We start from the raw sequence: 57,483 nt of genomic DNA on the forward strand, positions 1-57,483 counted from the left end.
TGGAGACGAGGTCGGGCTCGATGAAGTCGGCGCCCTGGCGGACGGCGAGGCGGTAGGACTCGAGCGTGTGCTCGGGCCGGTAGCCGCTGGCGCCGCGGTGGCCGATCACGAGGGGCTTATCGGTGCCGTGGCGACCGGTGGCGGAGGCGGCGGTGGGCAGCAGGCCCGGTGCCGCGATCGCGCCCGCGCCGGCCACGGTCAGGGAAAGAGCGGTACGTCGTCGCATGCGCCGCAGTCAATCGACGTCCCACGACGGGCGCTTGGCCGCGCGGTGAACGTGGTAAGAAATGCCTGATGCGCCGCACCCTGCAGCACCCCGCCCGGCTCGTGCCGTTGGCGTTCCTCGGCGCCGTGGTGGTCGGCACGTTGTTGATGATGCTGCCGGCCGCCCGGGTGGAGCCCGGAGCGACGCCGTTCGTCACGGCCCTGTTCACCGCGACCTCCGCCGTCTGCGTGACCGGGCTGGCCGTCGTGGACACCGCGACCTACTGGACCGGCTTCGGCCAGGTGCTGCTGACCGTGCTCACCCAGATCGGCGGCTTCGGCATCATGGCCATGGCGACGCTGCTCGCGCTGCTCGTCTCGCAGCGGCTGGGGCTGCGCAGCCGGTTGATGGCCCAGGCCGAGGACTCGTCGCTGCTGCTGGGCGACGTGCGCCGGGTGCTGGGCCGGATCGCGCTGACCATGGCGACGTTCGAGCTGGCCATCACGGTGGTCGTCGGTGCACGGTTCTGGCTGGCGTACGACTATCCGATCGGCAAGGCCACCTGGTACGGCCTGTTCCACGCGGTGCAGGCGTTCAACAACGCGGGCTTCGCGCTGTTCAGCGACTCGCTGGTCGGGTTCGTCGACGACCCGTGGATCTGCGTGCCCCTGGCCATCGGGGTGATCGCCGGCGGCATCGGCTTCCCGGTGCTGTTCGAGCTCTACCGCGAGATCGGCACCCCGAGCAAGTGGTCGACGCACACCCGGCTGACCGTCTTCGGCGGCATCGTGCTGCTGATCTTCGGCTTCGTCTCGCTGCTCGGGCTGGAGTGGGACAACCCCGGCACCCTCGGGCCGCTCGGGGTCGGCGAGAAGATCCTGGCCGCGTTCTTCCAGGACACGATGACCCGGTCCGGCGGGTTCAACACCGTCGACGTGGGAGCGTTCCACACCGAGTCGCTGGCCCTGTCGACCGCGCTCATGTTCATCGGCGGCGGCAGCGCGAGCACGGCCGGCGGCATCAAACTGACCACGTTCTTCCTGCTGGCGTACGTCATCCTGGCGGAACTGCGCGGTGAGCCGGACGTCACGATCGGCAAGCGCCGGATCGCGGAGTCCACCCAGCGCCAGGCGATGACGGTGGCCCTGCTCGGCGTGGGCCTGGTGGCGACCGGCACCTTCGCGCTGCTGGAGGCGACCACCGGCGTCTCGTTCGAGGACGCGCTGTTCGAGGTGACGTCGGCCTTCGCCACGGTCGGGCTGTCGACGGGGATCACCCCCGGGCTGCCGCACGCCGGCCAGCTCATCCTGGTTGTCCTGATGTTCATCGGCCGCGTGGGCACGATCGCGGTAGGGTCGGCAATCGCCCTGAACACGCAGCGCCGACTGTACCGATACGCGGAGGAGCGACCCATCGTTGGCTGACATCGGACATGACGACAACGTCGTGGTGATCGGGCTCGGCCGCTTCGGCGGCGCGGTCGCCGGCTCGCTGCAGAAGATCGGTCACGAGGTGCTCGGCATCGACAACGACCCCAAGCTGGTGCAGGAGTGGTCGGAGCGGCTGACGCACGTGGCCGAGGCCGACGCCACCGACGAGGACGCGCTGCGCCAACTCGGCGTCGCGGACTTCACCCACGCGGTGGTCGGCATCGGCACGCACATGGAGCACAGCATCCTGACCGTGCTGGCGCTGGTCGAGATCGGCGTGCCGCACATCTGGGCCAAGGCGATCTCGACGAAGCACGGCAAGATCCTCTCCTCGGTCGGTGCCACGAAGGTGATCTACCCGGAGTCGACGATGGGCGAGCGGGTGGCCCACCTGATCGGCAGCCGCATGATCGACTTCATCGAGTTCGACGACGACTTCGCGATCGCCAAGACCCGGGTGCCGCGCGGCGTGATGGGGCAGACGCTGGCGCAGTTGGCGCTGCGCACGAAGTACGGCATCACCGTGGTCGGCGTGAAGGAGCCCGGCAAGGAGTTCGCGTTCGCCACCCCGGACACGATGATCCCGGAGGACGCGACCCTGATCGTCTCGGGCAAGGCGAAGAAGGTCGAGAAGTTCGCACAGGCGACCTAGTCGTCGTCCTCGTCCTCGTCGTCGTCGCCCTTTCCCTTGCCGCTGTGGGAGCCCGGGCCCTTGCCGCTCGAGTCGTCCTTGGCCTTCGGGGGCTTCGGCTTCGGCTTCGGCTGCTGCTTCGGCTGCTGCTTCGGCGGCGCGGGTTGCCGCACCACCGGCTGCGTCGTGGTGACGGTCGACAGCTTCGGCGCGCAGAACGCCCCGTCGAGCCGGAACTCGACCGGGAATGCGTTGGACCGCCCGTAGCTGCCGGTCAGCCGCATGCCCGCCGAGCCGCCGGCCGGCACGGCCGCCGGTTCGGCCGGCTTGAGCACGACGTCGTTGCCCTGCTGGTGGACGGTCGCGGCCGCCGCCCGGGTCAGCTTCTGGTCACCGGGGAAGCTGAACGCCAACGACCAGTCGGTGACCGGGACGCGGCCGGCGTTGACCACGGTCACGTCGGCGTCGAACGACCCGCCCGAGTCGCGCCGCAGCGCGTAGCGGACCTCGCAGGCCGGCGCCTCCGCGGCGGCCGCGGGGGCGGCGAGCGCCGTGGTCGGGCCCGGGCCGGAGCCGCCGCCGGAGCCGCGGGCCACGGCCAGGCCGGCGCCGGCCGCGCCGAGCACGACGACGGCCGCGGCCGCACCGACGACGACCTGGTGCCGGCGGCTTTTCAGCAGGTCACGCACCACGGCCGCGGGCGCGACCCCGCGGGCCGCGGCTTTCACGGGGTCGCCCGTCCGCGGCAGGATCGTGGTGTTGCCGAACGAGCCGCCACCGATGGCGGGGGCCGGCGACACCGGCCGCGGGAGGTGACCGATCGCCGCGGCCAGCACGCCGACGACCTCAGCGGTGGTCGGCCGCTCGCTCGGCGCCTTGGCCAGGCAGCGCATGCACAGGTCGGCCACCTCCGCCGGCAGCCCGTCGACCGCGGGCAGCGGGTCGGGCGCCGTGTAGAGGTGGCAGCGGAGCAGTTCGGTGCGGGTCCGGCCGGACCACGGCAGCCGGCCCGCGAGGCTGCGGTAGAGCAGCAGGCCCAGACCGTAGACGTCGGCCGCGGCCGAGACCTGACCGCCGTCGAGCCGTTCCGGTGCGATGTAGGCCGGCGTGCCGAGCAGCGCGCCGTCCGGGCCGATCTCCTGCTCGCCGACGACGGCCGAGATGCCGAAGTCGAGCACCTTGGCGCCGGTCGCGCTGAGCAGCACGTTGCTCGGGGTGACGTCGCGGTGCACGACACCGCGGGCGTGCGCGGCGGCCAGCGCCGAACCGATCTCGGCGCAGATCGCGACCGCGTCCTGCCACGGCATCGGCGTGGTGACGGCGGTCAGCGGCACGCCGTCGACGAGTTCCATCACGACGTACGGGACGCCGCCGGACTCGCCGTAGTCGTACACGCCGGTGATGTGCGGGTGGCTCAACCGCGCGGCGGCCTGCGCCTCGGCCCGGATCTGCTCCCGGAACGCCGGGTCCGCGGCCAGCGTCGGGGCGAGCACCTTGATCGCGACCTGCCGGCCGAGCACCTCGTCGTAGCCGCGCCAGACCACGGACATCCCGCCCGCGCCGAGCCGTTCGACCAACCGGTAGCGCCCACCGACCGTTGCCATGCGTCATGTGTTGCCCGGTGAGCGGCGGTTCGAACCCGCCACGTGCGGTTTCGGTCAGCCGCCGGTGGCCAGGAGCTGGTCCACGGGCGCGTACTCGTCGGTGAGGACCTCCGCGTCGCCGACGAACGCCGCGAGCTCCGCGCCCTCGATGATGGTGGTCGCGCCGCCGTCGTCGTCCTCGGTGAGCCGCATCCGCAGCTGGTCCATCGGCAGCGGGGCCGGTGAGGCGACGATGACGAAGTTGGAGCCCTGCTCGCCGGCCAGCGACCGCTCCGGCGCGATCAGCGCGACGTGCGCGAACTCGGCCTGGACCGTGGCCACCTCGGCCTTGATGAACCGCAGCGGCGGATAGTCGATGACGTTCTGGGCGTAGATGCCCTCGGGCCGGGTCACCCGGCGGATGTCGGCCGCCATCTCCCGGGTGGCCAGGTGCCAGGGCACCACGAGGTGGCCGAAGGCGTCCCCGATCACGAGGTCGGCGCTGGCCGTGGCCCGCTGCGCGAGCAGCATCCGCGCGTCGCCCACCTTGGTGGTCAGGTGCGGACCCTGGCTCACGCCGAGCTCCCGCTCGTCGAGGTCGACCAGCGCGCCGTCCAGCTCGTACACCTCGTTGGCGCTGCCTGGCCGGGTGGCGGTGACGTAGCGGGGCATGGTGAAACCGCCGCCGCCGAGGTGGACCGCGTCGACGCGCTCGGTGCCCGGCTTGACCGCGCCGGCGACCGCCCCGAGCCAGCGGGTGTAGGCGAACTCGAGGTAGGTCGGGTCGTCCAGGTCAACGAAAGAGTGGCGGGCCGAGTTGAGGTAGAGCGTGCGACCGCCCTCGCGGGCCGGGTCCTCGACGACGGCGGCGCAGTGGTACGCGGTCTCGATGTCGCACGGCGTCGGCGCGGCCGCGGAGAGCCCGGCGCCGGCGAGCCCGACGACGGCGAGCATCGCGCCCGCGCGGCTGGTGCCGGCCAGCGCGAGCCGGTCGGTGCGGCGCAGGTAGTAGCCGACGCCCAGGCCGGCCAGCCCCAACGCGACGGCCAGCGCGATCAGGATGACCGAGGTCGGCAGCGCCGCGACCAGGATGAAGCCGGTGACCAGCGTCGCGGTGACCGCGCCGAGCGTGCCGACACTGGACAGCTTGCCGACCACCTGGCCGGTGTTGCGCAGGTCGCCGAGCTGGAGCTTGACCACCAGCGGGGTGACCGCGGAGAGCAGGAAGGCCGGCACGAACACCGCCAGCGCGGTGAGCAGCAGGATGCCGCTGACCGCTTCGCCGCGCAGCGCCTCGCCCGCGTAGCGGACCACCGGCAGGGTCACCGCCGTCGCGATGCCGGCCAGCACCAGCGCGCCCGGCAGCAGCGTGCGCGGGTCGCGCTTGTCGGCGATGCGCCCGCCGGTCCAGGCGCCGTAGGCGATCGCCGCCAGCGCGACGCCGATCACCGAGCTGGTCACCTGGAGCGTCACGCCCAGGTAGGGACCGACCAGTCGCAACGCGACGGTCTCCAGCACGAGAACGGCGCCGCTCGACAGGAACACCAGGAAAGCGGCCAGGCCGCCGGGCAGGGGGCGCCGTTCGGGCGCTTCGACCGCTGTCGCGGTGGTCTGTTCCATTCCGTCAGGGTACGGCGGTCACAGCATGGACAGGTGCACGTGGTTGGTGTGGTCGGCGGCCGGGTCGCCACCGCCGCTGTAGGACTTCCAGCCCGTGCCCGGCATCCAGATCCGTCGATACCAGATGACGTACATCACCCCGAGCGCGTTGGCGTTCTTGATGAAGAACGACGCCAGATTGTCGCCGTAGGCCTTGTCGGAGCCGGTCGCGCTCTTGTTCTCGAAACCACCCTCGGCCGCCGCGAAGTCACAGGCCCGGCCCTTGGGGTGCTCGCCGCCGCCACCGGAGCGGTGACACGAGACGTAGTGGTCGAAGTCCGCGGCCTGCGCCTGCCGCAGGGCATGCAGCGTGCGCGGCGTGATGCAGCCGCTGGCCGGCGTCGGGTCGTCGATCGTGCAGGACTCGGAGGGCCAGGAGCCGTCGGAGTTGCGGGGCGCCGGCTTCGCCGCCGGGGAGTTGGGGTTGATATAACCACCGCTGTTCGCGCCACCGCCGATGGTGCGCAGCGCCCGCTCGGCGTCTTCCTTGCGCTTGGCCAGCGTGGCGACCTGCTTCTGCTGCTCGCGCACCTCGGCGTCGAGTTGAGCCCGGGCCCCCACGGCCGCGGCCTGCGCCTCCGCGTAGCCGCGCAGTGCGCCCGCGTCGCGCTGGGCCATCAGCTCCAGGCTGCCCGCGCGCTGGAGGAAGTCGTCCGGCGAGGCGCTGTTGAGCAGCGCCGAGACGGTGGTGAGCCGGCCGGTGCGGTAGGACTCGACCGCCATCACGCCGACCGTGTTGCGGGTCGTCTCGACCTGCGCCTCGAGCCGCTTGACGTCCTTGTCGAGCCGCCAGGCCCGCCGCTTGGCGTCGTCGAGCTTGCGCTGCGCCTCGACCTGGCCCTTGGCCGCGGCCTCGAGGTTGTCGCGCAGCTTCTTCTCGTCGTTTTCCTTGGGCGCGGGGTTCGGCGCGGCGGCCGCGCCCGTGACCGGAGCACCGACCGCTACCGTCACGGTCGCGATCAGTGCGGCGAGCAGGGCCCGCCACCGGTATCGCGTCACCGTACGAGGCACTGCGATTCCCTTCCGTCACAATGGATCCCCCGCTGACCGCCGGACAGCGTACCCGATGGGGATCTGTCCGGGGTCCCCGCGAAATTCGACTACGGACAGTCAGGGAATGAGTGCGCCCGCCACCGTCTGCCAGGTCGGCTCGTCGATGGTCGCCAGCAGCCCCTCGCCCGGATCGGGAGTGACCAGATAGGGCCGGCCGTCGAGGCGCCGGGTCACGCCGCCCGCCTCGCGCACGAGCAGGGCGCCCGGCGCGTGGTCCCACGGCCAGGTGCGCCAGAACATCGCGAACTGCTGCTTGCCGCCGACCAGGTCGAGATATTCGCGGCCGGCGCAGCGCTGGCCGTTGGTGACCGAGCCCAGCCGCACCGTGCCGTTCTCGACCTTGGCCTTCAGGTCGGCCGGGTAGTAGGTGGCCGGGGCCACGCCGCGAAGCTGCTCCGGCGACAGCGGCGCGGTGGGCTCGATCCGCCGGTCGTCGAGGTACGTGCCACCGCCGGCGACCGCGTGCCCCATCTCGTCCGCGATCGGGTCGTAGATCCAGGCGGCGGCCGGGCCGGTCTCGTCGATCAGCGCCACCATCAGGCAGAACGGCCCGTTGCCGTCGGCGTAGTTGGCCGTGCCGTCGATCGGGTCGACGATCCAGGTGGGCGCCGGGCCACCGATGCGGGTCAGCAGGCCGGAGTCGGCCGCGTAGGCCTCCTCGCCGACCACGACCGAGCCGGGCAGCAGGTCGAGCAGGCCCGCGGTGAGGGCCTCCTCGGAACGGCGGTCCGCGACGGTGACCACCTCGCCCGGGCCCTTCTCGCCGATCTCCGACGCTTGCAGGTGCCGGTAGGAGGGCAGGACGACGGTGGCGGCGACGTGCCGGACGAGCGCGCTGACCTGGCCGCCGAGTTGTGCGTCGATCACGTGTTCACTTTCAGTTGCGCGGGGGGAGCTTGACCACACTGACGAAGAACTCGTCGATCTGGCGTACGACCGAGATGAAGCGCTCGAAGTCGACGGGCTTGGTGACGTAGGCGTTGGCGTGCAGTTGGTAGCTGCGCAGGATGTCCTCGTCGGCGGCCGACGTCGTCAGCACCACGACCGGGATCCGGCAGAGTTCGTCGTCCTTCTTGATCTCCTCCAGCACCTCGCGGCCGTCGCGGCGGGGCAGGTTGAGGTCGAGCAGGATCAGGTCGGGGGCGACCGCGTCGGCGTACTGGCCTTCGCGGCGCAGGTAGGCCAGCGCCTCCGCGCCGTCGGACACGACGGTCAGCCGGTTGCGCAGCTTGTGCTCCTCGAACGCCTCCTGCGTCATGAGCACGTCGCCCGGGTCGTCCTCGACGAGCAGCACCTCGATGGGGCTCTTGCCGTCGGCTGGTGCGGTCATGCCGCCACTTCCTTTACGCCCGTCGTGTCGTGGGTGGGTTCGGCTTGTGCGGGTGGCTGGTCCTCGACCAGCACCGGGAGCGTGAACCGGATGATGGTGCCCTCGGTGGCCTCCACGTCGACCCAGATCCGGCCGCCGTGGTATTCGACGATCTTCTTGGCGATGGCGAGCCCGATGCCGGTGCCCGGGTACGCGTCCTTGGAGTGCAGCCGCTGGAAGATCACGAAGATCTTGTCGGCGAACTCGGGCTCGATGCCGATGCCGTTGTCGGCACAGCTGATCTCCCACTCGTCGCCGACCCGGCGGGCGGAGACCTCGACCCGGGGTGGCACGCCCGGCCGGCGGAACTTGATCGAGTTGCTGACCAGGTTGGTCAGCAGGTTGGTGAGCAGGGCCTCCTCGCCCAACACGGTCGGCAGGTCGGCGAAGACGAGCTCACCGCCCGCGTACTCCCGGGCGTTCTCGGTCTGGCTGCTCACCTCGGCCATCACCCGGTCGAGGTCGACCTCGACGAAGCCGGTGTTGACCCGGCCGATCCGGGAGAACGCCAGCAGGTCGTTGATCAGCCGCTGCATCCGCTGGGCGCCGTCGACCGCGAACGCGATGTACTGATCCGCCCGCTCGTCGAGCTGGCCGGCGTAGCGCCGCTGCAGGAGCTGGCAGAAGCTGGCCACCTTGCGCAGGGGCTCCTGCAGGTCGTGCGAGGCGACGTAGGCGAACTGCTCCAGGTCGCGGTTGGACCGGATCAGCTCCTCGGCCTGGCGCTGGAGCTGGTTGTTGACCCACTCGACGCGCTCCCGGGACGCCCCGACCTCGGCCAGGTCGGCCGCGATCTGCTGGCGCATCGCGTCGATGTCGTCGGCGAGCCGGCTCAGCTCCGGCGGGCCGACACCGGCGATCTTCCGTTGGTAGTCGCCGGCGCGCACGTCGCGCACCTGGTCGGCCAGGTCGGTGACCGGGCCGATGACCACCCGGTTGAGCGACAGCAGCAGCGCGACGCCGGCCACGACGATCACGGCCGCCGCCACGACGAGCAGGAAGACCAGCGTGTTGCCGGTGTCCCGGGCCCGGTCGGCGGCCTTGTCGCGCAGCTCCAGCATCTGCCGCTGCAGCTCGTCGAGGGAGGCGCGCATCTCGTCGAAGCGCACCCGCGCCTGGTCGGTGACGTAGCCGCGGGCGGTGGCGATGTCGGGCGCGGCCACGACGGGCTCGGCGACGCTTGTGCGCCAAGCGGTGGCCTGCTCCTCGATGCGGTCGAGCTGGCGGGCGATCTCCGGCTCGTCGCGGAGCAGCGGGCGCATCGTGGCGACGAGATCCCGCTCGGTGGCCACACCCCGGGTGTAGGGCTCGAGGTCGCCACGGTCGCCGCTGACGGCGTACCCCCGGATGCCCGTCTCCTGGTTGACCAGCGCCGTCTGCAGCCCTTGCGCGCTGGTGCGCAGCGGGCCGGTCTTGTCGAGCAGCGTGTCGAGGTGGTTGCGGTTCTGCGCGGCGACGCCGGCGGCGAACACCGCGATCAGCACCAGCAGGACGCCGACGATCGCGGTGAGTGTGATCACCCGGCGTCGCAAGGTCCACGTCCTCATCGGCCACCGCCCGCGCTGACCAGCAGCATGGCGACGTCGTCGGCGAACTGGCCGCCGTTGGCGTCCTCGGCGCGGCCGACCAGCCAGGCGGGCAGGTCAGGCAGCGGCACGCCGCGGGCGGCCTCGACGAGGTCCACGAGCCCCGGCACGTCCAGCCGCTCGTCACCCGCGCCGACGCGACCCTCGATCAGGCCGTCCGTGTACATCAGCAGGGACCAGTCATCGCTGTCGAACTCCAGGTCGTAGGCGCGCGGGGGACGTGGCGCCACACCGAGGACGAGCCCACCGGGCGCCGGTACGGGTGCGACAGTACCGTTGCTCAACAGCAACGGTGGCGGATGACCGGCCAGTCGGACGGTCGCCCGGTTGGCCCGCAGGTCGAGCCGGACCGTGGCGACGGTCGTGAACGTCTCGGGCAGCCGCCGCTCGCTGATCAGCACCTGCTCCAGCGCCGGCAGCACGGCGTCGTCGGGCACCCGGGCCAGCACCAGCGCGCGCCAGGCGACCCGGAGCATCACGCCGAGCGCGGCCTCGTCGGCGCCGTGCCCGCAGACGTCGCCGACGATCAGGTCGACCCGGTCGGGCGTGCTCTGCACCACGTCGTAGAAGTCGCCGCCGATCAGCGCCGCGTGCCGGCCGGGCCGGTAGAACGGGTGGACCGCGATGCGGTCGGTCTCCATCAGCGGGCGCGGCAGCAGGCCGCGTTCGAGGCGGGCCGACTCGGCCTGGCGCAACTCGACCTCGCGCAGCCGCAGCGCGTCGTCGTCGGCCCGCTTGCGCTCGACCGCGTAGCGCAGCGCGCGGGTCAGCAGCACGCCGTCGACCTGGCCCTTGACCAGGTAGTCCTGGGCGCCCTCGGCGACCGCGACGACACCGAGGTGCTCGTCCTGGCGGCCGGTGAGCACGCAGACGGCGGCGCGGCCGGACTGGGCGAGCACCTGGCGCAGCCCGTCGAGGCCCTGCGCGTCGGGCAGACCGAGGTCGAGCAGCACGCAGTCGGCGCCGGCCATCAGCGGGCGGGCCTCGGCAAGGCTCTTCGCGTTGACCAGGTCGACGGCCGCGTCGGCCTCGTCGAGCAGTTCACCGACGAGGAACGCGTCGGCGTCGTCGTCCTCGATGAGCAGCACGCGCAGCCGCTGCACGGAGCGTTCACGCCCCGCGCCGGCAGGCTGGGGCGGCACCGCGACGGCAGCCACCCGGTTCTCGGTCACGTCACCACCCTCTCGTACCGCTGCTTGCCCCCGCTCAACTGACCCCGCGGTGTGCAACCGTATGGCACCGTGCACCCACCGTGCCAGGCAGACCCGCCCACCGGGCCCGGCGTGGATCTAAGGTGATCTCACTTTTCCGGAAGGAGACCCGGGTGTCCGCAGGAGTACAGGAGCCGGCCGCCCCGGTCGTGCCGCCCGCCGACCGTGCGCTGGCCCGCCCCGTGCGGCGCGCGCTGACCGCGCTCGCCGCCGTCGCGGTGCTCGTCGCGATCGGCGTCGTCTCGTTGCTGGACATCCGTCCGCCCTCCCCCGCACCGGCGTCGGCGCCGGCCGACACGTTCAGTGCGGGGCGCGCCGCCGCGCACATCGACACGGTCGCGGCGCGCACCCACGTCACGGGGAGCGCCGCTAACGACACCGTGCGTGACTATCTGGTGGAAACGCTGTCAGGTTTCGGACTGCGCACCACGGAGCAGGACGCGACCGGCGGCGAGGCGGGCGACCTGAGCGGCAGCCACGGCGCGGCCGGCGTCGCCCACGTCCGCAACGTCGTCGCGGAACTGCCGGGCACCGACCCGACCGGCACCGTGTTCCTGGTCGCCCACTACGACTCCGTGCAGATCGGCCCGGGCGGCAACGACGACGGCGCCGGCACGTCGTCGATCGTCGAGGTGGCCCGCGCGCTGAGCCAGGCCGGCCCGCTGCGCAACAACGTGGTGTTCGTGCTGACCGACGCCGAGGAGGCGTGCCTGTGCGGCGCGTTCGCGTTCGCGTCGGCGCACCCGCTGGCCGCCTCGGGCGGGGTCGTCCTCAACCTCGAGGCCCGCGGCAGCACCGGCCCGGTCATCATGTTCGAGACGTCCCGCGACAACGCGAAGCTGGTCGACGTGTTCGCCCGGTCGGCGCCGCACCCGGTGGGCACGTCGTTCGCGGTCGAGGTCTACCGGCTGCTGCCGAACGACACCGACTTCACGGCGTTCCTGGACAACGGGTTCGTGGGGCTGAACTCGGCCTACATCGACGGTGGGGCGATCTACCACACGCCGCTGGACACACCCGCGTCCGTGGATCGGCGGACGTTGCAGCAGCACGGCGACAACGCGCTGGGGCTGGCGCGGGAGTTCGGGGCCGTCGATCTGGCCGCGTTGCGGGCGGGCGGCGACGCCACCTACTTCCCCGTGCCGGGCACGCTGGTCGTCTATCCGGGCTGGCTGACGTGGCCGCTGGCGGTGCTCGCGCTGGCGCTGGTGCTCGGGCTGGCCGTGCTGGTGGTGCGGTCGGGCCGGGCGACCTGGCGCCGGGTGGCCGGCGGATTCGGTCTCGCCCTGCTGCCGATCGTGCTGGCGCCGGTGGCGGCTCAGTTGCTGTGGGCGCTGGTCACGGCGCTGCGGCCCGGTTACGCGTCGCTGCTCGATCCCTACCGGCCCACGCTGTGGCGGCTGACCGTCGTGCTGCTCGCGGCGACGGTGCTGATCGCCTGGTACGCGCTGCTGCGGCGCCGGATCGGGCCCGCGGCCCTGGCTGTCGGCGGACTGGGCTGGCTGGCGGTGCTCGGGTTGGTGCTGGCGGCCCTCACGCCGGGCGGTTCCTATCTGGCGGCGCTGCCCGCGCTGGCCGGTGCGCTCGGCGGGATCGTGGCGCTGCGGCTGCGCGGGGTCTGGCCGGTGGTGGCGCTGACGGCGGCGGCCGCGGTCGCGGTGGTCATCCTGGCGCCCACGGTCGTGCTGCTCTTCCCGGCGCTGGGCATGGCGATGGGCGGGGTCGGCGCGCTGTTCGCGGTGCTCCTCGGCCTGGCGGCGCTGCCGGTGCTGGACCTGCTGCTGCCCGCGGCCGGTGGCCAGCGCGGCCTGGTCGCGCTGCGGGCCCGGCGACTCGGGCTCGGCGTGCCGGTGCTGGCCCTGGTGGCGACTCTGGCGGTGGGCGGGTCGGCGTTCGCGGTCGACCGCTTCGACGCGGCACACCCGGTGCCGACCCATCTCATGTACGCGCTGGACGCCGACAGCGGCCAGGCGAAGTGGGTGAGCTACGAGTCGTCGCCGCAGTCGTGGACCGCCGGGTACGTGACGTCCACGGAGGAGATCGGCACGGCGTTCCCGGACGTGGGCGACGAGGCGGTGCGGACGGGCCCGGCGCCGGCGGCGTCGTTGCCGCCCGCCAACGTGACGGTGGTGTCCGACACGACCGCGGGACCGGTACGCACGCTGCGCCTGCTGGTGGACCCGCAGCGACAGGTCCGCCTGGCGAGCCTGCACGTCGACGCGGCGACGGCGACCGTGGAGCGGGCGTCGGTGAACGGGTTCGCGGTGCCGGTCGAGCCGTCGGGGCCGTGGTCGTTCGGGCTGGTCTTCCACGCCCCGGGCGACGCCGGCTTCGCGGTGGAACTGACCTTGCGCCCGACGGGCCGGGGCCCGGTCCGCCTGCGGGTGGCCGACGGCAGCGACGGGCTGGACGACCTGCCGGGCTTCCGCGCCCGCCCGCCGGGCGTCGGCATCCAGGGCAGCCACAGCTCGGAGTTGGTCCTGGTCGCCAAGACCTACAGCTTCTGAGCTCGCGGTCAGGCGGCGCGGTGGCGGCCCGTCAAGGTCGCCGGGCGGCGTCGGCGGCGGAGCAGGGTCATGGCGGTGCCGGCGAGCAGGAACGCTGCCGCGAGTGCGGTCAGGCGGGGGATCGTGCCGGTGGGGATGAGCTTGTCGTCCTCCGACCGGAGGGTGACCGCGGCCGGGGCTTCGGTGCCGTTCGGGCCGCCGGCGGTGCCTGACTGCGGCCCCGCCGGGGCCGGGGCGGGGGCGGCCTTCGACGCGTTCTCCGCGTCGGCCGCCGTCGCCGAGCCGTAGCCGCTGGCGTCGAGGCCCGTGAGCGGGTTGATGTTCGCCGAGAGCGGGATGGTGTCCGCGGTGTCCGATGTGTCGGCCAGGTCGCCGCGGTCGCCCATCGCGCCGCCGTTCGAGTAGCCGCCGCCGTCGCTGTAGCCGCCGTCGCTGTAACCCGTGCCGCCGTCGCTGTAGCCGAGGCCGGGGTCGGTGTAGCCGGGGTCGGTGTAGACCGGGCCCGGGTCGGTGTAGCCGCCGCCGTCGCTGTAGGTGCCGCCGGCCGCCGGTCCCGGGTCGACGTACGTGCTGCCGCCGCCGTCGTAGGCGGTGCCGCTGTCGTACGCCATGCCGTTGCCGTTGATCGTGCCGTTGTCGGCCATCCCGCCCGTCGGCAGGTCACCGCTCGCGACGGTGCCCGGGACCGAACCATCCGCCGGCGGCACCTCGACCGGCGCCGCGTCCTGACCGGGCAGGTCGACCGGTGCCTGCGGCAGCGTCGGAGTGGGCGTCGGGGTCGGCGTCGGCGTCACCGAGGGCGTCGGTGTCGGCGTCGCCGCGCGGCCCACCAGGCCGGCCGGCAACACGTTGTCGAGGTACATGTCCGCCCTCGGAATGGTCGCCACCGCGACCGCCAGCCCGCCGACGACAGCGGCCGCCGCCAGGGCGGCGCGCACCGATCCCCGCATCTCGTTCCCCCGAATCAGACATGAGACGCACCCATGTGCGATGCTGCCCGATCCGGGGCAAAAATGTGGAGATTTGTCTACTTCCACCTAAAATGAACGAAAAGGCGGCCGAAGTTCTTCGAGTCCTTCTCGACCCGGTGGTAGAGCTGCTTGACGTCCTTCTGGTCGAGGAAGCGCAGCACCTTCTTCTTGAGGGCGCCGGATCCCTTGCCAGGGATGATCTCGACGAGGGTGGCCTTCTTGGCCACGGCCTCGTCGATGATCCCGCGGAGTGCCCGGTCGATGTCGGAGCCGCGGTTGTAGATGTCGTGCAGGTCGAGCTTGAGCTTCACCGGGGGTTGACCTTCGACTCGACGCGCTCCAGCGCCGCCGCGTAGTCGCGGTGGTCGGCGTGCATCGCGGCGGCGATCCGCAGGTGGGTCAGCGCCTCCGACTGCCGGCCCTGCCGCTCGAGCGTGCGGCCCAGCACGTGGTGCGCGTAGTGGTCACTGGGGTCGCGGTCGACCAGCGCCCGCAGCTGCTCCTCGGCGCGACCGAGCTGCGCCGACTGGAAGTAGGCCCGGGCCAGCAGCTGGCGCACCGACGCGTTGTCGGGCTCCGCCACCACGATCGGCTCGAGCAGCCGCGCCGCCCCGGCCGGGTCACCGGCTTCGAAGAACAGGGTCGCCCGGCGGTACTCCTCCAGGAGATCCATTTCCACCTCCACCTTCCTCAGGGCCGCCGCAGCGACCAGGCCCGCACGCCACCCAGAATGCCGGCGGTGTTCGGCACCACGACCACGTCGTCACCCATCCGGGCCAGCTGCTCCGGGCGGACCAGCCGGGAGTTGCCGCCGCCGAGGTAGAGCCGGTCCCAGAGGAAGACCGGCCGCAGGCCCTCGACCACCGTGCGGATCCGGCGCGACCAGAACGCGTCGCCCAGTCTGCGCCGCTCGTGCTCGCCGATGTACGTGTCGTAACTCATGCCCCAACGCACCGGCGCCTGCGAGAATTCCAGGTGCGGCGCGAGCGCCCCGCCGTCGAAGAGGGCGCAGCCGAGCCCCGTGCCGAGCGTGATCACGAGCTCCAGACCGGCCCCGGCGACCACACCCGCCCCGTGCACCTCGGCGTCGTTGAGCACCAGCACCGGCGTGCCGAACGCCTCCGCGAGCGCGGCCTGGGCGTCGAACCCGGTCCAGTCGCCGACCAGGTCCGGGTCGACCTTCGTACGCGGGCCGGATCGGGTCACGTAGTGCGGGGTCGCCACCACCACGCCGTGCCGGATCATGCCCGGCATGCCCACCGTGACCCGGTCGGCCGTGGGCAGCCGGGACGCGAGATCCAGCAGTGTCTTCACGAAGAGCGAGGTCGGCAACGGGTACGGCGTCGGCACGCGCAAGGGCTTGGCCCGCATCGTGCCCGCCTCGTCCAGCACCGATGCCTTGATCCCGCCGCCCCCGCAGTCGATCGCCAACGTCGTCACCACCCGCTCAGTCTGCCAATCACGACCGCGTCGCGCCTAAACGGAGCGGAAGATCGCCTCCGCCCCGGATAACATCGGCCTGCCATGACCACGCTGATCGCCAAAGACCTCGCTGCCGGCCACGGCGACAAGGCCCTCTTCTCCGACCTCTCGCTCGTGGTCGCACCGGGCGACGTCATCGGCCTCGTCGGCCCCAACGGCGCCGGCAAGTCGACCCTGCTCCGGACGCTGGCCGGGCTGATCCCGGCCGAGCAGGGCAGCATCGCGCTGAACCCGCCCACCGCGACGGTCGGCTACCTCCCGCAGGAGCCCGACCGGCGGCCCGGCGAGAGCGTCCGGGCGTTCCTGGGCCGGCGCACCGGCGTCACGGCCGCCCAGGAGGCGCTGGACGAGGCGACCGCGGCGCTCACCGAGGGCCGGGCCGGCGCCGACGACGCGTACACGATCGCCCTTGATCGTTGGCTGACCCTCGGCGGCGCCGATCTCGACGACCGGCTCGCCGAGATCGACCTCGGCTTCTCCGCCGACCTGCCGATGACCGCCCTCTCCGGCGGCCAGGCGGCCCGGGCGGGGCTCGCGTCGCTGCTGCTCAGCCGCTACGACATCTTCCTGCTGGACGAGCCGACCAACGACCTCGACCTCGCGGGGCTGGCCCGGCTGGAGGAGTTCGTCACCGGGCTGCGCGCGGGCACCGTGCTGGTCAGCCACGACCGCGAGTTCCTGGCCCGCACCGTGACCAGCGTGCTCGAACTCGACCTGCACCAGCAGCAGGTCAACCTCTTCGGCGGCGGCTACCAGTCGTATCTCGAGGAGCGTGCGGTGGCCCGCCAGCACGCCCGGGACAACTTCGAGGAGTACGCGCAGACGAAGGCCAACCTCGAGGCGCGGGCGCGTACCCAGCGGAACTGGATGGAACACGGTGTCCGCAACGCGCGCCGCAAGTCCAAGGACAACGACAAGATCGGCCGCAAGTTCCGCGCCGAGGCGACCGAGAAGCAGGCCGCCAAGGCCCGCCAGACCGAGCGCCTGATCGAGCGGCTGGACGTGGTCGAGGAGCCGCGCAAGGAGTGGGAGCTGCGGATGACGATCGCCGCGGCGCCCCGGGCCGGCGCCGTCGTGGCCACGCTGCGCGCGGCGACCGTCCACCGTGGCTCGTTCACCCTCGGCCCGGTCGACCTGCAGATCGACTGGGCCGACCGGGTCGCGATCACGGGACCCAACGGCTCCGGCAAGTCGACGCTGCTGGCCGCGTTGCTCGGCCGCCTCCCGCTGGACGCCGGCGCCGCGCACCTCGGGCCCGGCGTGGTCGTCGGCGAGGTCGACCAGGCCCGCGGCGCCTTCGTCGGCCCCGAGCCGCTGGTCGACGCGTTCCGGGCCGCCGCGCCCGAGATGGCTCCCGACGAGTCGCGGACCCTGCTCGCCAAGTTCGGCCTGCGCAGCGATCACGTGCTGCGACCCGCGGCCACCCTGTCGCCCGGCGAGCGCACCCGGGCCGGGCTCGCGCTGCTGCAGGCCCGCGGGGTCAACCTGCTGGTGCTCGACGAGCCCACCAACCACCTCGACCTGCCGGCGATCGAGCAGCTTGAGTCGGCATTGGACGGTTATCAGGGCACGCTGCTGCTGGTGACGCACGACCGCCGGATGCTCGACGCGGTGCGGGTCAACCGGCGCCTCGCCGTGTCCGCCGGCCGGGTGTCCGAGCTTTAGGCTTGACTTATATAACCCGCTGCTAGACAGTCGAGACGTGCACGCGTTCGACGTCCTCGGCGACCCGGTGCGGCGGCGGATCCTGGAGCTGCTGGCCGACGGTGAGCTCGCGGCCGGCGAGATCGGGGCCGTCGTGCAGGCGGAGTTCGGCATCTCGCAACCGGCCGTCTCGCAACACCTGCGGGTGCTGCGCGACAACGGGTTCACCACCGTGCGCGCGGCCGGGACGCGCCGCCTCTACGCGGTCGACGCGACCCCGCTGCAGGAGGTTGATGCCTGGTTGGACCGTTATCGCCGGTTCTGGTCGCAGCGGCTGGACGCACTGGAGACGGAACTAGCACGTGGCCGGCGCGCCCGGCCGCCCCGCTAGATCCGATCTAGCGGCGCGTCTCGCGCCTTCCTGGTGAGAGGGAGGTGGTCACCATGAGCGACGCGCCGTTGCGGTTGGCGGTGATCATCGGGAGCACGCGCGAAGGGCGGGTCGGCGATCGGCTGGCCCACTGGTTCGTCGCGCAGGCTTCCGGGCGTACCGAGGTCAAGGTCGAGGTCGTCGATCTCGCGTCGTTCGCCTTCCCGAACGGCTATCCGAACCGGGCGACGCCCGCGATGTCGGCCTTCGCCGCGTCGGTCGAGCGCGCGGACGCGTTCGTCGTGGTCACCCCGGAGTACAACCACAGCTTTCCCGCGTCGCTCAAGCAGGCGATCGACTTCGCCTACGACGAGTGGCACGCGAAACCGGTCGGCTTCATCTCGTACGGCTGCCGCTCGGCCGGGCAGCACGCGGTCAGCCAGCTCCGCGCGGTCTTCACGGCCCTGCACGCGATGACCGTGCGCGACGGGGTCGGCGTCGACCTGCTCGACGGCGACGACGTCGAGTCACTGCTCGCCGCGGAAACGCCGGTGCAGGCGGCCCAGGTGCTGCTCGACCAGCTCTGCTGGTGGGGACTGGCGCTGCGGGACGGCCGTACCGCCCGCCCCTATGTCTCTTGATCTTTATGTTTCTCGGGAGGAAACCATGAGCGACCGCTCGACTGGCCACGCGATCGAAGCGGAAGGCCTGGTGAAGACGTTCGGGAAAACCCGGGCGCTGGACGGCATCGACCTGCGGGTGCCGGCGGGGAGTGTCTACGGCCTGCTGGGTCCGAACGGCGCCGGCAAGACGACGGCCGTACGCGTGCTGGCCACGCTGACCCGCCCCGACGGCGGTTCGGCGCGGGTGTTCGGGCATGACGTGCTGCGCGAGGCCAACGCCGTGCGGTCCAAGGTCAGCATGACCGGGCAGTACGCGTCGGTCGACGAGGACCTGACCGGGCTCGAGAACCTCGTGCTGCTTGCTCGCCTGCTCGGCCACCGCAAGCCGGCCGCTCGCGCACGGGCCGAGGAGCTGCTCGCCGCGTTCGGGCTGACCGACGCGACCGACCGGCAGGTGAAGAAGTACTCCGGCGGCATGCGGCGGCGGATCGACATCGCCGCGAGCATCCTGAACACGCCGGAACTGCTCTTCCTCGACGAGCCGACGACGGGTCTCGACCCCCGCAGCCGCAGCCAGGTCTGGGAGATCATCCGCTCGGTCGTGGGGCACGGCACGACGGTGCTGCTGACGACGCAATACCTGGACGAGGCCGACCGCCTGGCGTCCCGGATCGCCGTGGTCGACCACGGCAAGGTGATCGCCGAGGGCACGCCGGGCGAGCTGAAGTCGTCGATCGGCTCGGGCACCGTCCACGTGCGACTGCGGGACGCGGGCGCGCGGCCGAAGGCGCTTTCGGTCTTGTCACTGGCGTTGGGCACCGCGGTCGAGCCGGACGCGGACCCGGTTTCGCTCACGGCGCGGGTCGACGGGTCCGACTTCGAGGCGAGCACGCAGGCGGCGCGGGCGCTGTCCGAGTTGGCCGCCGCCGGGATCGTCGTCGACGACTTCTCGCTCGGTCAGCCGTCGCTCGACGAGGTGTTCCTGGCGCTGACGGACGCTGTTCCTGCTGCTTCTGCTGCTTCTGCTGCTTCTGCTTCTGCTTCGGCTGAGATGGAGACCGCCCGATGAGCACCGCCGCCACCACCACGTCCGACGTCCAGACCGTCTTCGTCCCGTCGCCCGAGACGCTGGGTGCGGTCCTCGCGCCGGGGGCCCGACCGCCAAGGCCGAGCGCGTGGTCGGCGTCGGTCACGTTCGGCTGGCGGGCGATGCTGAAGATCAAGCACGTGCCCGAGCAGCTCTTCGACGTCACCGCCTTCCCGATCATCATGACGCTGATGTTCACGTACCTGTTCGGCGGCGCGATCGCCGGCAGCACGGACGCCTACCTGCAGTTCTTCCTGCCGGGCATCATGGTCACCAGCGTCGTGATGATCACGATGTACACGGGCATCGGCCTCAACACCGACATCGAGAAAGGCGTCTTCGACCGCTTCCGTACGCTCCCGGTCTGGCGCCCGTCGGCCCTGGTCGGCATGATCTTCGGCGACGTCCTCCGCTACATCCTGGCGGCGCTGGTCATCCTGGGCGTGGGCCTGATCCTGGGCTTCCGCCCCGACGGCGGCGTCATGGGCGTGGTCGCGGGCATCGGCCTGCTGGTCGTCTTCTCGTTCGCGTTCTCCTGGGTCTGGACGATGTTCGGCCTGATCCTGCGCAGCGAGAAGTCGGTGATGGGCGTCAGCATGCTGGTCCTGTTCCCGCTCACGTTCCTGAGCAACGTCTTCGTCGAGCCCTCGACGATGCCGGGGTGGCTACAGGCCTTCGTCAAGGTCAACCCGATCACCCACCTGGTGGACGCGATCCGCTCGGTGATGGCGGGGTCCCCGGACGCGTCGAGCATCATGTGGACCTTGATGTGGAGCGCGGGCTTCGTGGTGGTGTTCGGCTTCCTGACGATGTACCGGTACAACCGGCGCTGATCTCTTGTTCGCGCGGCCCCGCACCTCGGTGCGGGGCCGCATACTTGGATCCGATGGCTGCCTCCTCCGCAACGCTCATCGTCGGCATCATCGCGGCGTCGATCACGGCGGTCGGATGGTTGGTCAACTATGTCGTCACGGCCGCGATCGACCGCCGCAAACAACACGCGGCCGCCCGGCTCGCGCACGTCGAACGGCAGCTCGAGAAGCTCTACGGCCCGTTGATGTTCCTGGTCGAGGAGGGCGAGTCGTCGTTCCGCGACCTGCTGGGCACGCTCGGGCGGCGGTACGTTTTCAGTGGCAGCCGGGAGCTGCCCGAGGCGGAGCTGGAACTCTGGCTCTTCTGGGTGGATCACGACCTGATGCCACGCAACGTGGCGATCCAGAGCCTGCTCTCCACGCAGACGCATCTGATCGTCGGACACAAGCTGCCACCCTCCTACCTGGACTTCGTCGACCACTACAACTCCTGGCGGATCACCCACCTGCGGTGGAAGGAAGAGGGAGTGCGGTACGGCTGGACCGCCAAGGTGAACTGGCCGGACTCGTTCACGGCCGACGTGCGCGCGACGTTCGCCCAACTGAAGCAGGAGCAGGCGGCGTTGCTGGGAACCGTCGTCAGCCGGTCTTTGACGCCGAAGCAGCGGCCGCGCACGGACGCGGTGTCGCACGAGTCGCTTGACCGCGCCCGATAGAGCCGGGCCAACCGCCGCCCGCCGGTCGAGACTGCGAAGCAGCGGCCGCGAAGCCGCACGACTCGCTCAGCCCCGTCCGACAGGACCGCGCCTACAAGCGCCAAGCGGTCGGGGCGGCCGGGGCGTAGCGGCAGGTCGCGCCCGTGGAGACGGATTCGCGGAGGTGGGTGGCCAGGTCCGGGTGGCGTTCGTCGATCTTGCGTAGCGTGTCGCGGATTCGGGCGGTCACCGTCTTGCGGGCGCGTTCCGCTTCGTCGCCCAGGATGCGGGTGCGGCCGCCCATGCCCGCGGCGGCGCGTAGCTCGTCGATCAGGGCGCGGCGCTCCGCGTCGTGTTTCGCGAGTTTCGCCTCATCGCCGCGGTCCGCGGCCAGGTCGATCGCCTCGTCGAGCTCACCGAGGCGGCGCTTGTAGCGGGCCTTGGCCTCGTCGTCGAGAACCGGGTCGCCGCCCATCCGGCGGGCCGCAAGCAACTCGGGACCCGCGCTGGGGTCGAGCAGGACCACCGCGGCGATCTCGGCACCCGGGTGGCTGAGCAACTCGTGCAGGTCGCGTAGGCCCTTGGCGTCTGGGAGATGCACGACGTGGCCCCCGTAGGCCAGGCGCCAAACGTCGCCCTCCCGGCGAAACTCGGTCGGTGCGAGCGCGACCTGGCTGCCGGTTGGCGCCCAGTTGCCGGCTGACGACCCGTCCACGGCGGCACCGCTGCGCGCCGCGTGACTCGACCCCCCGGGTGCGGCGTAGCGAGACCCGCCGGGTGCGCCGTGACCGGACCTGCCGTGCGCAGCCGGGCCAGACCGAACGGATGCCGGGTCATCAAACCCACCGGACGCGGCGTAATCAGACTCGCCGTAGGCCGCCTGGCCCGATCCACCGTGGGTGTCCTCGCCAGATCCACCTTGTGAGGCCTGGCCAGACCTACCGGGTGCGCCGTCAACCGACCCGGCGGATGCGGCGTGACCAGACCCGCCGTGCGCGGACTGGCCAGACCGACTGGGTGCGGTGTCACCAGACCAACCGGGTGCGCCGTCACCAGACCAACCGGGTGCGCCGTCACCAGACCCATCGGATGCGGCATGACCGGACCTGACGTGTGCGGTCCTGCCAGACCAACCGGTTGCGGCATCACTAGACCCACCGGATGCCGCCTGGCCGGACCCGCCGGGTGCGACGTGACCGGGCTCGCCAGAATCTGCCCGGCCCGGCCCACCGGCTCGGAAGTGGCCCGAGTTCGCCGGGTCAGTGTCGGCCCAGGGCATCGACCACGCCGAACCTCCCGCACCGGGTTCGCTCGTCGCCGTTGAGCCGCTGGCCGTCCGCGCCTCCGTCGATCCGGCGGGCGCGTTGCTCGCAGGCGGGGCACCGGATGCGCGCGGGCGGCCCGCGTGGCGGGTCGCCAGCGCACGTGCCTCCTCAGCCACATGCGGCATGTCGAGGTCCGTCGCATCGCGCTCGATCTCCGACAGCAACCCCGCCGCCGGCTCGCCGCGGGCCAGCAGCGTCGTGGCCAGGCCCAAGCGGGCCAGCACCGCCCACGGCCGAGCACCCAACCGGTCCGCGGACCGCAGCGCGCGCTCGAACCCCGCCTCCGCCTCCGGCCACCGTTCCTCGGCCGCGTCGACGCGGGCCAGCCAGAGCTCGACCGGGCCGCTCACGTCGCAGCCGTAGAGCGAGACCAGCCATTGGCCCAGGTGGGGCTCGAAGGCCGCGCGTGCTCGGGCGCACAGGTCCGGGTCGCGGGTGAGCACCGCCAACTCCGCGACCAGGCGCAGGAACAAAGGCTCCATCCAGCGCTGGTAGGTGCGGTCGCCCGCGTCGACCTCGGCCACGTGGCGCAAGCCGGGGCCTGGATCGCCCTGGGCGACCGCGGTCAGGGCGGTGACCAGCGGATAATACGGCGGGTGCGCGGCCGCGCGTACCTCGATCAGGCGGGCTGCCTCGGTGAACCTGCCCCGGAGCATCAGCAGCGCCCAGCGGACGTGCTGGCCCATGTAGGCGTTTTCGTCGTGCTCGCCGTCGACGAAGCTGGCGAGCTCGCGATGCAGCAGCGCGGCCTCGGTGAAGTCGCCGCGCAGGGTGGCGATGATGCTGCGGTCGATCGCCGACATCATCCGGGCGATCGCGACGTCGTGCTGTTCGGTCATCGCCTGCATCGCCTGGAGCTGCGCGTAGTAGCCCGGATCGCCGATCTCCAGGAGCGCGACCCAGCGCAGCGACAGGGCGAAGGCGGCCGTCTGCCAGTCGCCGGACCGGCGGGCTACGGTCTCCATCTCGGCCATCAGCGCGGCGCGTTCACCCGCGGAGCCCAGACCCCAGATGGAGTCATGCCGGCTCCACAGGCTGAACGCCAGGGCCTCGTCGTTGTTGTTGGCCCGGGCGTCGGCCTCGGTGCGGGCGATCAGATCGCCGACCAGGCGTTCACGGGACAGCTCGGACCCGTCGGCCCCGACAAACCTGGAATGGGCCTCGCGGAGCAGTGCCTCGATCGCCGGCCCCCGGGTGCTGCGGGGGCCGCGATGGCGCTCGGCGACCAGGGCCACCCGGGCCAGCACCGCGGCGTCGAGGGCGCGGGCCGTGTCGGCGGCGGCCATGATCTGGGCCCAGGCCTCGTCGCGATCGGTGCCGTGGAACAGCTCCATCGCGAAGTCAAGGTGGATCTTCACCCGGCGGCCGGGGTCTTCGGTGGCCCGCTCGAGCGCCCGGCGGAAGTGGTTCTGTGCCTCTTCCGGCGCGAGCCGGCCGGACGCGTCGCGGGCCGCGGTGACCAGGTGGTCGACGACGAGGGCCTGCGGCACGTCGTCGCCCGCCGCGTACGCGTGCCGGGCCAGGTCGGCCGAGAAGAGCCGCGCGCTCAACGTCGGCGTCGCGTCGACGGCCATGACCACCGCCGTGTGCCAGCGCCGGCGCGCGTCGTCGGGGAGCGCGTCGTAGAGCGTCTCGCGGACCAGGTCGTGCCCGAACGCGAACCGCCCGCCGCCGCGCCCGACCACCAGCCGGGCCGTGATCGCCTGGTCGAGCAGGCGGTCGACCTGGGGCACCGGGGCACCCACGGCGGCGGCCAGCAGTTGCCGGTGGAACTCGTGCCCGAGCACCGACGCGGCCGTCAGCAACTCGACCAGCGAGCCGGGCAGGAGGTCGAGGCGGCGGCGCACCGCGTCGCGTACACCTGGGGGAATCGCGGTCAGCGAACCGTCGGCCCGCCACAGCCGCGCGGTCTGCTCGACGAAGAACGGGTTGCCGCCGGTGCGCCGGTGCACCTCGGCCACCACGTCGTCACCGGCCGCGCGACCGGCGACGCGCTCGATCAACGTGCCGACCTGGGTCGGCTCGAGCCCGGCGAGCGTGACCGTCGTGGCCTTGCCCTGCAACGGCAGCAGCAGCGGCTGGAGCGGGTGCGCGGTCGACTCGACCTCGACGTCGCGGTAGGTGCCGATCAGCAGCAGCCGCTCGAACCAGGTGTGCTGGGCCGCGAACTCGAGCAACCGCAGCGAGGCCGGGTCGGCCCAGTGCAGGTCGTCGAAGACGACCATGACGGGTGCCCGCTGGGACGCCGCGACCAGCGCCGCGGTGACCCCGTCGTACAAGGTGAAGGCTTCGTCCTCGGTTTCCGTGGTCTTGCCGAGCAGCACCGCGAGCGCGCCGCCGCCCGCCTCCTGGATGGCGGCCCACTCCTCGGGCCCCGCCTGCCGGCGCAGCGCGCGCAACGCCTGGACCCACGGCCAGTAACCGGGGGCGCTCTCCGAATCCCAGCAGCGCCCGCCGATCACCGTCACGCCGCGGGACCGGGCCTCGTCGACCGCGCCGGTCACGAGCGTCGTCTTGCCGATCCCGGCCTCGCCGGTGACCAGCACCAGCCCGCCGTGGCTCTCGGTCACCCGGTCGATCTCGGCACGCAGCACCGCGGCGGGATGCTCCCGCCCGATGACCGACTCCCCCACCCGGGTCCCCATGACTCATAGACGGTAGCGGAACCCACCGACACTTTCGGTTACGCGAGGAGGCCGGGGTAGAGCAGGGCCAGCTGATGCGGATAGGCCGCGATGAGGCGCAACTCGTCGTCGGTGAGCGGCCGGCCGGTCGCGGCGTTGCAGAGTTGGACCAGCTTGAACGTCAGATCCGGTTCGGTGATCTCGATGCCCAGCCCGTCCATCACGTGGCGGAAGCCGGCCATGCCGCCGTACTCGCCGGTCAGCACGACCCGACCGGTGTGCGCGTGCCAGTCGTCCGGGTTCGGGCCGAGCACGTCCTCGTCGTACAACTCGTAGTTGCGGTGGTCCTTGAGCGCTCCGTCGGCGTGGATGCCCGACTCGTGCGCGAAGGCGTTGCGCCCGACGCCCGGTTGGTTGATGGGCAAGGGCTGACCGAAGGCGTACGCGGCCCAGGCGGCGAACCGGCGTGCCCAGGAGAGGTCCAGCGGATCGCCGATCTCCACCCGGTCGGCGACGCCGAAGCCGTTGCGCAGCGCGAGAATCGTGGAGACCAGGTCGGCGTTGCCGGAACGCTCGCCGATCCCGTTGACGCAGGTGTTGATCCAGGCGTCCTGGCCGGCCTCGAGGTCGCCGAGCGCGCCCGCGACCGAGTTGGCCACCGCCATGCCGAGGTCGTTGTGACAGTGCGTCTCGACGGGCATGCCCACCGCGCTGGCCAGCTTTGCGAACCGCTCCCCGATGCGGCCAGGAGTTTCGCCACCGATGGTGTCGCAGTAGCGCACCCGATCGGCGCCCGCCTCCTTGGCAGCCAGGGCGAACTCGGTGAGGAAGGTGAAGTCGGTGCGCGAGCCGTCCTCGGCGTTGACGCCGACGGTCTCGACACCGGCCTCCTTGGCGGTGCGGACGGCGGCGACCATCTCCGCGATGACGGCGGCCCGGTCGAACTTGCCACGGAACTTGTTGCGGAGCATCTGGTCGCTGGTGGAGATCGACAGGTTGAAGTGCCTGAGGCCGAGCGGCGCGGAGGCGGCCACGTCGCCGGCGACGGCGCGGGTCCAGCCGGACAGCCGCAGGTCACCGAACGCGCCCGCCTCGGCCAGGGCCACCTGTGCCTTGACGTAGGGCACCTCGTGGAAGAGGAACGGGAAGCCGATCTCGGACTGCGCTACGCCGAGCTTGGCCAGGTAGAAGTTGACCATCGTCTTGCCGAACTTGGACAGCCCGGTCCGGGCGGTCTGGACACCGTCACGGTTGGTGACATCGAGGAAGTGGATGCGTGGCATACCCTCAGGTTGACACTGCGGGTTGTTTTGGGTCAATGTTGATTAAAATCAACGTCGACTCGGGTACGGAGGCGCGATGGAGCAGCTCACGGGCTGGCTGACGGCGGCGGAGGCGGCGGAACGGCTGGGTGTGAAGCCAGCCACGCTGTACGCGTATGTGAGCCGCGGCGTCCTGGCGCGGCGGCGCTCGCCGGCGGGCCAGAGCCTGTTCGACCCGGCGGAGGTGGAACGGCTGGCTCGCCGGGGACGTCCGCGGCGGCCGGCTGGGGCGTCCGAGGTGGTGATCGAGTCCCGGATCACCGCGCTGGGGGGTGATCGGCCGTTCTATCGGGGGCGGGATGCGCTGGAGCTCGCGGCGAGCGCGTCGTTCGAGGAGGTCGCGGTGGGCCTCTGGACCGGTTCATTCGACGCGACGGCCCAGCGGGGCGTCGACGGGGATTCGCTCGAGTCACGAGACGTGCCCACGACGCACACCGCGGGCCAGACCGACGCGGCTTCGCGCGAGTCCGTAGGCGCGCCCACCCTGCAGACCATTGGCCACGCCGACGCGGCTTCGCCCAAGTCATCAAACGCCTCCACCCCGCACACCGTTGGCCACGCCGACGCGGCTCCGCCCCAGTCCCCAGACGCACCCAACCCACAGACCGTCGGCCACGCCCATGCCGTCCCACCCCAGTCCTCAGACGCGCGCACCCCACAGATCGTCGGCCACGCCCATGCCGGCCCACCCGAGTCCCCAGACGCGCCCACTGCCCAGACCGCCGACGCGGCTTCGGTTGAGTGGCAAGCCGGGACCGTGTTGCAGGGTGACGGCGGTGATTTGGCGGAGTGGCGGGCTGGGGCCGCGTCGTTGGCGGCCGGGCGGGCGGCGAGTGCCGCGTTGCCCGCCGACGTGTTGCTGCTCGATCGGATCCTGGCGATCGTGCCCGCGCTTGCCGCCGCCGACCCGCTCCGGGGCAACCTCGATCCCGCCGCCGTTGTCGATGTCGGGCGGGCCGTGATCGCCGGCGTCGTCGACTGTCTGCCCGAGCGGGGCCCCGCCGCGTCCGGGAGCATCGCTGCCCGGCTGGCGGCGCGGCTCGGGGCGGAGAACCGGTTCATCGACAGCATCCGGGCCGCGCTCGTGCTGCTCGCCGACCATGAGCTCGCCGCTTCGACGCTGGCAGCGCGGGTGGCCGCGTCCGTGCGTGCCGACCCCTACGCCGTGGTCGTCACCGGCCTTGCCACCGTCAGCGGTGCCCTTCACGGCGGCGCGTCGTTAGGCGCCGAGGCGTTGCTGGACGCCGTCTCCGATCCGGCCGAGGCCGACGCCGCCATCGGGTTGCGGCTGCGCCGCGGCGAGCGGATTCCCGGGTTCGGCCACGCGGTCTACAAAGCCGGCGACGGGCGGGCCGGTGCCCTGCTTGACCGGATCAGTGCCGCCGCGCCGGACCACCCCGTGCTGGCCAGTGCCGCCGCCCTCCGCGAGGCGGCGCGCCGGCGGCGGCTGCCCGAGCCAAACGTCGACTTCGCGCTGGCCACGCTGACCCGGGCGGCCGGGCTGCCCACCGGCGCCGGCGAGGCGATCTTCGCGGTTGCCCGGATCGCGGGGTGGCTGGCACACGCGATGGAGGAGTACGAGCAGCGCACCCCGTTGCGGCTGCGGGCGGTCTACGTCGGACCTTAACTGGTTGGCGAACCGGTTGAGCGGCGTTACGGTGGTCGCTCAGGACTCCGGACAGAGAGGGGCAGGGCCGATGCGGATCTGAGGTTGTCGACGCTTTCCGACAACCCTGGAGGACCGCTATGTCTTCTGCCCTGTCCCCGGCCGCCCTGGCCATCTCCGACCTCACCTTCATCTGGCCCGACGGCCAACCCGTGTTCACCGGCCTCGACCTGACCGTCGGCGCCGGGCGCACGGCGCTCATCGGTGCCAACGGCTCCGGCAAATCCACCCTGCTGCGCCTGCTGACCGGGGAGTTGACGCCGACCGGCGGCACCGTCCGGGTCGACGGCGCCCTGGCCTACCTGCCGCAGGACCTCACCCTCGACGCCGCCCGGCCGGTCGACGACGTGCTGGGCATCGCCGCGACCCGGCGCGCCCTTGCCGCGATCGAGCGGGGCAGCGCTGATCCGGTTCACTACGCGACCGTCGGCGACGACTGGGACGTCGACGAACGCGCCCGGTCGGAGCTTGACCGGTTCGGTCTCGGCCACCTCGACCTCGACCGACGGGTCGGCACGCTCTCCGGCGGGGAGGCGGTCCTGCTCGGCCTGGCCGGCCAACTGCTACGGCGACCGCGCGTACTCCTGTTGGACGAGCCGACCAACAACCTGGACCGCGCGGCCCGGGAGCGGCTCTACGCGACCGTGACCGCCTGGCCCGGGGTCCTCCTCCTGGTCAGCCACGACCGCGAACTGCTCGAACTGGTCGACCAGGTCGCCGAGTTGCGGGACGGCACGGCCCGGCTGTTCGGCGGCACGCTCAGCGAGTACGAGGCGGCGCTGGCCGTCGAGCAGGAAGCTGCCCAGCGCGCGGTGCGGGTCGCCGAGGGTGACGTGCGGCGGCAGAAGCGAGAGTTGGCCGACGCACACGTGAAGCTCGCGCGGCGGCTCCGCTACGGGCAGAAGATGTGGGACACCAAGCGCGAGCCGAAGGCGATCATGGCCGCGCGCAAGCGCGAGGCGCAGGTCTCGGCCGGGAAGCATCGCGGCATGCACGAGGAACGGCTCGCGTCCGCGCGCGAGCGGCTGGCGACGGCCGAGGAGGCGGTGCGGGACGACGCGATCATCCGGATCGACCTGCCGGCGACGGCCGTACCCCCTGGGCGCCGGGTCCTGACCGTCCGCGACGCCGTGCTGCGCAACGGCGTCCGCCTCAGCCTCGACGTGTACGGCCCCGAGCGGATCGCCCTGCTCGGCGCCAACGGGTCGGGGAAGACCACGCTGCTGTCCACACTCGTCGGCACGGTGCCGCCGCGCTCCGGGGAGGTCGACATCGCCGTCCCGGTGCGGTTGTTGCCGCAGCGACTGGACGTACTCGACGACGATCTGTCGATCGTGGCCAATGTGCACCGCATGGCGCCGGCGGCCGGCGACAACGCGATCCGGGCGCGGCTGGCCCGGTTCCTGTTCCGCGGCGCGCGTGCGGAGCGTCCGGTCGGCACGCTCTCGGGCGGCGAGCGGTTCCGAGCGACGCTCGCGACGCTGCTGCTGGCCGAGCCGGCGCCGCAACTGCTGCTGCTCGACGAGCCGACCAACAACCTCGACCTGGCCAGCGCGCGGCAGCTCGGTGAGGCGTTGGCGGCGTACCAGGGCGCTCTCGTGGTCGCCAGCCACGACCTGACGTTCCTGCGCACGCTCGGCATCACTCGCTGGCTCACGCTCGACCGCGCGCCGCGATCGGTGCCGTAGGCGATGTTTCGTGTCCGGGGCCGGCTAGAGCGGTCCCGGACACGAGGCTGGGCCTAGGCTGGTCAGGTGGTGCGGTTTCGGATCAGTGAAGCGGCTGAGCTGCTCGGCGTCAGCCCGGACACCGTGCGCCGGTGGGTCGACGCCGGACGGCTGCCCGCCGAGCGCGACGAGCACGGGCATCGGCTGATCGACGGCACAGAGCTGGCCTCGTACGCGCGGGCGCAGCACGAGCAGGCGGAGGGCGGCGACACCTCGGCCCGCAACCGGCTGCGCGGCATCGTCACCGCGGTGGTCAAGGACGCGGTGATGGCCCAGGTCGACATCCAGGCCGGGCCGTTCCGGATCGTTTCACTGATGAGCCGGGAGGCGGTCGACGAGCTCGACCTGCGGGTCGGGTCGGTGGCCACCGCGGTCATCAAATCGACGACCGTCGTAGTAGAGAAGGCGGCCGTGCGGCGTTAGAGTCGGCGGTACGAGGAGCGGCGGCGCGCTCACCTCACCTTTCGTTTGGGAGGAGCGTCCCTCATGCCGTCGTTCTCTCGTCGCACGTTCCTGCGGGTCGGTGGTGCCGTCGTCTTCTGCGGCGGCTTGTGCCCGCAATCCGCGGCCGCACCACTGGTCTCCGCCGACCTCGTCGTCTACGGGGCCACCTCGGGTGGCCTGGTCGCCGCGATCCAGGCGCGCCGGATGGGCCGCACGGCCGTGGTGCTGGAGCCGTCGACACATCTGGGCGGGCTGACGACCGGTGGGCTCGGGCAGACCGACAGCGGCACGGCGGCGTCCATCAAGGGCATTGCCGGGGAGTTCTATCGGCGGATCCATGCCGCGTACGCGGGAACGCCGGTCACGCCCACGTCGCCGGCGCGGTTCACGTTCGAGCCGCACGTGGCGCGAACGGTGTTCGACGCGATGCTCGCTGAGGCCGGCGTGCAGGTCTACTTCGGACTGCGGATCGCCTCGGTCAACCGCTCGGGCAACCGGCTGCTGGAGATCGTCGGCGACAACGGGCAGGCGTTCCAGGGCGGGATGTTCGTCGACGCCTCGTACGAGGGTGATCTGATGGCGCGGGCCGGGGTGTCCTGGACGGTGGGGCGCGAGAGCAACGCGACCTACGGCGAGACCATCAACGGTGTGCAGCTCCGAAGTGGACACCAGTTCAACTTCCCGGTGTCGCCCTATGTCGTGGCGGGCAGCCCTGCGTCGGGGTTGTTGCCCGGGATCTCGGCGGCACCCGTGGCGCCGGCCGGGTCGGGTGACGGGTTGATCCAGGCCTACAACTTCCGGATGTGCCTGACCCAGGCGGCTTCGCGGATCCCGTTCCCGAAACCGGCGGGATACGACCCCATCGCGTACGAGTTGCTGTTGCGTTATGTGCAGGCGGGGTGGAACGGGCCGTTCTTCACGACGCACGGTGTCGGCGGCGGCAAGACCGACTCCAACAACAACGGGGCCTTCTCGACCGACTTCATCGGGGCCAACTACGGCTATCCGACGGCGTCGTACGCGGCGCGGGAGAGCATGGTCGCCGACCATCGCGCGTACCAGCAGGGTTTGATGTGGTTCCTGGCCAACGATCCGCGGCTGCCGGCAGCCGTGCGCACGTCGACCGCGTCCTGGGGCCTGGCGGCGGACGAGTTCGTCTCCACGGGCGGCTGGCCGCCGCAGTTGTACGTGCGCGAGGCCCGGCGGATGGTGTCAGCTCATGTGATGACCGAACGCAACTGCCGCGGCCAGGAGCCGGTGCCGGATCCCGTCGGGCTTGCAAGCTACACAATGGACTCGCACAACTGCCAGCGGGTCGTAATCAACGGCGTCGTCAAGAACGAGGGTGACGTGCAGATCGGGGTGCCGGGGCCCTATGGCATCAGCTATCGGTCGATCGTGCCGACCGAGAGCCAGTGCGCGAACCTGCTGGTGCCGGTCTGCCTGGCGGCGAGCCACATCGCGTACGGCTCGATCCGGATGGAACCGGTCTTCATGATCCTGGGCCAGTCCGCGGCGACGGCGGCCGTGCTGGCGCTGTCGGCGTCGACGGCGGTCCAGCAGGTGCCGTACGCGACGCTGCGGGCGCGCCTGCTGGCCGACGGCCAACTGCTGCAGTGGCCGCCGCCGGCGGGCCCGGGCGAGGTGATCGTCGACAGCCGCGACCCGTCGGTGACCCGCGCGGGCACCTGGGTCTCCAGCACGTCGATCCGGGGCTACTGGGGCGCGGACTACGAGCATGACGGCAACACGGCGAAGGGGGTGAACCGGTTACGCTTCCGCCCTAGCTTGCCGTCCTCGGGCACGTACGCGGTGTATCTGCGCTGGACCGCGGACCCGAACCGGTCAAGCAACGTCCCGATCGACATCGTCCACAACGGCGGCGTGACGACCCGGGTGGTCGACCAGCGCGCGAACGGCGGGCAGTGGGTCTCGTTGGGTTCGTATTCATGCGGGGCGGGCACGGCAGCGAGCGTGCTGATCCGCACGGAGAACACCAACGGCTACGTGATCGCGGACGCGGCCCGCTGGGTGCTGACGACTTAACCGTTCCACCCGGGCTGCCTGGCCGACACTCGGCCTGTCCGGGGGATGCCCGGCCGATCCTGTCCGGCCTGGTCGGCCGACCCACCCCTTCCGAGCGCTGGCCGGCGCCGGTGTGCCCGGCCGAGGCCGACACAACGAAGGGGCCCCCGCCGCATCGGCGGAGGCCCCTTCACGACCAGGACCGTCAGTGGACGGCGGTTGTCTCCGCGGCCAGGCGTTCGTCGCCCGTCATCGTGGAGAGGGGCTTCTCCTTGATGAACAGCACCGCGATCACCGCCAGGAAGGCGATCGGTGCGCCGATCAGGAACAACTCCGCCGTGGCTGAGCCGTACACGTCCGCGATGATGTGGCGGATCGGGTCCGGGAGCGTCGAGATGTCCGGGACCTCTGCCGTGCCCGAGCCGCCGCCCGCCGCGGCGCCGAGCTTTTCCGTCAAGCCGCTCGTCACCTTGTTCGCCAGCACCGCGCCCAGGGCGCTGACGCCGATCGCGCCACCCATGCTGCGGAAGAAGGTCAGCACCGACGTGGCCGCGCCCAGCTCGTTGGCCGGCACGTCGTTCTGCGCCGCCAGCACCAGGTTCTGCATCAGCATGCCGACGCCGATGCCGAGAACGGCCATGAAGACCGAGATCATCACGACGCTGGTGTCGGCGCCGATCGTGCCGAGCAGCAGCATCCCGGCGGTCATGACGATCGCGCCGGCCACCAGGTAGCCCTTCCAGCGGCCCGTCTTCGTGATGAGCTGACCCGCCACTGTGGATGAGACCAGCAGGCCGAAGATGAGCGGCAGGCTCATCAGCCCAGCCACCGTCGGCGACTTGCCGAGCGCCACCTGGAAGTACTGCGCCAGGAAGACCGTGCCGCCGAACATCGCCACGCCCACCAGGATCGAGGCGACCGTCGCCAGCGACACGGTGCGGTTGCGGAAGATGCCCAGCGGGATGATGGGCTCCGGGGCGCGCGACTCGACGAACACCGCCAGCGCCAGGATCACCACGCCCGCGGCGACCAGGACGAAAGTCTCCCAGGACGCCCACGCGAACTTGCTGCCCGCCAGGGTCGACCAGATGAGCAAAGTGGACACGCCGGCGGTGATGAGCAGGGCGCCGAGCCAGTCGATGCGGACCTTGCGGCGCACCACCGGCAGGTGCAGCGTGCGCTGGAGCAGGAAGATCGAGAGCAGGGTGAAGGGTACGCCGAGCAGGAAGCACCAGCGCCAGCCGAGCCAGCTCGTGTCGACGAGCACGCCACCGATCAGCGGGCCGGCGATCGTACCCACGCCGAAGACGGCGCCGAAGATGCCGGAATAGCGGCCCAGCTCGCGCGGCGGGATCATCGCCGCCATCACGATCATGGCGAGGGCCGTCATGCCGCCGGCGCCGACGCCCTGGACGACGCGGCTGACGATCAGCACCTCGACGTTCGGGGTGAAGCCGGCGATCAGCGAGCCGACGACGAACAGCAGCAGCGAGAGCTGGATCAGCAGCTTGCGGCTGTAAAGGTCGGCCATCTTGCCCCACAGCGGCACGGTGGCGGTCATCGCCAGCAGTTCCGTGGTGACGATCCAGGTGTAGACGGACTGGCTGCCGTTGAGGTCCGCGATGATGCGCGGCAGCGCGTTGCCGACGATGGTCGACGCGAGGATGGAGACGAAGAGGCCGACCATCAGGCCGGACAGGGCTTGCAGCACCTCGCGCTGGGTCATCCGCGCGGGTGCGCTGTCGGCACCCGGTGGCTCGGCCGAGTTCGGTTCGGACGAGGTGGTGACGTCGGTGGTCATCAAGTGTCCTTACTGGAGGGATGTGCGGTGGTGCCTATGCGCGGGTCGGCTCGGCGAGACCGCTCGCGAGGATGTCGAAGGCCTCGTCGACCAGCTTCGCGAGCGTGGCCGGTTCAGCGCGGGGGTCCTCGTCGGCCCAGCGCATGAACGCGACCCGGAACGCCGCCCCCGTGACCGCGGCAGCGACGGCCGGGAACGGGTGGTCGGGCGGAAGGTCGAGACGGTCGGCGACCGCGGCGGCGACCGCCATCTCGGATTCGACGCTCGTGGCGAGCAGCCGGGGCAGCAGCTGGGGGTTCTCGGAGACCACGCGCATCCGCAGGGCGAGGGTCTCGCGATGGTCCTCCATCTGGTGGATCACCGGGATGAACGCGAGCCGGAGCGCCTCGACCAGGCTGGTGTCGGTGGGCAGCGAGCGGAGCGTCTCCAACGCGGGGCCGATCTCCGTGTCGCCGCCGAGGAGCGCGTCGTCCTTGCTGGCGAAGTAGTTGAAGAACGTCCGCGACGAGACGTCGCAGGCCTCGCTGATCTGCTCGACCGTCACGTGTTCGAGCCCGTGCTCGGCCACGAGCCGCAGCGCCGCGGCGGACAGCGCGGCCCGGGTCTCCAGCTTCTTCCGGTCGCGACGGCCGAGGACGGGTGCGGTGTTCACCCCTGGACCGTACCCTCTGATCTTGCACAACACGAAAAGTTTTATTATGTGAAGCAGGGCACAGATCAGGGGTACGTCAAGACGCGGCCCGCGCTCATAGCGAAGCCGTCAAGATCGTGGCTGACTGTCGAACGGCGCGCTGAGCTGGGCGCATGGCAGTAATTCGGCACCCGACGACCCCCCGGGTGACCCCCGGAATCGAGCTGGGCATCGGCTCCGTCGCGGTCGTCGTACTCACGATCATCCTGGCCTCGGCCCCGCTTCCGTTCGGGCTCGCCGGCCTGGTGATCGCCACGGCCGTGGGCGCGGTCCTCATCCCCGACTGGCGCTACAGCCTCGGCCTCGCGGTGATCACCTACTTCCTGTTCGTCGGCTTCATCGCCGGCGACATGGGTCAACTCTCCTGGCGGGGCCACGACGCGCTGTGGCAACTCGTCGCCTTCGGCCTCGCCTACCTCGCCGGACTCACCCTGCGTTGGTTGATCAATAACCCGCCCCCGGACTGACGCGGGCGCGTTCGGCAAGCCGGCTGGCGCGTTCCGCCATTCCCGGCACCGCCGGCGGCGCGGATGCTCGGGTCATGCGCTTCATGACCTGGTTCGTCCGCGCCGCCGGCCTCTACAACGCGGGCGCGGTGATCGTCTTCCTGACGCCGGGCGCCCTCGACGCGCTCGGCGTCGCGCCGCCGTACTCGGATTTCTGGGTCTGGCTGCCCGCCCTGATGGGCCTCTTCGCCGGCATCGTGCTGCTGCTGTCCGCAATGGACCTTCAACGGTACGGCGCGTTCCCGTTCTGGAACGGCGTCATCCGGCTCACCTTCGTGGTCGCCACGATCGCGCTCGGCTTCGGCGACTCCGCCGGCACCTTCGTCACGGTGCTCGCCGCCGGCGACATCGTCCTGGTGATCGGCACCCTCGTCGGCCTCCCCGTCGTGCTCGGCCGAACGCCCTGGCAACTGCTCACGAACCGCGCGGAGCTGGCATGAACCGGTTAAGCGGTACGCTCACCGTCGTGGCCCTCGTCGAGGCGGCGTACGCGGTGGTCGCCCTGACCCCACCGGATCTGGTCGAGCCGTTGTACGGCTTCCGCCTGAACGCCGACGGCCAGTGGGCGCTGAAGCTCCTCGGTGTCTCGCTCGTCGTGCAGGCCGCCGTGGCCTGGCTCCTCCGCCGCCGACCGCACCGCGGCATCGTCGCGGCGCTCGCCGCCTACCAGTTCGGCAGCGCCACGGTGGACTGGACGATGTGGCTCGCGCTGCGCGACGACGGCATCTTCGCCACCACGCAGGGCCGGGTGGCGATCGTGGCCGCGATCCCCAGCCACTACCTGCTCGGCCTGCTGCTGACCGCGGCGCTCGTGACCGCCGGACGGCCGGTGACCAGTGACGTCCGAGCGCTGTAAACCGCCGGTCGGGCTCGCCGCGGCGCTCGCCGAGCACGGCGTCGCGGCGAGCGACGTGCTCGCGCTGACCGGACTGCCCGCCCGCCTGCTCGACATCCCCGGTGCCCGGCTGAGCGTGCCGGACTACTTCGCGCTCTGGCAGGCGATCGGCGACGTCAGTGGCGATCCGGCCATCGGGATCCGGCTCGCCCGATCGCTGCGGGCCGATCACACGGAACCGTTGTTCCTCGCGGTGTTCGGCGCGGCGACGGTGGGTGCGGCGCTCGCCACCGTCGCCGCGTACAAGCGGATCCTGACACCGGAGTCGCTGGAGCTGTCCACTTCGGATGGCCAGGTGACGCTGGCCTGGCGGTGGCCCGACGAGCGCCCGCCGCGGGTGCTCGTCGACGCCGAGCTCACCTTCCTGGTCGAGGTGTCGCGGCGGGCGACGCGGGTGCCCGACCTGGCGCCACGCCGGATCGCGCTTACCGCGGCGTCGGTCAGCCCGGAGCACCACGACTACTTCCGCTGCCCGATCCGGCTCGACCAGCCGGTCACCACGATCGCGTTCGGCGCGACCGACGCCGCCCGGCCGTTCGTCAGCCACAATCCGGACCTGCTCCGCGCGCTGCTGCCGTACCTGGAGAAGCGAACCCCCTCCCCCGCGGGCGACGACCTCGCCCACGTGCGTCGGGCCATCGCGGACCGGTTGCGCGGCCAGCGACCGAGCCTTGCCGCGGTCGGCCGGGATCTCGCGATGAGCGGGCGAGCGCTGCAACGGCTGCTGCACGAGAACGGGACGTCGTACCGCCGGCTGCTCGACGAGGTGCGCAACCAGCACGCCCGCGGTTACCTCGTCGACACCACGTTCACGGACGGCGAAGTGGCCTTCCTGCTGGGTTTCGCCGACGCCACCTCGTTCTACCGCGCGTTCCGCGGCTGGAACGGGGTGTCGCCGAGTGAGTACCGGCGGCGCGCGGTCGTGGAAACATAGGGCGTATGGCTGGCGAAGAGCGCGACGGGGTGCCCCTGACCAACCTCGACCAGGAGCTGTTCGACGGCGCGGGTGCGACCAAGCGGGACCTGGTCGACTACCTCGACGCGGTCCACGGCCGGATCGTTCCGGCGCTGCGCGACCGGCCGCTGTCGGTGATCCGGGTGCGGCCCGGGCAGCCGCCCTTCATGCAGAAGAACCTGCCGAAATACACGCCGGACTGGGTGGCGCGGGCCGACGTCTGGGCCGACCGGTCGCGGCGGATGGTCTCGTACGGGCTGTGCAACGACCGGCGGACGCTGATCTGGTTCGCCAACCAGCGCGCGGTCGAATACCACCCGGGCCTGTCCGTCGCCGATGACTGGGCCCACCCGACCCACCTCATCCTCGACCTCGACCCGCCCGAGGGCGGCGCCTTCCGGTTGGCCGCGCAGGCGGCGCTGCTGGTGCGCGAGGTGCTCACGGCGTGCGGGATGGCCGGTGCGGCGAAGACGAGCGGCGCCAAGGGCGCGCACGTGTTCGTGCCGCTGGCCGCCGGGTCCGCGCACGACGACGTGGCGGCCGCGACCCGGGCGATCGCGGCGCGGGCCGAGCGGCTCGACCCGGCGTTGGCGACGACCGCGTTCATCGTCGAGCAGCGGGAAGGGAAGGTCTTCCTCGACTCGACGCGGGCGGGTGGCGCGACCGTCGTGGCCGCGTACAGCCCGCGGCTGCGGCCCGGCGTGCCGGTCTCGTTCCCGCTGCCGTGGGACGCGCTCGAAGCGGCCGTGCCCACCGACTACACGGTGCACACGGCCGCGGCGGCGCTGGGCGACGGCGACCCGTGGGCCGACCTCATGCCGCCGCCGCAGCGCCTCGATCCCGGTCTCGTCGAGGAGGGGCACACGATCCCGATCGCCCGGGTCGTCGCGATGCACGAGGGCAAGCGACGGGCGCGGGAGCGGCGCTCCTCGCAGTGATCAGCGGCCGATCGGGGTCATGTCCGCGTAGCGGTCGCCGACCGGCGGCTGGATCGCGCTCAACCGGTCAAGCTGCGCCGGCGTGAGCGTCAGCGTCTCGGCGGCCACGTTCTCCTCCAGGCGCGACACCTTGGTCGTGCCCGGGATCGGCGTGATGTCCGGGCCCTGCGCGAGGACCCAGGCGATCGCGACCTGCGCCGGGCTGGCGCCCACCTCGTCGGCGACCGCGCGTACCTCCTCGACGATCCGCAGGTTCGGCGCGAAGTTGTCGGCGCTGAACCGGGGAATCGAGGCGCGGTAGTCGTCGCTGGGCAGGTCGTCCGGCCTGGTGTAGCGGCCGGTCAGGAAGCCCCGGCCGAGCGGGGAGTACGCGACGAGCCCGATGCCCAACTCGCGCAGGACAGGCAGCACCTCGGCTTCGGGGTCCCGGGTCCAGAGCGAGTACTCCGACTGGAGCACGGCGATCGGGTGCGTGGCGTGTGCCCGCCGGATCGTGTCGGGTGCGGCCTCGGAGAGTCCGATGTGGAGCACCTTGCCCTCGGCGACCAGGTGGGCCATCTCGCCGACCGTCTCCTCGATCGGCACGGTCGGGTCGACCCGGTGCTGGTAGAGCAGGTCGATGCGGTCGGTACGCAGCCGGCGCAGCGAGCCCTCAACCGCGATCCGGATGTTCGCGGGCGAGCTGTCGAACTTTCGGGCGGGCGGGCCGTCGAGGTGGCTGAGCTGACCGAACTTGGTGGCGATGACGTACGCGTCGCGGTTGCCGGCGACCGCCCGACCGACCAGGTCCTCGTTGCTGAAAGGGCCGTAGATCTCGGCCGTGTCCAGCATCGTGACGCCGAGTTCGAGGGCGCGGTGGATGGTGCGGATCGACTCGGGGTCGTCGCCGTGGCCCTCGTAGAAGGCGGACATGCCCATGCAGCCGAGACCTGTCCGGCTGCCGGTTGTGTTGATCATTCGGGGTCCTTCGTCGCTGCGGCCCGAACTGTCGTAGCCGGGTGTGAAGCTGTGCGGGTGAGGTTCTCTTTCGACGCCGAGCTGTGGGTCTGGGACGCGCGGCGTGACGACAGCTGGGTGTTCGTCACCCTGCCGGCGGACGCGTCGGCCGAGATCCGTGAGCGCACCGCCGGCGTCCGCCGGGGTTTCGGCTCGGTGCGCGTCCACGTCGCCGTCGGCGCGAGCACCTGGCGCACCTCGGTGTTCCCCGACAGCGCCAGCGGTTGCTACGTGCTGCCACTGAAGCGCGCCGTGCGCGCGAAGGAGGGCCTCGACGCAGGCGACGTGGCGACGGTGCGGGTGGAGTTGTTGACCTGACCCCCGCTCCGGGCTCGCCGGAGCGGGGGGTTGCGGGGGGTTTCAGGCGCGGGTGAGGCTGGCGATCTCCGCCTGTGACAGCTCGAGGTCGAGGGCGGCCAGGTTGTCCTCGAGGTGCGCGAGGTCGCCGGTGCCGGGGATGGGCAGCATCGCCGGCGAGCGGCCGAGCAGCCAGGCCAGCACGACCTGACGGGCCGACGCGTGGTGCCGCTCGGCGATCGCGTGGATGGTCGGGTTCTTGTCGAGGTCCTGGATGGGTGCCCAGGGCAGGAACACCATCGACTCCTGCTCGCACAGGTCGACCAGGGTCTCCGAGGCGCGGTCGTCGACGTTGTAGCGGTTCTGGATCGAGACGATCGGCGTCAGCCGCTGCGCCGCGCGGATCTGCTCCTCGTTGACGTTCGACAGGCCGATGTGCCGGATCTTGCCTTCGTCCTTGAGCTTGACCAGTTCACCGATCGAGTCCTCGAACGGCACGTCGGGGTCCGGCCGGTGGAACTGGTAGAGCGGGATCTGCTCCAGCTTGAGCTTGCGCAGCGAGCCTTCGCAGACCTCGCGCAGGTGCTCGGGGCGGCCGTCGGCCGGCCAGGGCTTGAACGGTTCAGGCCGGAGCAGGCCACCTTTGGTGGCGATGACCAGATCTTCCGGGTACGGGTGGAGCGCCTCGGCGATCAGCTCCTCGCTCACGTCCGGCCCGTACGAGTCGGCGGTGTCGATGAAGTTGATGCCCGCGTCGACCACCCGCCGTAGCACGGCGATGGCCTGGTCCTTGTCCGCCGGGGGTCCCCAGATGCCCGGGCCGGTGACGCGCATGGCGCCGAAGCCGAACCGGTTCACCGTGAGATCCCCACCGACGTCGATCGTTCCCGCGGAGCTGGCGTTGGGCATGGGTGCAGACACTCCAATCAGATGTCGGAGGCAAATGCGATTGGCACTCGCCTCCGCCTTCAGAGTGGAGCCTAGCTCCGTTTCGCTGTGTACCCCTTGGTGCTCGCTCTCGGTCGATTCGGCGGTTACGGCGCGCGGATGTCACCGGCCGCCCAGCCGGGTCAGGGTCGCGATCTCGGTCTGGTCCAGGTGCACGTCGACGGCGGCCAGGTTGTCGTCCAGGTGGGTCGGGTCACCGGTGCCGGCGATCGGCAGCGTCGCCGGCGAGCGACCGAGCAGCCAGGCGAGCGCGACCTGCCGGGGCGTGGCGGAGTGCCGCTCGGCGATGGCCCGGACCGCCGGGCTGTCGTCCGAGCTCAGGATGGGTGCCCACGGGATGAACACCATCTGTTCCTGCTCGCACAGGTCGACGATCGTCTCCGAGGTGCGGTCGTCGATGTTGTACCGGTTCTGCACGGAGACGATCGGCACCATCCGCTGCGCGACGCGGATCTGTTCCTCGGTCACATTGGACAGACCGACGTGCTGGAGCTTGCCCTGCTCCTTGAGCTGGACGAAGGCCCCCATCGTCTCCTCGAACGGAATCTTGGGGTCCGTCTTGTGGAACTGGTACAGCGGGATCTGCTCGAGCCGCAGCTTGCGCAGCGACGCCTCGCACGCCTCGATGATGTGCTCGGGGCGGCCGTCCTTGGGCCAGAAACCGTCCGCCTCGCCGTCGTCGGGTCCGGTGCGGTACATGCCGGCCTTGGTCGCGATGACCAAATCGTCCGGGTACGGGTAGAGCGCCTCGGCGATCAACTCCTCGCTCACGTCGGGCCCGTACGAGTCCGCCGTGTCGATGAAGTTGACGTCCTCGGCGACGGCCTGCCGCAAGGTCGCGATTGCCGCGTCGCGGTTGTTCGGTGGCCCCCAGATCCCAGGCCCGGTGATCCGCATGGCCCCGAAGCCGAACCGGTTAACGGTCAGATCCCCACCGATATCGATCGTCCCGGCGGTGCTGGCACTTGGCATGGTCGCGCGCCTCCAATCGCTTGGGGCGAACCGAGGCTGGCCGGGCCGCCCCTCTTTCGGAGGGTAGCGCCACGAGGTCTTTATGCCCCCTTCATGCGTGAATGCGGAACTGCTGTGAAACGTGCGGTCGCTGCTTAACCGGGTCAGGACCAATGGCCCGTCCGGGCCTGTGGCCGTGGCCGGCTCAAGGCCGTGGCCGGCTCAAGGCCGTGGCCGGCTCAAGGCCTGTGGTGGGTCAGGCTGCGGTCGCGGGCCAAGCGCGAGAGGATCGGGCGGATGCTCAGGGCCGTGCCGCCCAGGGCGACCACGCCCACGCCGAGGTCGACCGAGACGCGGCCCTCGCTGGCCCAGTACACGTCCTTCAGGTCCAGGAGCAGCGCGAACTCGTCGACGATCAAGGCCATTCCCGAACCGTAGACGACGCCCGTCACGGGGTGGCGGCGCTTGCGCTCGCAACCCGCTACCGCCAGTGCGCCGACGGCGCTGACCATGCCGATGCCCCACATGTAGTGGTGCAGGTGGACGCCGCCGATGGTCAGGTTGTGGAAGCGGGTGCTGCCGCCGCGGATGCTGTAGGTGATCGCCCGGACCGCGCCGAACGTGAGCGTGAAACCGAGCCAGGACCAGAGGACCGAGCGCTCGCCGGGCTCCAACTCCTCCCGGTACGCGCGGCGCAGCTCGCCCGGCGTAGGCACGGAGGCCTTCGACGTGGGAGTGTCGCTGGAGCCGTCGGCCATGGGGCCAACGTACCGCGATATGGGTCTTTTTCGGGTTTAATCGTTCGAAGCTGGCGGAGTCGCCCAGAGCGTCGCCGCCGTGCCCTCGGCCAGGCGCTTCTCGTAGATTCGGACCTTGTAACTGATCATGCTCAGGCCCACCGACAGCGCCGCCATCCGCGCCTCGATCCGCTCCTGGTGCGCGCGCAGCAGCGCGAGTCGGTCGGGCTCGTTGCCCGGGCCCTGCCGGACCAGGTCGGCATAGGCACGGATCGCCTCCAGCGGCATGCCGGCCTCCCGCAGCCGGGCGCACAGCTCGACCCACCCGATGTCGTCGTCGGAGAAGACCCGCCTGCCCCCGCCGTCCCGCACGATCGGCCCGACGAAGACGCCCTCGCGCTCCCAGAACCGCAGTGCGTGCACGCTCAGACCGGTGCGGGCCGCGACCTCGCCGATGCCGTACGCCATGTTCCGCACGCTAGCGCTTGAGCTAGAGCCCGCTCTAGCTCATATGGTCCGGGCCATGACAGTCACCCTGATCACTGGAGGATCCGCCGGCATCGGCGCGGCCACCGCCCGGCAGTTGCTGGCGCTCGGGCAGCAGGTCGCCGTCACCGGGCGGCGGGCCGAGAAGCTTGACCGGTTCAGCGAGGCGCACCCCGACGCACTGACGCTGGTCTCCGACAGCGCGGAGCCCGCCGACGCGCAGGCCGCCGTGGACGGCACGGTCGCCAAGTTCGGCAGGCTCGACAACATCGTCGCCAACGCGGGGTACGCCACCCACGACGGCCTGGACGACGGTGACCCCGAGGCCTGGCGCCACATGGTGCTCACCAACGTGCTCGGGCCGGCCGCGCTGATCCGGGCGGCGATCCCCCACCTCGCCACCGCCCATGGCCGGATCGTGCTGGTCGGCAGCGTCGCGGGCCTGCTGCACACACCCGGCAACATCTACGGCGCGACGAAGTGGGCGCTGACCGGGCTCGCCGGCAATACCCGCCAACTGGTCACGGGCCAGGGCATCGGGGTCACGCTGGTCTCACCCGGCGGCACCGAGACCGATTTCTTCGACCCGATCGGCGGCGCTCCGGCGGACCGGCCCGGCGGCTACCTGACGGCCGACCAGGTCGCGGCGGGCATCGTCTGGGCACTGTCCCAACCGGAGGGTGTCGACGTCAGCACGATCACGATGCGCCGAATCGGTTCACCTGTCTGAGGCTGGGCCGCGCCGCCGGTGACTCTCCGTACCCGTATCGATGAGTTGTGAACGTCGACGCCTGGCACCGCGATTGCCCGGCGTTGGTCACCTATCGTCCACTTCGCCCACATAGCTTCCGCAGGCCAGCATCCCAGTTTGACCCCCAGGGGAGGCAGAGCCATGGGCGAACTCGATCGCCGTTCATTCCTCAAGATGATGGGAGCACCGGCGGTAGGCGCGGCACTCCCGGCCGGCCTGGACCGGGCCGTCTCGATCCCGGCCAACAACCGCACCGGTTCCATCGCCGACGTCGAGCACGTCATCTTCCTCATGCAGGAAAACCGGTCTTTCGACCACTACTTCGGCACGCTGCGTGGCGTACGCGGCTTCGCCGACCCGCACCCGATCACGCTGCCGTCCGGCAGAAGCGTGTTCCACCAGCCGAACGGCGCCGGCGAACTGCTGCCGTTCCGGCCCGACGTACCCGATCTGGGCCAGACCTTCCTGCCCGATCCCCCGCACGGCTGGAACGACGGGCACGCGGCCTGGAACGAGGGCCGGCACGACAAGTGGGTGCCCAACAAGGGCGTCACCGCGATGACCTATCACGACCGCGGCGACCTGCCGTACCAGTTCGCGCTGGCGGACGCCTTCACGGTCTGCGACAACTACCACTGCTCGCTGCTCGGCCCGACCGACCCCAACCGCTACCACATGTGGTCGGGCTGGGTCGGCAACGACGGCCAGGGTGGCGGGCCGGTCATCAACAACGCGGAGGCCGGGTACGACTGGTCGACGTACCCGGAACGATTGGAGCGCAACGGGATCTGCTGGAAGATCTACCAGGACATCGGCCTCGGGCTGACCGCCGCGGGCTCGTGGGGCTGGACCAGCGACCCCTACATCGGCAACTACGGCGACAACTCGCTGCTCTACTTCCACCAGTACCAGAACGCGCCGGCCGGGACGCCGCTGGCCGACAAGGCGAAGCGGGGCACCGAGGTCAACAAGCTGGGTCGCGACCCGCTCCAGCTCCTGGCCGACCTGCGGTCCGATGTGGAGCACGACCGGCTGCCGCAGGTGTCCTGGATCGTCGCGCCGGAGGCCTACACCGAGCACCCGAACTGGGAGCCGGGATTCGGTGCCTGGTACACCTCCCAGGTCATCGACATCCTCGCCGCGAATCCCGCGGTGTGGAGCAAGATGGCCCTGTTCATCACGTACGACGAGGAGGGCGGATTCTTCGACCACATGCCGCCGCCCACCCCACCGCAGAGCCCGGCGCAGGGTCTGTCGACGGTGTCGACCGTCAACGAGTTCTTCCCGGGCGCCGGCAGCAACAAGCCGGGTCCGTACGGCCTCGGCATGCGGGTCCCGATGGTCATCGTGTCGCCCTGGACCCGGGGCGGCTGGGTCAACTCGCAACTGTTCGACCACACGTCGCTTATCCGGTTCATGGAGGCGCGCTTCGCCGGCCGCAACCGTGACCTGGTCGAATCCAACATCACGCCGTGGCGACGGGCCGTCGTGGGCGACCTGACGTCGGCGTTCGACTTCAAGACGCCGAACCGGTCAAGGTCGGTGAAGCTGCCCGACACCGACGACTTCATGCCCGACAACCTGGTCCGCTTCCCCGACCTGGTGCCGGTGCCGCCGGCCGACCAGGCGGTGCCGCGGCAGGAGAAGGGCGTCAAGCCGGCCCGGGCGCTGCCGTACGTGCTGGACGTGTCAGCCTCCCGGGACGCCGCGGCGCTGCGGTTGGAGTTCCGCAACACGGGTGCCGCGACGGCGGTGTTCCAGGTGCGCGAGGCGGGCAGCCCAGCGGCGCCGCGGTCGTACACCGTTGAACCGGGTAAGCACCTCACCGACACCTGGGCGGCGGCCGCCGCCGTGGAGGTGCACGGGCCGAACGGCTTCTTCCGCGCCTTCACGGGCGGGGAGACGGGTCTGACGGTCGGGACCTCGTACGACGAGCGCCGGCTGGAGCTCGAGCTGGCGTTCGTCAACCACAGCCGCAAGCGCGTCACGGTCACGGTCCGCGACCGCTACCGAGGCAAGCCGGTGTCGCTGACGCTGCGCCCGGGTGAGGTCGAGCGGCGGGAGTGGAAGCTCGCGCACAACCACGGCTGGTACGACCTGGCGGTCGCGGTCGACGGTTCGGCCGTGCAGCGTCTCGCGGGGCACCTGGAGAACGGCGAGGACAGCTTCACCGACCCGGCCATGGGCGGGCTGGTCTGATCCTCTTGGCGAGCGGCAGGGGTGCGCGGGCACGCGTACCCCCTGTCCCTTGTGTCCTGTTGTCGATAACATCGACGTCGGTTTGGGGGTGTTCATGACGTCGGACGACATCGATCAGGCGCTGAGCGCGGCACGACAAGCGCTGCGCGACGCGGCTCCGGCGCCTTCGCAGCCGCCGGAGCCACGGACCGGCGTCGCCGCCGACGGCTTGATCCAGGTGACCGCCGAGTCAGGCCGGCTCACCGAGGTGCTGATCGACCCGAGGGCGATGCGGATGCTCCCGACGGAGCTCGCCGACCACCTTCGTGAAGCGGTTAACTCCGCCCTGGCGCGGGAGGAGGTGACCGAGGCAGCCGCGCTGCCCGACCCCGCGGCGCTGGCCCGGCAACTCGAAGAGCTGCAGAACCAGAGCGTCCGCCAGATGGCGCGGTACACCCAGTCGATCAGCGAGGTCATGGCGGCGCTCAAGCAACGGGGGTAGGGCGGGTGACAGGTTTCCAGGTCGAGCCGGACTCGTTGCGCACCAGCGCGACGGGGCTCGACGACGTGGTTGACCGGTTCGGTGACGCGCTCGAGGAGTTCGAGACGACGATCGCGGCCTTCGGCCAACCGTGGGGCGGCGACGACCTCGGCACCATCATCGGCGAGCTCTACCTCGGCGTCCACGACCTGGCGATGGGCTGCTTCGAGAGCAACGGTGAGCTGCTCGGCCAGTTCGCCCACGGCCTGCACACGATGGCCGACAGCTTCGAGTCGGCCGAGACGGAGATCGCCGACAGCATGGCCCGGCTGCAGAGCCTGCTCGGCGGTGGCTGACCGGTGGGCCTTCAGCTTCCCGGCGAGCTCGTCTCCCTGCTCGGCATGCTCGGCTACTCGTGGCCGGAAGCCGACGAGGAGAAGCTGTTCGAGATGGCCCAGCACTGGCTGGCACTGAGCGACCAGGTGCGGACGACCAGCGCCGACGCCGACGGCCTGGGCGCGGCGGTCGTCGCGGCCAACACGGGCGAGGCGATCGCCGCGTTCCAGGGCAGATGGACCGGTCAAGAAGCCCCGGTGCGAAACCTCGCCGACGGCGCGACCGCCGCACAGGGCGTAGGCCTCGGCCTGATGGTCATCGCCGGCGTGGTGCTCACCCTGAAGATCAACGTGATCATCCAGCTGATCGTGCTGGCCATCCAGATCGCCCAGGCCATCGCCACGGCGGCGGTGACGTTCGGCGCGTCCCTGGCCCAGATACCCATCTTCAAGATGATCACCTCGATGATCCTGGACCAGATCTTCGGCCTCGCGATGGACGCGCTGCTCAATGGTTAAAGGCCGGCAGAGACGACTCCGGCGCCAGGGCCGGAGCGGCTCGGCCCGCGGCGTCTTCGGCCCGATCGGCGATCTCCTGCGGCCGGGATACGACCTGACCAACCTGGGCCTGCCCGGCAACCGCCTGCGCCACCCGGGCGCGACGCCGTTCCCCGTACGCTCGCTGCGGGGTCAATCGATCCGTTCCTTGCGACGGCAACGCCCGAGCAACTGGCGCGAGGTGCCGACCCGCGACAACGAAGGCTTCATCTGGTTGGACGAGAACGGCGTGGAACGCCTGCGTTTCATGCGGCCGACCGGCGAGAACCCGTCGGCCAACAAATGGTCGCGCCAGGCCAACGGTTATCTGCGTTGGCAGTCGTCGCAGTCGACGCCCGGCGATGGGCCCGAAGGTAAGCTCTTCCTGGACGCCGACGGCAATGTCGTGCCGTGGAACCATCCGCAGGTCCAGGACCTGACCCACCTGGTCTACGAGGGTCCGTGGCCGTGAGGAGAACCCGGTGGAACTGATGCGCGACCCGCGGGATGCGCTCAACAACGTGATGGAGTCGTTCGTCTTCACGTACCGCTTCGACGCGCAGCGGCGCAGGGTCGTATTCGTCGTCGACTATCCCTTCACCTCACCGGGCAGCATCCGGGAGTTCGCCGCCTTCGTGTTCGAGGAGGCGGAGTTCCAGCGCCTGCCCGGGGACTACGCCGCCTACCAGAGCATCACGGACTTCTACCAGGGCAAGGGTCCGGGCGGCATGGTGGTCCAGCACATCGAGCAAAAGACCCTCGGCCCGGGGCGCGACTGGGTGGAACTCTATTTCGGCCCGAACTTCGGCGGGATCGCCATCACGTACGGGCGGCTGACGGGTTACACGAGAGGCTCGACGGCGACCCAGACGGGGCCGATGGACTGGCAGTACAGGGATTCGAAGACCAACGAGACGTTCCAGTTCGAGTACCCGTTCCCCGCACTCGCCGGCCCCTTGGAGTGACCACCGCGGAGCCGATGAACGCGTAACCGAAGGCGCCGACCATCCAAGCAACCGCCCCGCGCCTGCGGTGAGAGCGGCCCGCTGGGTCGGCATGCCCCGCTCGGCGCTGGCATACCTTAGCCACGTCCTCCACCCGCTCGGGCGGCAACCCGGCGTGCGTAACGTCAGAGCGGCCTTCGCCGCGACGTCGAGCGTCGGAGTGCGTTTCGACCTGCCGGACTCGACTACGGCAAGTGGCGACGCCGCCGACAGGGCCCGCGGCGGTACGGGCCAACAGCCCTCGGGTACATAGCTCGCTCCCGTAGGCAGGGGAGCACGGGTCGCCGCCGCACCTTCCGCTGGTACTGTGCCCTCATGGCCCAGTAGCTCAGGGGATAGAGCACCGCTCTCCTAAAGCGGGTGTCGCGCGTTCGAATCGCGCCTGGGCCACAGCAGAGCTCCCGAGCGACGGATCTCGTCCAACAACGGAGGGGGAGGTCGCACGTCCACACGGGACCTGTTGCGGCCCGAAGTTGGTCTGGGTGGGATCGACGTCAGTGTCGAACCTCGTCGGCGCTCCACCGCGGAGCAGCGGATCGCACATATTCACCACGCGAGTCCGGACGCCGCTGCAGCCACTTAATCGCTGCACCTAAGACCCATGCTTCTCAGAACGACGCATCGACCCGGGGCATTGGCCGGCGGGGACCGCTGACCCCATTCCATCACCACAGGCATCGCAGTGACCTTGCGTAGCCCTGCGCCATTGACCACCCGGTCTGATACCCGAACGCGCCGTTCAACGGCTGGTTCGGCAGGGCGGCGTCCCACAGCTTTCAAAGTAGTTTCAACGCTGCTCAAAGGGGGTTCTGGGGGCCACGAGATCGACGTAGCCTTTTCGCATGCCCTCGTCGTGATCTGCAGGTCGCCTCCTCCGACGGGCACCAAGGCGCCTTCACGATCACGCCATTCGACCCGAAAGGATCGCCATGACGGCCCTACTCGAACTCGCCCCTCGCGACGCTGGAACCATTCCGGAGGAGCTGCACGTGGAATTCGTGGACAGCGCCTCCCTCCATGAGGTCGTCGCCTGCTACGTGACGTGCACAATTCGGTGCAACTACTCGGACTCGAGTCACTTCGCTGCCGAAGACGAGATCCTCAACTGAACAACCGCGTCCGATCCGCCTAAACGGCCGCAGCTCGGTTTACAACACTGTCGGAACAATCAGAGGTGGCTTTGAAAAAGGCGATTGACGGTGTCTCAGCGCCGGTCTCCTCCATCGCGAGTATTGTGTCTGACCTGGTCTTGGCGGCCGGCGGCCAGGTTCGGCACACCGATACGTGGTTGCACGTGGACAACCCTCGACTGTCCTTTCCCGATCACGGGTGGAAGCTGCACATATCATCGCGACCTGCGGACTTCTCGAATCTCCTGCAGACGGTGATGCCGTTGCTGCTGTCGGCGGAATGCATGTTCAAGGTGGCGAGCTCAATCCGCGTGCTTACCGAATTGAACGACGGCGTCACCTCCCCGGCGAGCGTCGGTAAGGCGATTACGGTTTATCCACACCAGGACCAGGTGACCCGGCTCGGGGCCGAACTCGTCGAACTGCTGCGCGGGCGGGTGGGACCGCAGGTTCTTAGCGACCGTAGGGTGGCGCAAGACGCTCCGGTCTTCTACCGGTACGGGCCCTTTCGCAGCACGCTCATGGCGAGCAAGGAGGGCATCGTACGGTCCGTAATGGTCGGCCCCGACGGTTCCGTCTTCGAAGGCACCGCCACACTCGGTTACGAACAGCCCCCATGGGCAACTGACCCTTTCCGAGTGACCTCGCCCAAGGACGACGCCGGCTTACCCACGTTGGTGGGCCAGCACTATCGACTTGACAAGGGCCTCATGGAGTCCGCGCGCGGCAACGTGTACCTAGCCACGGACGTACGGACAGACGAGAAGGTGGTATTGAAGCAGGCCCGCGCGTACGTGGCGGAGGCTTTGGACGTCGACGCGCGGATCCGCCTACGCAATGAACGCTTCGTGCTTACCGCCCTGCAGGACGTGGCGGGCGTGGCACGCTTCCGGGACCACTTCCGACACGGAATCGATGAGTACCTTGTCACGTCGTACGACGGAAGGTTCAGCCTGAAGGATTTCGTGGCCCGCAAGGGACGATTCACACCCCTGCGCGAGACGGATCCGCACGCGACCAGCAAGGACCACCAAAGCCTCGATTGGCTCGCTCACCAGCTCGCGCTCACACTGCAGGAGATTCACAGCCGCGGTTACCTCGTGCGCGACCTGAGCCCGAAGAACATCGTCATGGGAGCGGCCGGTGACAGCGTTACCTATATCGACTTCGGCTACTGCAACCACCACAACGTGGTGCTCAGAGGAGGCACGAAGGGGTACGCGCCGGCGCGGCAGATGGCGGGCGACCCCGCCGCCCCCGGCGACGACCTGCACGCGCTGGGTATGACGCTGTTCGTGGCCATGACTGGTGCCGAACCTGTGGTGGACGATGACGATCCGGACGCGTCCCGCGTCATCGCGCTCCGCATGATCGAACGGATCTTCGGCGACCGGCCGCCACCCGTGGTGTCCCTGATCGCAGAACTGCTCTCCAGCGACCTTCAGGTCATGACAACCGCATTCTCGGCACTCGCCGATGGTCGCGGCGGAACTGACGGCTGGGAGGCCCGACGCCACACTTCGGTCCCGTACCGACGTGGCTCCGAGGCGGCCATGCTGGTGGACCGGTACCTCACCGCACTTCTCATTTCGGTGAACGAACAGCTTGACCAGCCGGAAGAAATTTCCGATGCCAGCGTCTACCGCGGTACGGCTGGCGTCGGGCTATCCCTGCTGCGGCACCTGGACAGTCCCGGCGTAGCCGCGACCGTGGCGCGAATCGCCGCCACAACGTCGCGTACCGCGGAGCGGGTGGCGCTGAAGCCCGCCTTGTACGTGGGTACCACCGGAGCCGAGATCTTCCTACGTCGTGCTCTGGCGGCCGGAGTGCCGGGCGAACCACTGCCGTCGGAGCTGCTCTTCGGCGGACCCGATGAGCGGACCGAGGTTGATGACGTCATCCTCGGTGCTGCTGGCATCGGACTCGGCCACCTCTTGCTCAGAGACCTGGACCCGCGCCCAGAACACGATGCGGCCATCCGGCACTGTCTCGAGTTCGTCACCGAACACGACATGCCACGGACATTCTTCGACCCTGAGGACGCCTCGGTGCCAGGGCTCGACACCACGTTCGGCCTTGCCCACGGACACGCTGGACCGGTCGAGTTCCTGCGGCAGCTTGTCCTGCGCTCCCCAACCGAAGACACGCGAAGGCTGTACGCCGCGCGCCTCGCGCGACTCGCGGAAGGCGTACCCGGGTTCATTGACCGGGCCAGGAGAAGGAACGCTGTTCCGCTGTCCAGCTCGTGGTGCCGCGGCATGGCTGGCATGGGGAGAGTTCTCCTCGCGGCTGGTCGTCAACATTCGGACAACTCGCTGGTCGACCTGGCGGTAGCCTGTGCGGATGGTTGCCTTCGTTGGCTGCCCTATCTGACGAAGGTCGGCCAATGCTGCGGGCTCGCGGGCATCGGAGAGCTGTTCTGCGACCTCGTGGACCACGACGAACGGTTCCTGGCGGCGGCCGAGTCGGTCACCGTTCAGATTTCGATTACCGCCGTTGGCACGTCATTGGTCGAGCAACGTCCACACTGGAATCGCACCAACGACATGTCCTGGTCCACTGGCACAGCGGGCATTCTGGACTTCGTCACTAGGCTTCGGGACCTTGGTTCGTCCTCCATCACGCTCGGCGCCTCGCCCACTGTGCTTGGGCCCTTCTGAGCTGTTCAGGCGTCGCGCGACCAAATGGCGGCGCAGGGCTGCAGGAGGGCCGATCGTGGACAGGCGGGTCGGCATATCTGAACGACGACGCGACCGAGCTCCGATGAAGTCGGAATGAAGAGGACCGCATTCGATGTACGCATAGACAAATGCTAGGCCCCGACGTGACTTCATGGTTGACGTTGTAGAGAGTGGCACCTGCGTCGCCGGGTGGCGCCTCCGCCCCGGTCAGTTCCATGGCCTTCCCACGACGTCATAGCTTTCTGCTCTCGCGCGGCGCCGATCGCTTCATCCGACGGTGGGTCGGCAGCCAGCACGGCTGGCACCATTTCGAGCTCGTCCACAACCTTTGCTGCCTTCCTTGCGATCGTGTGGGTGTGCTCGACTCGGCGAGTGCCGTAACGAGGTGGCCAACATACGAAGTTCGCGACGAGCCGCGCGTTGGTCTGCTCGATGTCATCTTGGAATCCAAGGTCCGCGGCCGCAGCACGGCGTGCGCGCGGTATGCCCCCTGCTCGGCCGGATCGAATGAGGTTCGCCGCCGGAAGGCAAGGAGGAAGGCTTCGGCCGCGACATCGTCGGCCTCTCCGGCGCCCAGGCGGCGTGCCGCATGGCCATTTTCGCACCCACTCGGCTCCTTTCGTCGATCAGTGCTTTCGATGCTTGTTGACCGACCCAAGTTGATCTTCACGCGCTGATGCCGAAGTCCAACGCTGCAAGCGAGATGCTGCGCCGGGGTGGCCTATTGCTACGGACTGTGCCCCCGACACCTGTCCGCGCGACGTCGAGCACACCGACGACGTGGCCGCGCCGCGTTGAATGCCACGTGAAGTCGGCAGACGATTTGATTGCATCGACCCGGCCAGCAACTGAAGAGAATCATCGTGGCGGTCAGCGGCTGTCGGATGGCCAACGCGTGGTCCGGCCGCCATCCTGCCGCCGAACGGCTGCGTGTCGCTCGCTTCGACCAGCCGATGGGGCTCGCTACCGCCCGCGTCGTCAGCAATCAATGAGACGTGGTCCGGCAGCAACGGATCGGCTGTCGGCGGAGTACAAGAGCAGTGGAGGTGGCGCCCGGTGCCGGAGGAGTCGTTCGATGAGTTCGTCCATGCGAGCCTGCCTATGCTCAGCCGTTACGCCAACGCGCTGACCGGGTCGGCACACGCGGGCGAGGATCTCGTCCAGGACACGCTGGTAAAGGTAGCTCGAGCCTGGCGGCGCATAAAGATCGACGGCAATCCCGCCGCGTACGCCCGAAAGGTCATGTTGCACACCTACCTGAGCGCGTGGCGAGGTCTGCTGCGTCGGCCGCGGACCGTCCCGCTGTCGGCCGACTGGGCCGGTCCCGATGAGTATCCGTTGGTCGACTCCCGCGATCTGTTGCGCCGCGCGCTGGTTGGGTTGCCGCCCGCGCAGCGGGCGGTCCTGGTGCTCAGCTATCTCGACGACGTAGCCGACGACGACATAGCCGCCCTCATCGGGCGGCGCCCCGCCACGGTGCGCTCGCTGCGCCAGCGCGGGCTGGCCACGCTCCGCCGCCAGTTCGTACGCGAGGCCCAGGGGAGCAGCGATGAACGATAGGTATCCCGCCGTCGAGCCGTTGCTCCGCGACGAGTTCCAAGAGCTGGCCGCACTGCCGCAGCCCGACGTGGTCGCGATGCTGGGTCGGCTGAAACGTCGCCGACGGCGCCACGGTATCGGCGCCGTCGCCGGCGCCTTGGCCGTGCTCGCGATCCTCGCGGGCATCATCCTCACCGTCGGCGAATCGCCGCCCCCGCCGGCGGCCGCCACATTGCCAGCGAACCTGGCTGTCACCGGCCCGCCGCAGGTCCACTTCGTCGACGCTGACCACGGCTTCGCCCTGGCGTCCTCGTGTCCGGCCTCCGCCGGCGCTTGCGGGGTGTGGTTGGCGAACACCTCCGACGGGGGGAGGAGCTGGCAGGCGCACCAGGTCCCAGACCTGACCTATCCAAACACCGACGAGGGCGCGGAACCCCGGGTCAACCTCCGGGTACTCGACGCGTCCCGGGCAGCCCTGGACGGCTACGACGGCGACCGGCGCTGGTTCACCACCGACGCCGGTGCCACGTGGACTCAGCCGTCACCGCGCCCCGACGGCGTCGTGGACAGCATCCCAGCCAACGGTTTGGCCCAGGTCGAAAGCAACGCCGGCGGCCCGATCGGAATTGTCGTGCTGCTACCCGACGGCCGCTCGGCGCGGTTGGCTACCCCGCCGGTCGCACCGCTGATCGAGTCGATGACCGACGTTGCCTTCGGTGCCGATGGAAGCGCCTGGGTTGAAGGCGGTAATGATGACCGGTCGTGGGTGTTTGTCAGTCGCAACCGCGGCCGGTCGTGGAACGATGTCCCGCTTCCCGCGGAGGCGGCCGAGCCGGGCGTACCGCATCGCACGACCGGCCGGCTCGCCGTCCATGACGGCCGGACCGCCTTCCTGGTGGACGCGTACGGCTACCGTCTGTGGCGCACGACGGACGACGGACGACACTGGGTTGCGCTGACCGCACCGATCTCCAAACCGTCCGAAGACATCGGAATGAAGGCCACCCCCGAGGTTGACGGCGGGCTCACTGTCTTCGACATCCTGACCGGTCGCAGCTTCACGCTGCCCGGGAACGGTGAGCGGTTCGCGCCGGTCACCGCCGCGGAGCGGCGTCCATCCGACCGCATCGGCGCCCGGTTCCTCGCTGGCAGCGGCCAGAGCGGCCAGGAGCCGCCGTATTTCCACTCCTCTGATCGGCGCAGCTGGACGGAGCTGCGATTCTGACCAGCCGCCGATAGGCAGCCCGGGGCCGTCACGAGGCGAGATTTCGGAGCATCTAGAAAATCGATTGCCGAGTCGTCGGGCTTCCCGGAAGCTTGATCCTATGACGTTCTGACGGGCACACCTCATCTCCTCATCGCCCTGCGCGCCGCTGTCGCGTTGGCTGTTGTCCCGTCCGTGCTTCCCGTAGGAAGAAAGAGCGTTGTTGTCTCTGCAGAGCACCGTCGCCGTTTTCGCGTCTCCCGGCAGTTGGATCGAGTCCGATGCTGTCGAGCAGTGTCGGCAGGTCGCCGCGTTCGAAGGCATGGTGCGGGTTGCTGGCATGCCTGATCTGCACCCCGGCAAAGGGGCGCCGATCGGGGCCGCCATGCTGTCCAGCCTGCTTTATCCGCACCTTGTCGGGTCCGATATCGGGTGTGGCATCGCCGTGTTTCCCGTCTCGCTCAAGCGGGTCTCACCCGAACAACTCGCTCGGCGATTTCCCGACCTCGACCGTGAGCCCGCGGACGACGATCCCGCCTGGGACGAAATCGACGGTGAGATTCCGCTCGGCTATCGGAACGGGATCGGCACCGTCGGGCGCGGCAACCATTTCGTCGAGTTGGCCAGGGTGCAGACGGTGTTCGAGCCGGACGGGCCGCTCGTCAAGGGCCGTCTCGTGCTCATCGTCCACAGTGGCTCACGTGGTCTCGGTGAGCGCATCCTCCGCGCGCACACGGAGCTCCACGGCGCGAAGCCGACCGAGGAGCCGGAGCAGTACCTCGAGCAGCACGACGCCGCTGTGCGGTGGGGGTCGCTCAACCGGCGGCTCATCGCCGCGCGCACGTTGCGGGCCATCGGTGCACGACCCGTCGCGCCCATCGTCGACATCAGTCACAACCTCGTCGAGGTGAGGGACGGTCTTTACCTCCATCGCAAGGGGGCCGCGCCTGGCGATCAAGGGCACGTGCTGATCGCGGGTACGCGCGGAACGCTGTCGTACCTCGTCGCCGCGCACGCCGGGCCGGAGGCCAACTGGTCCGTCGCGCACGGGGCCGGGCGCAAGATGTCGCGCGCGGATGCCCTGCGGCGGGGGAAGGCGAAGCACACCGTGCAGGAGCTCCGGCGCACCAAGCTCGGCTCGATCGTGGTGTGTGGCGATCGGCAGCTGCTGTTCGAGGAGGCGCCCACCGCGTACAAGCGGATCGAGCAGGTCATCGCCGACCTCACCGACCACGGGCTGGCCACGCCGGTCGCGGCGACCGCGCCACTGGTGACCTACAAGACCAAGGACCGCTCGTGACGACCCGGCACCTGCTGATCTCCGCCGGCCGTGGTCCGCAGGAGTGCGCGTGGGCCGTCGCCCGGCTCACCCAGAGGTTGGAGGCCGACGCCGCACGAAAAGGTCTGACCATTGAACGGGTCGAGACCGTCAAAGGCGACCGGCCCGGCACCTTTCTGTCGATCCTCGTCAAAATCAGCGGCGGCAAAGCGGAAGCGCTCCTTACCGCGTGGAGCGGCACGCTGTGCTGGCAGGCGCCGAGCCCGTTTCGGCAGGGCACGAGCCGCAAGAACTGGTACGTGGTCGCCCAGCCGTGCGACCCGGACACCACCCGGACGGAGTTCGACGAGGGCGAGGTCGACGTGGTCGCCTGCCGCACCGGCGGCCCTGGTGGTCAGCGCCGCAACAAGGTCAGCACCGCGGCCCGGGCGACCCACCGCCCGTCCGGCCTGGTGATCGTGGTCGACACCGAACGCCATTTCGGCCAGAACCGCAGCCGCGCGATCGCGCTGATCCGGCACCGTCTCATGCGCGCGGACGACGCCGCCGAGCGGGCGGCGGTCGCCGCCCGCCGACACATCCACGACGAACTCGTCCGCGGCGACCCGACGCGAACCGAACGTCCATAGGTCAGACCAAAGAATCGCGGTCACGATCAGCCCGCGCGGTCCCTTCCATGCCGCGAGAGCGACCGCCGCCTTGATCAACCACGCGCGGCGACCGCAACGCGGCACCGCAATGCCTCAGCGCCGAACCACCGTCGATCCAGGCAGCATCCACCAGAATCTCCGCCTGGACGGTGCCGCCGGCTGCACACCTACGCCGCGACAGCGACTGCCGTCACGATCAGCCCAGTCGAGAGCAGATAGCGCCCCCGCAGCTCCGTCAGTGCCGGACCACCGTCGATCCGCGTGCCGTCCACCAGGATCTCCGCCCGGAAATAGTCGGCGTCGAAGGTCAGGCTGGCGTCTTCGAAGCCGAGCCAGCGGCCGGTCAGTGGGTACCACACCTTGAACACCGACTCCTTGGCGCTGAACACCAGACGTTCCCAATGCTCGCATGGCGCGTCCGCCGCGAGGCGGGCGCGCTCCCCCGGCAGCACCACCAGCGAAGCCACCCCGTCCGGGAGCGGCAGGTCCGGCTCCGCATCGATGCCGAGGCCCGCCAGGTCGGCTCGCCGAGCCACCACCGCAGCCCGGTAACCAGCACAGTGCGTGATGCTCCCGACCACCCCGGCCGGCCATAACGGCTCACGGCGCGGACCCGACAGAATCGGCACCGCCGGCACCCCGAGGCTGGCAAGGGCTTGCCGCGCACAACGGCGGGCCGTGATGAACTCGCGCCGGCGTCCCTCCACGGCGCCGGCGATCGCCGACTCCTCACCCGGAAATGGCGCCTCGTCGGGATCGTCGGTGAAGACCTCGCACGACACGGCGACCGCCGGCAGAAGCGACGAAATCACAGGATCCGCCGCAGCGGTTCCGGCGCTCCGCCGCGACGGCCCCACTCGCGCGGGTAGCCCAACGAGACCTCCTCGAACCTCACGCCGTCGTACGACGTCGACAGTGGAATGTGTAAATGTCCGTAGACCGCGGCCACAGCCCGATGGCGCAGGTGCCAGTCGCCGGTCCGGACCGTACCGCACCATTGCGCGAACTCCGGATGCCGCAGCACGTCGGTGGGTTGCCGCACCAGCGGCCAGTGGCTGACGAGGACGGTCGGCAGCGCCGGGTCCAGCTCCGCCAGCCGGCGCGAGGTCCGCTCGAGACGGTCCCAACACCAGGCCTCACGACTCGGGTACGGGTCGAAGTGCAGCAGCGCCTCGTCGGTGCAGACGATCCCGGCGGCGTACGCCCGGCGCAGCGATTCCGTCTTGTCCCGCACCCCCGGCATCCGGAACGAGTAGTCGTAGAGCACGAACAACGGCGCCACGACGGCCGGCCCGCCCGCGCCTGTCCAGATAGGATACTCGTCCTCCGGTGTGACGATGCCGTTGTCGCGGCATGCCCGTACCAGTGCGTCGTAACGGGCCGCTCCCCGCACCGGCAGCGGGTCGTCCGCGCGCGTCCACAGCTCGTGGTTGCCCGGCGTCCAGATCACCTGCCGAAACCG

General features: G+C 70.5%; 54 protein-coding genes and 1 tRNA gene (1 of these 55 only partly in view). 32 read left to right on the plus strand and 23 right to left on the minus strand.

Going from position 1 to position 57,483, the window contains the following annotated elements:
- Positions 1-226, minus strand: a 226-nt coding sequence (locus Asi02nite_RS07835; RefSeq protein WP_275410286.1) for a glycerophosphodiester phosphodiesterase family protein, incomplete at its 3' end; no start/stop codon positions are given.
- 68 nt (positions 227-294) lie between these two features.
- On the opposite strand from Asi02nite_RS07835, the gene Asi02nite_RS07840 reads away from it, so the two are divergent.
- The gene (locus tag Asi02nite_RS07840; protein ID WP_203711503.1) at positions 295-1,629 is read left to right on the plus strand and encodes a TrkH family potassium uptake protein; all 1,335 of its coding nucleotides are present in this window, start codon (positions 295-297) and stop codon (positions 1,627-1,629) included.
- Entirely contained in the window at positions 1,622-2,287 is a 666-nt protein-coding gene (locus Asi02nite_RS07845) for a potassium channel family protein (RefSeq protein ID WP_239126559.1), read from the plus strand. The genes Asi02nite_RS07840 and Asi02nite_RS07845 overlap by 8 nt, the downstream gene beginning before the upstream one ends.
- Here Asi02nite_RS07845 and Asi02nite_RS07850 read toward each other — a convergent pair.
- The 7 genes from Asi02nite_RS07850 to Asi02nite_RS07880 form a co-directional block, all read right to left on the minus strand.
- A complete protein-coding gene (locus Asi02nite_RS07850) occupies positions 2,284-3,870 on the minus strand; it encodes a serine/threonine-protein kinase (RefSeq protein ID WP_203711504.1) in 1,587 nt (528 codons plus the stop codon). The genes Asi02nite_RS07845 and Asi02nite_RS07850 overlap by 4 nt on opposite strands.
- Positions 3,871-3,924: 54 nt before the next feature.
- Positions 3,925-5,469: a fused MFS/spermidine synthase gene (locus Asi02nite_RS07855; RefSeq protein WP_203711505.1), complete on the minus strand. Its 1,545-nt coding sequence runs from the start codon at positions 5,467-5,469 to the stop codon at positions 3,925-3,927.
- An 18-nt stretch (positions 5,470-5,487) separates the two neighbouring features.
- Complete coding sequence (locus tag Asi02nite_RS07860) at positions 5,488-6,507, minus strand: coiled-coil domain-containing protein (RefSeq protein WP_505605310.1); 1,020 nt, start codon at positions 6,505-6,507, stop codon at positions 5,488-5,490.
- A gap of 111 nt (positions 6,508-6,618) precedes the next feature.
- Entirely contained in the window at positions 6,619-7,425 is an 807-nt protein-coding gene (locus Asi02nite_RS07865) for an inositol monophosphatase family protein (protein WP_203711619.1), read from the minus strand.
- A gap of 13 nt (positions 7,426-7,438) precedes the next feature.
- Complete coding sequence (locus Asi02nite_RS07870) at positions 7,439-7,891, minus strand: response regulator (RefSeq protein WP_089255059.1); 453 nt, start codon at positions 7,889-7,891, stop codon at positions 7,439-7,441.
- Positions 7,888-9,477, minus strand: coding sequence for a sensor histidine kinase (locus Asi02nite_RS07875; RefSeq protein WP_203711507.1), 1,590 nt, complete (start codon positions 9,475-9,477; stop codon positions 7,888-7,890). The genes Asi02nite_RS07870 and Asi02nite_RS07875 overlap by 4 nt, the downstream gene beginning before the upstream one ends.
- Entirely contained in the window at positions 9,474-10,688 is a 1,215-nt protein-coding gene (locus tag Asi02nite_RS07880) for a PP2C family protein-serine/threonine phosphatase (protein ID WP_373312181.1), read from the minus strand. Before Asi02nite_RS07880 ends, Asi02nite_RS07875 begins: the two co-directional genes overlap by 4 nt.
- A gap of 152 nt (positions 10,689-10,840) precedes the next feature.
- Here Asi02nite_RS07880 and Asi02nite_RS07885 point away from each other — a divergent pair, with 152 nt between their 5' ends.
- On the plus strand, positions 10,841-13,234 hold the full coding sequence (locus Asi02nite_RS07885) for a M28 family peptidase (RefSeq protein ID WP_239126560.1): 2,394 nt from the start codon (positions 10,841-10,843) through the stop codon (positions 13,232-13,234).
- A gap of 8 nt (positions 13,235-13,242) precedes the next feature.
- On the opposite strand, the gene Asi02nite_RS07890 is transcribed toward Asi02nite_RS07885, so the two are convergent.
- The 4 genes from Asi02nite_RS07890 to Asi02nite_RS07905 form a co-directional block, all read right to left on the minus strand.
- Positions 13,243-14,184, minus strand: coding sequence for a hypothetical protein (locus Asi02nite_RS07890; protein ID WP_203711508.1), 942 nt, complete (start codon positions 14,182-14,184; stop codon positions 13,243-13,245).
- A gap of 77 nt (positions 14,185-14,261) precedes the next feature.
- Positions 14,262-14,516 carry a Smr/MutS family protein gene (locus Asi02nite_RS07895; protein ID WP_203711509.1) on the minus strand — a complete coding sequence of 85 codons (255 nt, stop codon included), beginning with the start codon at positions 14,514-14,516 and terminating at the stop codon, positions 14,262-14,264.
- Entirely contained in the window at positions 14,513-14,878 is a 366-nt protein-coding gene (locus Asi02nite_RS07900; protein ID WP_203711510.1) for a tetratricopeptide repeat protein, read from the minus strand. The genes Asi02nite_RS07895 and Asi02nite_RS07900 overlap by 4 nt, the downstream gene beginning before the upstream one ends.
- 17 nt (positions 14,879-14,895) lie before the next feature.
- Positions 14,896-15,648, minus strand: a complete 753-nt coding sequence (locus Asi02nite_RS07905) for an ROK family protein (RefSeq protein WP_203711511.1) — start codon at positions 15,646-15,648, stop codon at positions 14,896-14,898.
- Positions 15,649-15,729: 81 nt separating this feature from the next.
- Between Asi02nite_RS07905 and Asi02nite_RS07910 the strand changes: the two genes are divergently transcribed.
- From Asi02nite_RS07910 to Asi02nite_RS07935, 6 genes are read left to right on the plus strand one after another with little or no spacing between them, the layout of a single operon-like run.
- Entirely contained in the window at positions 15,730-17,352 is a 1,623-nt protein-coding gene (locus Asi02nite_RS07910) for an ABC-F family ATP-binding cassette domain-containing protein (protein WP_203711512.1), read from the plus strand.
- A 37-nt stretch (positions 17,353-17,389) separates the two neighbouring features.
- Complete coding sequence (locus Asi02nite_RS07915; RefSeq protein WP_203711513.1) at positions 17,390-17,722, plus strand: ArsR/SmtB family transcription factor; 333 nt, start codon at positions 17,390-17,392, stop codon at positions 17,720-17,722.
- A gap of 53 nt (positions 17,723-17,775) precedes the next feature.
- Positions 17,776-18,342 carry an NADPH-dependent FMN reductase gene (locus Asi02nite_RS07920; protein WP_203711514.1) on the plus strand — a complete coding sequence of 189 codons (567 nt, stop codon included), beginning with the start codon at positions 17,776-17,778 and terminating at the stop codon, positions 18,340-18,342.
- Between the two features lie 25 nt (positions 18,343-18,367).
- Positions 18,368-19,393, plus strand: coding sequence for an ATP-binding cassette domain-containing protein (locus tag Asi02nite_RS07925; protein WP_203711515.1), 1,026 nt, complete (start codon positions 18,368-18,370; stop codon positions 19,391-19,393).
- Positions 19,390-20,244 (plus strand): ABC transporter permease, encoded by an 855-nt coding sequence (locus Asi02nite_RS07930; protein ID WP_203711516.1) that lies wholly within the window; start codon positions 19,390-19,392, stop codon positions 20,242-20,244. Before Asi02nite_RS07925 ends, Asi02nite_RS07930 begins: the two co-directional genes overlap by 4 nt.
- Before the next feature lie 53 nt (positions 20,245-20,297).
- Positions 20,298-20,939: a hypothetical protein gene (locus tag Asi02nite_RS07935; protein WP_203711517.1), complete on the plus strand. Its 642-nt coding sequence runs from the start codon at positions 20,298-20,300 to the stop codon at positions 20,937-20,939.
- 91 nt (positions 20,940-21,030) lie between these two features.
- Here Asi02nite_RS07935 and Asi02nite_RS07940 read toward each other — a convergent pair whose 3' ends face one another.
- Together Asi02nite_RS07940 and Asi02nite_RS07945 are read right to left on the minus strand one after the other, a co-directional pair.
- Complete coding sequence (locus tag Asi02nite_RS07940) at positions 21,031-24,888, minus strand: AAA family ATPase (RefSeq protein WP_203711518.1); 3,858 nt, start codon at positions 24,886-24,888, stop codon at positions 21,031-21,033.
- Between the two features lie 38 nt (positions 24,889-24,926).
- Complete coding sequence (locus Asi02nite_RS07945) at positions 24,927-26,150, minus strand: LeuA family protein (RefSeq protein ID WP_203711519.1); 1,224 nt, start codon at positions 26,148-26,150, stop codon at positions 24,927-24,929.
- Between the two features lie 76 nt (positions 26,151-26,226).
- Between Asi02nite_RS07945 and Asi02nite_RS07950 the strand changes: the two genes are divergently transcribed.
- The 4 genes from Asi02nite_RS07950 (at position 26,227) to Asi02nite_RS07965 (ending at position 32,072) form a co-directional block, all read left to right on the plus strand.
- Complete coding sequence (locus Asi02nite_RS07950) at positions 26,227-27,816, plus strand: citrate/2-methylcitrate synthase (protein WP_203711520.1); 1,590 nt, start codon at positions 26,227-26,229, stop codon at positions 27,814-27,816.
- A gap of 131 nt (positions 27,817-27,947) precedes the next feature.
- Positions 27,948-29,543, plus strand: coding sequence for an ABC-F family ATP-binding cassette domain-containing protein (locus tag Asi02nite_RS07955; RefSeq protein ID WP_203711622.1), 1,596 nt, complete (start codon positions 27,948-27,950; stop codon positions 29,541-29,543).
- A gap of 66 nt (positions 29,544-29,609) precedes the next feature.
- Positions 29,610-30,005, plus strand: a complete 396-nt coding sequence (locus Asi02nite_RS07960) for a TOBE domain-containing protein (protein WP_203711521.1) — start codon at positions 29,610-29,612, stop codon at positions 30,003-30,005.
- A 63-nt stretch (positions 30,006-30,068) separates the two neighbouring features.
- Positions 30,069-32,072 (plus strand): FAD-dependent oxidoreductase, encoded by a 2,004-nt coding sequence (locus tag Asi02nite_RS07965; RefSeq protein ID WP_203711522.1) that lies wholly within the window; start codon positions 30,069-30,071, stop codon positions 32,070-32,072.
- 184 nt (positions 32,073-32,256) lie between these two features.
- Here Asi02nite_RS07965 and Asi02nite_RS07970 read toward each other — a convergent pair whose 3' ends face one another.
- Positions 32,257-33,852, minus strand: a complete 1,596-nt coding sequence (locus Asi02nite_RS07970; protein ID WP_203711523.1) for an MDR family MFS transporter — start codon at positions 33,850-33,852, stop codon at positions 32,257-32,259.
- Between the two features lie 34 nt (positions 33,853-33,886).
- Positions 33,887-34,504, minus strand: a complete 618-nt coding sequence (locus Asi02nite_RS07975) for a TetR/AcrR family transcriptional regulator (RefSeq protein ID WP_203711524.1) — start codon at positions 34,502-34,504, stop codon at positions 33,887-33,889.
- A gap of 185 nt (positions 34,505-34,689) precedes the next feature.
- Here Asi02nite_RS07975 and Asi02nite_RS07980 point away from each other — a divergent pair, with 185 nt between their 5' ends.
- From Asi02nite_RS07980 to Asi02nite_RS08000, 5 genes are all read left to right on the plus strand, one after another.
- Complete coding sequence (locus tag Asi02nite_RS07980) at positions 34,690-35,010, plus strand: hypothetical protein (RefSeq protein ID WP_203711525.1); 321 nt, start codon at positions 34,690-34,692, stop codon at positions 35,008-35,010.
- A gap of 74 nt (positions 35,011-35,084) precedes the next feature.
- Complete coding sequence (locus Asi02nite_RS07985) at positions 35,085-35,489, plus strand: hypothetical protein (protein ID WP_203711526.1); 405 nt, start codon at positions 35,085-35,087, stop codon at positions 35,487-35,489.
- The gene (locus Asi02nite_RS07990; protein ID WP_203711527.1) at positions 35,486-35,905 is read left to right on the plus strand and encodes a hypothetical protein; all 420 of its coding nucleotides are present in this window, start codon (positions 35,486-35,488) and stop codon (positions 35,903-35,905) included. Before Asi02nite_RS07985 ends, Asi02nite_RS07990 begins: the two co-directional genes overlap by 4 nt.
- The gene (locus Asi02nite_RS07995) at positions 35,886-36,878 is read left to right on the plus strand and encodes an AraC family transcriptional regulator (protein WP_203711528.1); all 993 of its coding nucleotides are present in this window, start codon (positions 35,886-35,888) and stop codon (positions 36,876-36,878) included. Before Asi02nite_RS07990 ends, Asi02nite_RS07995 begins: the two co-directional genes overlap by 20 nt.
- A 5-nt stretch (positions 36,879-36,883) precedes the next feature.
- Positions 36,884-37,837 carry a DNA polymerase domain-containing protein gene (locus Asi02nite_RS08000; RefSeq protein ID WP_373312183.1) on the plus strand — a complete coding sequence of 318 codons (954 nt, stop codon included), beginning with the start codon at positions 36,884-36,886 and terminating at the stop codon, positions 37,835-37,837.
- Here Asi02nite_RS08000 and Asi02nite_RS08005 read toward each other — a convergent pair whose 3' ends face one another.
- The gene (locus tag Asi02nite_RS08005; RefSeq protein ID WP_203711529.1) at positions 37,838-38,794 is read right to left on the minus strand and encodes an aldo/keto reductase; all 957 of its coding nucleotides are present in this window, start codon (positions 38,792-38,794) and stop codon (positions 37,838-37,840) included.
- Positions 38,795-38,851: 57 nt separating this feature from the next.
- On the opposite strand from Asi02nite_RS08005, the gene Asi02nite_RS08010 reads away from it, so the two are divergent.
- Entirely contained in the window at positions 38,852-39,151 is a 300-nt protein-coding gene (locus Asi02nite_RS08010) for a DUF1905 domain-containing protein (RefSeq protein WP_203711530.1), read from the plus strand.
- Positions 39,152-39,193: 42 nt separating this feature from the next.
- Here the strand turns inward: Asi02nite_RS08010 and Asi02nite_RS08015 are convergent, their stop codons facing one another.
- The 4 genes from Asi02nite_RS08015 to Asi02nite_RS08030 form a co-directional block, all read right to left on the minus strand.
- Positions 39,194-40,039, minus strand: a complete 846-nt coding sequence (locus Asi02nite_RS08015; protein ID WP_203711531.1) for an aldo/keto reductase — start codon at positions 40,037-40,039, stop codon at positions 39,194-39,196.
- Between the two features lie 141 nt (positions 40,040-40,180).
- Complete coding sequence (locus Asi02nite_RS08020) at positions 40,181-41,050, minus strand: aldo/keto reductase (protein WP_203711532.1); 870 nt, start codon at positions 41,048-41,050, stop codon at positions 40,181-40,183.
- 218 nt (positions 41,051-41,268) lie between these two features.
- Positions 41,269-41,787, minus strand: coding sequence for a hypothetical protein (locus Asi02nite_RS08025; protein WP_203711533.1), 519 nt, complete (start codon positions 41,785-41,787; stop codon positions 41,269-41,271).
- Between the two features lie 36 nt (positions 41,788-41,823).
- A complete protein-coding gene (locus Asi02nite_RS08030) occupies positions 41,824-42,234 on the minus strand; it encodes a MerR family transcriptional regulator (protein ID WP_203711534.1) in 411 nt (136 codons plus the stop codon).
- A 55-nt stretch (positions 42,235-42,289) separates the two neighbouring features.
- Here Asi02nite_RS08030 and Asi02nite_RS08035 point away from each other — a divergent pair, with 55 nt between their 5' ends.
- The 13 genes from Asi02nite_RS08035 (at position 42,290) to prfH (ending at position 56,000) form a co-directional block, all read left to right on the plus strand.
- On the plus strand, positions 42,290-42,982 hold the full coding sequence (locus tag Asi02nite_RS08035) for an SDR family oxidoreductase (protein WP_203711535.1): 693 nt from the start codon (positions 42,290-42,292) through the stop codon (positions 42,980-42,982).
- Between the two features lie 162 nt (positions 42,983-43,144).
- Positions 43,145-45,202: a phosphocholine-specific phospholipase C gene (locus tag Asi02nite_RS08040; protein ID WP_203711536.1), complete on the plus strand. Its 2,058-nt coding sequence runs from the start codon at positions 43,145-43,147 to the stop codon at positions 45,200-45,202.
- A gap of 94 nt (positions 45,203-45,296) precedes the next feature.
- Positions 45,297-45,683 carry a YbaB/EbfC family nucleoid-associated protein gene (locus Asi02nite_RS08045; protein WP_203711537.1) on the plus strand — a complete coding sequence of 129 codons (387 nt, stop codon included), beginning with the start codon at positions 45,297-45,299 and terminating at the stop codon, positions 45,681-45,683.
- 5 nt (positions 45,684-45,688) lie between these two features.
- Positions 45,689-46,018, plus strand: coding sequence for a WXG100 family type VII secretion target (locus tag Asi02nite_RS08050; protein ID WP_203711538.1), 330 nt, complete (start codon positions 45,689-45,691; stop codon positions 46,016-46,018).
- A 3-nt stretch (positions 46,019-46,021) separates the two neighbouring features.
- Positions 46,022-46,516: a WXG100-like domain-containing protein gene (locus Asi02nite_RS08055; protein WP_203711539.1), complete on the plus strand. Its 495-nt coding sequence runs from the start codon at positions 46,022-46,024 to the stop codon at positions 46,514-46,516.
- Positions 46,509-47,006: a hypothetical protein gene (locus Asi02nite_RS08060; RefSeq protein ID WP_203711540.1), complete on the plus strand. Its 498-nt coding sequence runs from the start codon at positions 46,509-46,511 to the stop codon at positions 47,004-47,006. The genes Asi02nite_RS08055 and Asi02nite_RS08060 overlap by 8 nt, the downstream gene beginning before the upstream one ends.
- Before the next feature lie 10 nt (positions 47,007-47,016).
- On the plus strand, positions 47,017-47,499 hold the full coding sequence (locus Asi02nite_RS08065; RefSeq protein WP_203711541.1) for a hypothetical protein: 483 nt from the start codon (positions 47,017-47,019) through the stop codon (positions 47,497-47,499).
- Between the two features lie 356 nt (positions 47,500-47,855).
- Positions 47,856-47,928, plus strand: a tRNA-Arg gene (locus tag Asi02nite_RS08070).
- A gap of 784 nt (positions 47,929-48,712) precedes the next feature.
- Positions 48,713-51,328: a class III lanthionine synthetase LanKC N-terminal domain-containing protein gene (locus Asi02nite_RS08075; RefSeq protein WP_203711542.1), complete on the plus strand. Its 2,616-nt coding sequence runs from the start codon at positions 48,713-48,715 to the stop codon at positions 51,326-51,328.
- Positions 51,329-52,405: 1,077 nt separating this feature from the next.
- Positions 52,406-52,909, plus strand: a complete 504-nt coding sequence (locus Asi02nite_RS08080; RefSeq protein WP_203711543.1) for a sigma-70 family RNA polymerase sigma factor — start codon at positions 52,406-52,408, stop codon at positions 52,907-52,909.
- Between the two features lie 19 nt (positions 52,910-52,928).
- The gene (locus Asi02nite_RS08085; RefSeq protein ID WP_203711544.1) at positions 52,929-54,113 is read left to right on the plus strand and encodes a beta propeller repeat protein; all 1,185 of its coding nucleotides are present in this window, start codon (positions 52,929-52,931) and stop codon (positions 54,111-54,113) included.
- Between the two features lie 202 nt (positions 54,114-54,315).
- The gene (locus Asi02nite_RS08090; protein ID WP_373312184.1) at positions 54,316-55,392 is read left to right on the plus strand and encodes an RNA ligase RtcB family protein; all 1,077 of its coding nucleotides are present in this window, start codon (positions 54,316-54,318) and stop codon (positions 55,390-55,392) included.
- Entirely contained in the window at positions 55,389-56,000 is a 612-nt protein-coding gene (gene prfH / locus Asi02nite_RS08095; protein WP_203711546.1) for a peptide chain release factor H, read from the plus strand. Before Asi02nite_RS08090 ends, prfH begins: the two co-directional genes overlap by 4 nt.
- Positions 56,001-56,188: 188 nt before the next feature.
- On the opposite strand, the gene Asi02nite_RS08100 is transcribed toward prfH, so the two are convergent.
- Positions 56,189-56,803, minus strand: a complete 615-nt coding sequence (locus Asi02nite_RS08100) for a 4'-phosphopantetheinyl transferase family protein (RefSeq protein WP_239126562.1) — start codon at positions 56,801-56,803, stop codon at positions 56,189-56,191.
- 26 nt (positions 56,804-56,829) lie between these two features.
- On the minus strand, positions 56,830-57,483 hold the 3' portion of the coding sequence (locus Asi02nite_RS08105) for a metallophosphoesterase family protein (protein ID WP_373312190.1). The gene runs 195 nt beyond the window's last position; 654 of the gene's 849 nt are visible here — the last part of the coding sequence; the start codon falls outside the window, past its right edge — the gene reads right to left on this strand; its stop codon occupies positions 56,830-56,832.

It is taken from the genome of Asanoa siamensis (assembly GCF_016862555.1).
GTDB classification, from domain to species: domain Bacteria; phylum Actinomycetota; class Actinomycetes; order Mycobacteriales; family Micromonosporaceae; genus Asanoa; species Asanoa siamensis.

Coding starts and splice junctions, on each gene's coding strand:
- Asi02nite_RS07900 (WP_203711510.1), bottom strand. CDS start 14,878: ATGGATCTCCTGGAGGAGTACCGCCGGGCGACCCTGTTCTTCGAAGCC.
- Asi02nite_RS07990 (WP_203711527.1), top strand. CDS start 35,486: ATGAACCGGTTAAGCGGTACGCTCACCGTCGTGGCCCTCGTCGAGGCG.
- Asi02nite_RS07935 (WP_203711517.1), top strand. CDS start 20,298: ATGGCTGCCTCCTCCGCAACGCTCATCGTCGGCATCATCGCGGCGTCG.
- Asi02nite_RS07840 (WP_203711503.1), top strand. CDS start 295: ATGCGCCGCACCCTGCAGCACCCCGCCCGGCTCGTGCCGTTGGCGTTC.
- Asi02nite_RS08030 (WP_203711534.1), bottom strand. CDS start 42,234: ATGGCGTACGGCATCGGCGAGGTCGCGGCCCGCACCGGTCTGAGCGTG.
- Asi02nite_RS07970 (WP_203711523.1), bottom strand. CDS start 33,852: ATGACCACCGACGTCACCACCTCGTCCGAACCGAACTCGGCCGAGCCA.
- Asi02nite_RS07870 (WP_089255059.1), bottom strand. CDS start 7,891: ATGACCGCACCAGCCGACGGCAAGAGCCCCATCGAGGTGCTGCTCGTC.
- Asi02nite_RS07950 (WP_203711520.1), top strand. CDS start 26,227: ATGGAGCAGCTCACGGGCTGGCTGACGGCGGCGGAGGCGGCGGAACGG.
- Asi02nite_RS08035 (WP_203711535.1), top strand. CDS start 42,290: ATGACAGTCACCCTGATCACTGGAGGATCCGCCGGCATCGGCGCGGCC.
- Asi02nite_RS08060 (WP_203711540.1), top strand. CDS start 46,509: ATGGTTAAAGGCCGGCAGAGACGACTCCGGCGCCAGGGCCGGAGCGGC.
- Asi02nite_RS07855 (WP_203711505.1), bottom strand. CDS start 5,469: ATGGAACAGACCACCGCGACAGCGGTCGAAGCGCCCGAACGGCGCCCC.
- Asi02nite_RS07925 (WP_203711515.1), top strand. CDS start 18,368: ATGAGCGACCGCTCGACTGGCCACGCGATCGAAGCGGAAGGCCTGGTG.
- Asi02nite_RS08005 (WP_203711529.1), bottom strand. CDS start 38,794: ATGATCAACACAACCGGCAGCCGGACAGGTCTCGGCTGCATGGGCATG.
- Asi02nite_RS08015 (WP_203711531.1), bottom strand. CDS start 40,039: ATGCCCAACGCCAGCTCCGCGGGAACGATCGACGTCGGTGGGGATCTC.
- Asi02nite_RS08025 (WP_203711533.1), bottom strand. CDS start 41,787: ATGGCCGACGGCTCCAGCGACACTCCCACGTCGAAGGCCTCCGTGCCT.
- Asi02nite_RS07890 (WP_203711508.1), bottom strand. CDS start 14,184: ATGCGGGGATCGGTGCGCGCCGCCCTGGCGGCGGCCGCTGTCGTCGGC.
- Asi02nite_RS07850 (WP_203711504.1), bottom strand. CDS start 3,870: ATGGCAACGGTCGGTGGGCGCTACCGGTTGGTCGAACGGCTCGGCGCG.
- Asi02nite_RS07920 (WP_203711514.1), top strand. CDS start 17,776: ATGAGCGACGCGCCGTTGCGGTTGGCGGTGATCATCGGGAGCACGCGC.
- Asi02nite_RS07875 (WP_203711507.1), bottom strand. CDS start 9,477: ATGAGGACGTGGACCTTGCGACGCCGGGTGATCACACTCACCGCGATC.
- Asi02nite_RS07940 (WP_203711518.1), bottom strand. CDS start 24,888: ATGGGGACCCGGGTGGGGGAGTCGGTCATCGGGCGGGAGCATCCCGCC.
- Asi02nite_RS08000 (WP_373312183.1), top strand. CDS start 36,884: ATGGCTGGCGAAGAGCGCGACGGGGTGCCCCTGACCAACCTCGACCAG.
- Asi02nite_RS07985 (WP_203711526.1), top strand. CDS start 35,085: ATGCGCTTCATGACCTGGTTCGTCCGCGCCGCCGGCCTCTACAACGCG.
- Asi02nite_RS08020 (WP_203711532.1), bottom strand. CDS start 41,050: ATGCCAAGTGCCAGCACCGCCGGGACGATCGATATCGGTGGGGATCTG.
- Asi02nite_RS07930 (WP_203711516.1), top strand. CDS start 19,390: ATGAGCACCGCCGCCACCACCACGTCCGACGTCCAGACCGTCTTCGTC.
- Asi02nite_RS07910 (WP_203711512.1), top strand. CDS start 15,730: ATGACCACGCTGATCGCCAAAGACCTCGCTGCCGGCCACGGCGACAAG.
- Asi02nite_RS08045 (WP_203711537.1), top strand. CDS start 45,297: ATGACGTCGGACGACATCGATCAGGCGCTGAGCGCGGCACGACAAGCG.
- Asi02nite_RS07945 (WP_203711519.1), bottom strand. CDS start 26,150: ATGCCACGCATCCACTTCCTCGATGTCACCAACCGTGACGGTGTCCAG.
- Asi02nite_RS08040 (WP_203711536.1), top strand. CDS start 43,145: ATGGGCGAACTCGATCGCCGTTCATTCCTCAAGATGATGGGAGCACCG.
- Asi02nite_RS07965 (WP_203711522.1), top strand. CDS start 30,069: ATGCCGTCGTTCTCTCGTCGCACGTTCCTGCGGGTCGGTGGTGCCGTC.